The organism is Streptococcus sp. bf_0095, from assembly GCF_004166885.1.
GTDB lineage: Bacteria > Bacillota > Bacilli > Lactobacillales > Streptococcaceae > Streptococcus.
The window spans coordinates 57,672-113,886 of the sequence record NZ_RCYU01000001.1; the positions used below are offsets into that span (position 1 = coordinate 57,672).

The 56,215-nt window shown below is 41.5% G+C and carries 66 protein-coding genes and 1 pseudogene (2 of these 67 only partly in view); 57 read left to right on the forward strand and 10 right to left on the reverse strand.

Features of this window, described 5'->3' with window-relative positions; genetic code table 11:
* From EAI95_RS00320 to ftsY, 41 genes and pseudogenes are all read left to right on the forward strand, one after another.
* Positions 1-43: the final stretch of a MazG-like family protein gene (locus EAI95_RS00320; protein ID WP_129821858.1), read on the forward strand. Its footprint begins 473 nt before the window's first position; the window shows 43 of its 516 coding nt (coding positions 474-516); its start codon lies off the left edge, out of view; the stop codon is at positions 41-43.
* Between the two features lie 315 nt (positions 44-358).
* Positions 359-787 (forward strand): DUF1642 domain-containing protein, encoded by a 429-nt coding sequence (locus tag EAI95_RS00325; RefSeq protein WP_129821859.1) that lies wholly within the window; start codon positions 359-361, stop codon positions 785-787.
* The gene (locus EAI95_RS00330; RefSeq protein WP_202976102.1) at positions 784-1,161 is read left to right on the forward strand and encodes a YopX family protein; all 378 of its coding nucleotides are present in this window, start codon (positions 784-786) and stop codon (positions 1,159-1,161) included. The genes EAI95_RS00325 and EAI95_RS00330 overlap by 4 nt, the downstream gene beginning before the upstream one ends.
* A complete protein-coding gene (locus EAI95_RS00335; protein ID WP_129821860.1) occupies positions 1,158-2,234 on the forward strand; it encodes a DNA cytosine methyltransferase in 1,077 nt (358 codons plus the stop codon). The genes EAI95_RS00330 and EAI95_RS00335 overlap by 4 nt, the downstream gene beginning before the upstream one ends.
* Before the next feature lie 97 nt (positions 2,235-2,331).
* The gene (locus EAI95_RS00340; protein WP_129821861.1) at positions 2,332-2,640 is read left to right on the forward strand and encodes a DUF1372 family protein; all 309 of its coding nucleotides are present in this window, start codon (positions 2,332-2,334) and stop codon (positions 2,638-2,640) included.
* 236 nt (positions 2,641-2,876) lie between these two features.
* Positions 2,877-3,302: a DUF1492 domain-containing protein gene (locus EAI95_RS00345; RefSeq protein WP_238662874.1), complete on the forward strand. Its 426-nt coding sequence runs from the start codon at positions 2,877-2,879 to the stop codon at positions 3,300-3,302.
* Between the two features lie 152 nt (positions 3,303-3,454).
* Positions 3,455-3,892 (forward strand): terminase small subunit, encoded by a 438-nt coding sequence (locus tag EAI95_RS00350; protein WP_129821862.1) that lies wholly within the window; start codon positions 3,455-3,457, stop codon positions 3,890-3,892.
* Positions 3,870-5,153 (forward strand): PBSX family phage terminase large subunit, encoded by a 1,284-nt coding sequence (locus EAI95_RS00355; protein WP_129821863.1) that lies wholly within the window; start codon positions 3,870-3,872, stop codon positions 5,151-5,153. The genes EAI95_RS00350 and EAI95_RS00355 overlap by 23 nt, the downstream gene beginning before the upstream one ends.
* 7 nt (positions 5,154-5,160) lie before the next feature.
* The gene (locus EAI95_RS00360; protein ID WP_202976103.1) at positions 5,161-6,648 is read left to right on the forward strand and encodes a phage portal protein; all 1,488 of its coding nucleotides are present in this window, start codon (positions 5,161-5,163) and stop codon (positions 6,646-6,648) included.
* Positions 6,614-7,579: a minor capsid protein gene (locus EAI95_RS00365; RefSeq protein WP_129821864.1), complete on the forward strand. Its 966-nt coding sequence runs from the start codon at positions 6,614-6,616 to the stop codon at positions 7,577-7,579. The genes EAI95_RS00360 and EAI95_RS00365 overlap by 35 nt, the downstream gene beginning before the upstream one ends.
* Positions 7,576-7,836, forward strand: a complete 261-nt coding sequence (locus tag EAI95_RS00370; protein ID WP_129821865.1) for a hypothetical protein — start codon at positions 7,576-7,578, stop codon at positions 7,834-7,836. The genes EAI95_RS00365 and EAI95_RS00370 overlap by 4 nt, the downstream gene beginning before the upstream one ends.
* A 119-nt stretch (positions 7,837-7,955) precedes the next feature.
* Complete coding sequence (locus EAI95_RS00375; protein ID WP_129821866.1) at positions 7,956-8,516, forward strand: DUF4355 domain-containing protein; 561 nt, start codon at positions 7,956-7,958, stop codon at positions 8,514-8,516.
* Between the two features lie 25 nt (positions 8,517-8,541).
* Positions 8,542-9,438 carry a phage major capsid protein gene (locus EAI95_RS00380; protein ID WP_129821867.1) on the forward strand — a complete coding sequence of 299 codons (897 nt, stop codon included), beginning with the start codon at positions 8,542-8,544 and terminating at the stop codon, positions 9,436-9,438.
* 22 nt (positions 9,439-9,460) lie between these two features.
* The gene (locus EAI95_RS00385) at positions 9,461-9,793 is read left to right on the forward strand and encodes a HeH/LEM domain-containing protein (protein WP_129821868.1); all 333 of its coding nucleotides are present in this window, start codon (positions 9,461-9,463) and stop codon (positions 9,791-9,793) included.
* A gap of 4 nt (positions 9,794-9,797) precedes the next feature.
* Positions 9,798-10,145, forward strand: coding sequence for a phage head-tail connector protein (locus tag EAI95_RS00390; protein ID WP_129821869.1), 348 nt, complete (start codon positions 9,798-9,800; stop codon positions 10,143-10,145).
* Positions 10,142-10,453, forward strand: a complete 312-nt coding sequence (locus tag EAI95_RS00395) for a hypothetical protein (protein ID WP_129821870.1) — start codon at positions 10,142-10,144, stop codon at positions 10,451-10,453. The genes EAI95_RS00390 and EAI95_RS00395 overlap by 4 nt, the downstream gene beginning before the upstream one ends.
* Positions 10,443-10,793 (forward strand): HK97-gp10 family putative phage morphogenesis protein, encoded by a 351-nt coding sequence (locus EAI95_RS00400; protein ID WP_238662875.1) that lies wholly within the window; start codon positions 10,443-10,445, stop codon positions 10,791-10,793. Before EAI95_RS00395 ends, EAI95_RS00400 begins: the two co-directional genes overlap by 11 nt.
* Positions 10,790-11,176 carry a hypothetical protein gene (locus EAI95_RS00405; protein ID WP_129821871.1) on the forward strand — a complete coding sequence of 129 codons (387 nt, stop codon included), beginning with the start codon at positions 10,790-10,792 and terminating at the stop codon, positions 11,174-11,176. Before EAI95_RS00400 ends, EAI95_RS00405 begins: the two co-directional genes overlap by 4 nt.
* 3 nt (positions 11,177-11,179) lie before the next feature.
* On the forward strand, positions 11,180-11,725 hold the full coding sequence (locus EAI95_RS00410; protein WP_129821872.1) for a phage major tail protein, TP901-1 family: 546 nt from the start codon (positions 11,180-11,182) through the stop codon (positions 11,723-11,725).
* 60 nt (positions 11,726-11,785) lie between these two features.
* Positions 11,786-12,127 carry a tail assembly chaperone gene (locus EAI95_RS00415; protein WP_129821873.1) on the forward strand — a complete coding sequence of 114 codons (342 nt, stop codon included), beginning with the start codon at positions 11,786-11,788 and terminating at the stop codon, positions 12,125-12,127.
* 125 nt (positions 12,128-12,252) lie between these two features.
* Positions 12,253-12,498 carry a hypothetical protein gene (locus tag EAI95_RS00420; RefSeq protein WP_238662876.1) on the forward strand — a complete coding sequence of 82 codons (246 nt, stop codon included), beginning with the start codon at positions 12,253-12,255 and terminating at the stop codon, positions 12,496-12,498.
* Positions 12,499-12,512: 14 nt separating this feature from the next.
* Positions 12,513-15,308 carry a hypothetical protein gene (locus EAI95_RS10000; RefSeq protein ID WP_194167074.1) on the forward strand — a complete coding sequence of 932 codons (2,796 nt, stop codon included), beginning with the start codon at positions 12,513-12,515 and terminating at the stop codon, positions 15,306-15,308.
* Between the two features lie 15 nt (positions 15,309-15,323).
* A complete protein-coding gene (locus EAI95_RS00430) occupies positions 15,324-16,115 on the forward strand; it encodes a distal tail protein Dit (protein ID WP_129821875.1) in 792 nt (263 codons plus the stop codon).
* Positions 16,112-19,345 carry a phage tail spike protein gene (locus tag EAI95_RS00435; RefSeq protein ID WP_129821876.1) on the forward strand — a complete coding sequence of 1,078 codons (3,234 nt, stop codon included), beginning with the start codon at positions 16,112-16,114 and terminating at the stop codon, positions 19,343-19,345. Before EAI95_RS00430 ends, EAI95_RS00435 begins: the two co-directional genes overlap by 4 nt.
* An 11-nt stretch (positions 19,346-19,356) precedes the next feature.
* Positions 19,357-19,611: a hypothetical protein gene (locus EAI95_RS00440; RefSeq protein ID WP_129821877.1), complete on the forward strand. Its 255-nt coding sequence runs from the start codon at positions 19,357-19,359 to the stop codon at positions 19,609-19,611.
* A gap of 6 nt (positions 19,612-19,617) precedes the next feature.
* Entirely contained in the window at positions 19,618-20,235 is a 618-nt protein-coding gene (locus EAI95_RS00445; RefSeq protein ID WP_129821878.1) for a hypothetical protein, read from the forward strand.
* 32 nt (positions 20,236-20,267) lie between these two features.
* Positions 20,268-20,669 carry a hypothetical protein gene (locus EAI95_RS09935; RefSeq protein WP_155223226.1) on the forward strand — a complete coding sequence of 134 codons (402 nt, stop codon included), beginning with the start codon at positions 20,268-20,270 and terminating at the stop codon, positions 20,667-20,669.
* Position 20,670: 1 nt separating this feature from the next.
* Positions 20,671-21,000, forward strand: a complete 330-nt coding sequence (locus EAI95_RS00455) for a phage holin (protein ID WP_129821879.1) — start codon at positions 20,671-20,673, stop codon at positions 20,998-21,000.
* 11 nt (positions 21,001-21,011) lie between these two features.
* Positions 21,012-21,431 (forward strand): annotated as a pseudogene (locus EAI95_RS10015) (N-acetylmuramoyl-L-alanine amidase); the annotation flags it as partial.
* A gap of 48 nt (positions 21,432-21,479) precedes the next feature.
* On the forward strand, positions 21,480-21,749 hold the full coding sequence (locus EAI95_RS00460) for an SH3 domain-containing protein (protein WP_129822339.1): 270 nt from the start codon (positions 21,480-21,482) through the stop codon (positions 21,747-21,749).
* Positions 21,746-22,165, forward strand: coding sequence for a hypothetical protein (locus tag EAI95_RS00465; RefSeq protein WP_129821880.1), 420 nt, complete (start codon positions 21,746-21,748; stop codon positions 22,163-22,165). The genes EAI95_RS00460 and EAI95_RS00465 overlap by 4 nt, the downstream gene beginning before the upstream one ends.
* A 12-nt stretch (positions 22,166-22,177) precedes the next feature.
* The gene (locus EAI95_RS00470) at positions 22,178-22,525 is read left to right on the forward strand and encodes a hypothetical protein (protein ID WP_129821881.1); all 348 of its coding nucleotides are present in this window, start codon (positions 22,178-22,180) and stop codon (positions 22,523-22,525) included.
* A 143-nt stretch (positions 22,526-22,668) separates the two neighbouring features.
* Positions 22,669-23,424 (forward strand): hypothetical protein, encoded by a 756-nt coding sequence (locus EAI95_RS00475; protein ID WP_129821882.1) that lies wholly within the window; start codon positions 22,669-22,671, stop codon positions 23,422-23,424.
* 142 nt (positions 23,425-23,566) lie between these two features.
* A complete protein-coding gene (locus EAI95_RS10075; protein ID WP_275112095.1) occupies positions 23,567-23,698 on the forward strand; it encodes a hypothetical protein in 132 nt (43 codons plus the stop codon).
* Positions 23,699-23,847: 149 nt separating this feature from the next.
* On the forward strand, positions 23,848-24,072 hold the full coding sequence (locus EAI95_RS00480) for a DNA-binding protein (protein WP_129821883.1): 225 nt from the start codon (positions 23,848-23,850) through the stop codon (positions 24,070-24,072).
* Positions 24,053-24,259, forward strand: coding sequence for a hypothetical protein (locus EAI95_RS00485; RefSeq protein ID WP_129821884.1), 207 nt, complete (start codon positions 24,053-24,055; stop codon positions 24,257-24,259). Before EAI95_RS00480 ends, EAI95_RS00485 begins: the two co-directional genes overlap by 20 nt.
* 351 nt (positions 24,260-24,610) lie before the next feature.
* Entirely contained in the window at positions 24,611-25,312 is a 702-nt protein-coding gene (rnc, locus tag EAI95_RS00490) for a ribonuclease III (protein ID WP_129269696.1), read from the forward strand.
* Positions 25,303-28,848, forward strand: a complete 3,546-nt coding sequence (smc, locus tag EAI95_RS00495; protein WP_129821885.1) for a chromosome segregation protein SMC — start codon at positions 25,303-25,305, stop codon at positions 28,846-28,848. The genes rnc and smc overlap by 10 nt, the downstream gene beginning before the upstream one ends.
* Positions 28,838-29,635, forward strand: coding sequence for an HAD family hydrolase (locus EAI95_RS00500; protein WP_129821886.1), 798 nt, complete (start codon positions 28,838-28,840; stop codon positions 29,633-29,635). The genes smc and EAI95_RS00500 overlap by 11 nt, the downstream gene beginning before the upstream one ends.
* Complete coding sequence (locus EAI95_RS00505; protein WP_023023906.1) at positions 29,632-30,453, forward strand: Cof-type HAD-IIB family hydrolase; 822 nt, start codon at positions 29,632-29,634, stop codon at positions 30,451-30,453. Before EAI95_RS00500 ends, EAI95_RS00505 begins: the two co-directional genes overlap by 4 nt.
* The gene (ftsY, locus tag EAI95_RS00510) at positions 30,453-32,120 is read left to right on the forward strand and encodes a signal recognition particle-docking protein FtsY (RefSeq protein ID WP_061564202.1); all 1,668 of its coding nucleotides are present in this window, start codon (positions 30,453-30,455) and stop codon (positions 32,118-32,120) included. The genes EAI95_RS00505 and ftsY overlap by 1 nt, the downstream gene beginning before the upstream one ends.
* Before the next feature lie 63 nt (positions 32,121-32,183).
* Here ftsY and zwf read toward each other — a convergent pair whose 3' ends face one another.
* From zwf to EAI95_RS09940, 4 genes are all read right to left on the reverse strand, one after another.
* Positions 32,184-33,650, reverse strand: a complete 1,467-nt coding sequence (zwf, locus tag EAI95_RS00515) for a glucose-6-phosphate dehydrogenase (protein WP_061564201.1) — start codon at positions 33,648-33,650, stop codon at positions 32,184-32,186.
* A gap of 164 nt (positions 33,651-33,814) precedes the next feature.
* Entirely contained in the window at positions 33,815-34,630 is an 816-nt protein-coding gene (locus tag EAI95_RS00520; protein ID WP_023023901.1) for a TIGR03943 family protein, read from the reverse strand.
* Positions 34,627-35,532, reverse strand: a complete 906-nt coding sequence (locus EAI95_RS00525) for a permease (RefSeq protein ID WP_023023898.1) — start codon at positions 35,530-35,532, stop codon at positions 34,627-34,629. Before EAI95_RS00525 ends, EAI95_RS00520 begins: the two co-directional genes overlap by 4 nt.
* Positions 35,529-35,675 carry an SPJ_0845 family protein gene (locus tag EAI95_RS09940; RefSeq protein ID WP_023023895.1) on the reverse strand — a complete coding sequence of 49 codons (147 nt, stop codon included), beginning with the start codon at positions 35,673-35,675 and terminating at the stop codon, positions 35,529-35,531. The genes EAI95_RS00525 and EAI95_RS09940 overlap by 4 nt, the downstream gene beginning before the upstream one ends.
* Positions 35,676-35,794: 119 nt before the next feature.
* Here EAI95_RS09940 and EAI95_RS00530 point away from each other — a divergent pair, with 119 nt between their 5' ends.
* The 7 genes from EAI95_RS00530 to EAI95_RS00565 all read left to right on the forward strand — a co-directional run bounded on the left by EAI95_RS00530 (position 35,795) and on the right by EAI95_RS00565 (position 41,678).
* Positions 35,795-37,921, forward strand: coding sequence for a Tex family protein (locus EAI95_RS00530; RefSeq protein WP_061564200.1), 2,127 nt, complete (start codon positions 35,795-35,797; stop codon positions 37,919-37,921).
* Positions 37,908-38,360 carry a SprT family protein gene (locus EAI95_RS00535; RefSeq protein ID WP_061564199.1) on the forward strand — a complete coding sequence of 151 codons (453 nt, stop codon included), beginning with the start codon at positions 37,908-37,910 and terminating at the stop codon, positions 38,358-38,360. The genes EAI95_RS00530 and EAI95_RS00535 overlap by 14 nt, the downstream gene beginning before the upstream one ends.
* A 60-nt stretch (positions 38,361-38,420) precedes the next feature.
* Positions 38,421-38,696, forward strand: a complete 276-nt coding sequence (locus tag EAI95_RS00540; RefSeq protein WP_048689503.1) for a PspC domain-containing protein — start codon at positions 38,421-38,423, stop codon at positions 38,694-38,696.
* A 389-nt stretch (positions 38,697-39,085) separates the two neighbouring features.
* The gene (gene hprK, locus EAI95_RS00550; protein ID WP_023027089.1) at positions 39,086-40,018 is read left to right on the forward strand and encodes an HPr(Ser) kinase/phosphatase; all 933 of its coding nucleotides are present in this window, start codon (positions 39,086-39,088) and stop codon (positions 40,016-40,018) included.
* Positions 40,015-40,797, forward strand: a complete 783-nt coding sequence (gene lgt, locus EAI95_RS00555) for a prolipoprotein diacylglyceryl transferase (protein ID WP_129821887.1) — start codon at positions 40,015-40,017, stop codon at positions 40,795-40,797. The genes hprK and lgt overlap by 4 nt, the downstream gene beginning before the upstream one ends.
* An 11-nt stretch (positions 40,798-40,808) precedes the next feature.
* A complete protein-coding gene (locus tag EAI95_RS00560; protein ID WP_129821888.1) occupies positions 40,809-41,192 on the forward strand; it encodes a DUF948 domain-containing protein in 384 nt (127 codons plus the stop codon).
* Between the two features lie 15 nt (positions 41,193-41,207).
* Entirely contained in the window at positions 41,208-41,678 is a 471-nt protein-coding gene (locus EAI95_RS00565; protein WP_129821889.1) for a YtxH domain-containing protein, read from the forward strand.
* A gap of 375 nt (positions 41,679-42,053) precedes the next feature.
* Here the strand turns inward: EAI95_RS00565 and EAI95_RS00570 are convergent, their stop codons facing one another.
* Positions 42,054-42,350, reverse strand: coding sequence for a DUF3270 family protein (locus EAI95_RS00570; protein ID WP_048689491.1), 297 nt, complete (start codon positions 42,348-42,350; stop codon positions 42,054-42,056).
* A 131-nt stretch (positions 42,351-42,481) separates the two neighbouring features.
* Here EAI95_RS00570 and EAI95_RS00575 point away from each other — a divergent pair, with 131 nt between their 5' ends.
* Positions 42,482-43,411: a peptidase U32 family protein gene (locus EAI95_RS00575; RefSeq protein WP_006597381.1), complete on the forward strand. Its 930-nt coding sequence runs from the start codon at positions 42,482-42,484 to the stop codon at positions 43,409-43,411.
* A gap of 162 nt (positions 43,412-43,573) precedes the next feature.
* Entirely contained in the window at positions 43,574-44,860 is a 1,287-nt protein-coding gene (locus tag EAI95_RS00580; protein WP_023023881.1) for a U32 family peptidase, read from the forward strand.
* Between the two features lie 40 nt (positions 44,861-44,900).
* Here the strand turns inward: EAI95_RS00580 and EAI95_RS00585 are convergent, their stop codons facing one another.
* Positions 44,901-45,230, reverse strand: coding sequence for a hypothetical protein (locus EAI95_RS00585; RefSeq protein WP_040803002.1), 330 nt, complete (start codon positions 45,228-45,230; stop codon positions 44,901-44,903).
* A gap of 91 nt (positions 45,231-45,321) precedes the next feature.
* Here EAI95_RS00585 and EAI95_RS00590 point away from each other — a divergent pair, with 91 nt between their 5' ends.
* Together EAI95_RS00590 and EAI95_RS00600 are read left to right on the forward strand one after the other, a co-directional pair.
* Complete coding sequence (locus EAI95_RS00590; RefSeq protein ID WP_006597402.1) at positions 45,322-45,534, forward strand: YdbC family protein; 213 nt, start codon at positions 45,322-45,324, stop codon at positions 45,532-45,534.
* Positions 45,535-45,872: 338 nt separating this feature from the next.
* Positions 45,873-46,604: a cyclase family protein gene (locus EAI95_RS00600; RefSeq protein WP_048717387.1), complete on the forward strand. Its 732-nt coding sequence runs from the start codon at positions 45,873-45,875 to the stop codon at positions 46,602-46,604.
* A gap of 211 nt (positions 46,605-46,815) precedes the next feature.
* Here EAI95_RS00600 and gorA read toward each other — a convergent pair whose 3' ends face one another.
* On the reverse strand, positions 46,816-48,165 hold the full coding sequence (gorA, locus tag EAI95_RS00605) for a glutathione-disulfide reductase (RefSeq protein WP_061564194.1): 1,350 nt from the start codon (positions 48,163-48,165) through the stop codon (positions 46,816-46,818).
* A gap of 200 nt (positions 48,166-48,365) precedes the next feature.
* Between gorA and EAI95_RS00610 the strand changes: the two genes are divergently transcribed.
* The 4 genes from EAI95_RS00610 (at position 48,366) to lysS (ending at position 53,228) form a co-directional block, all read left to right on the forward strand.
* Entirely contained in the window at positions 48,366-49,523 is a 1,158-nt protein-coding gene (locus EAI95_RS00610) for an efflux RND transporter periplasmic adaptor subunit (protein ID WP_129821890.1), read from the forward strand.
* Positions 49,507-50,202, forward strand: coding sequence for an ABC transporter ATP-binding protein (locus EAI95_RS00615; RefSeq protein ID WP_006595919.1), 696 nt, complete (start codon positions 49,507-49,509; stop codon positions 50,200-50,202). The genes EAI95_RS00610 and EAI95_RS00615 overlap by 17 nt, the downstream gene beginning before the upstream one ends.
* Positions 50,202-51,554: an ABC transporter permease gene (locus tag EAI95_RS00620; RefSeq protein ID WP_129821891.1), complete on the forward strand. Its 1,353-nt coding sequence runs from the start codon at positions 50,202-50,204 to the stop codon at positions 51,552-51,554. Before EAI95_RS00615 ends, EAI95_RS00620 begins: the two co-directional genes overlap by 1 nt.
* A 183-nt stretch (positions 51,555-51,737) precedes the next feature.
* The gene (lysS, locus tag EAI95_RS00625) at positions 51,738-53,228 is read left to right on the forward strand and encodes a lysine--tRNA ligase (protein ID WP_129821892.1); all 1,491 of its coding nucleotides are present in this window, start codon (positions 51,738-51,740) and stop codon (positions 53,226-53,228) included.
* A gap of 302 nt (positions 53,229-53,530) precedes the next feature.
* Here lysS and EAI95_RS00630 read toward each other — a convergent pair whose 3' ends face one another.
* The 3 genes from EAI95_RS00630 to EAI95_RS00640 form a co-directional block, all read right to left on the reverse strand.
* On the reverse strand, positions 53,531-54,163 hold the full coding sequence (locus EAI95_RS00630) for a histidine phosphatase family protein (protein ID WP_129821893.1): 633 nt from the start codon (positions 54,161-54,163) through the stop codon (positions 53,531-53,533).
* Between the two features lie 14 nt (positions 54,164-54,177).
* Complete coding sequence (locus EAI95_RS00635) at positions 54,178-54,651, reverse strand: aminoacyl-tRNA deacylase (RefSeq protein WP_129821894.1); 474 nt, start codon at positions 54,649-54,651, stop codon at positions 54,178-54,180.
* An 86-nt stretch (positions 54,652-54,737) separates the two neighbouring features.
* On the reverse strand, positions 54,738-55,601 hold the full coding sequence (locus EAI95_RS00640; RefSeq protein ID WP_129821895.1) for a GH25 family lysozyme: 864 nt from the start codon (positions 55,599-55,601) through the stop codon (positions 54,738-54,740).
* A gap of 257 nt (positions 55,602-55,858) precedes the next feature.
* Between EAI95_RS00640 and EAI95_RS00645 the strand changes: the two genes are divergently transcribed.
* A protein-coding gene (locus EAI95_RS00645) for an FtsW/RodA/SpoVE family cell cycle protein (RefSeq protein WP_048717375.1) crosses the window boundary here: on the forward strand, positions 55,859-56,215 show its 5' portion. It continues 882 nt past the right edge of the window; only the first 357 of its 1,239 coding nucleotides appear in the window; its start codon is at positions 55,859-55,861; its stop codon lies off the right edge, out of view.

Here is a 56,215-nt window from a genome sequence, read left to right on the forward strand (position 1 = left end):
GATTGTAGTTAATGGATCTTTTGTAAAAGAAGAAGATTTATAAAAAGAGTAAATGCGGATGAAATACAGGGAACAGCTTTTAAAAGAAATTGAACAAACAGAATCACAGTTAAAGAAGCTGGAGAAGTCGGAACGGTCCAAAATGAAGGAACGGAACAACTTGAACAAGGAAATTCTGAAAATCCTATTGAAGAAACAGGAAGCGGAAAAAATACTGAAGGAGAAAAAGGAACTTCTACGGGAGTTGTCAAGAATGGGAGTGATATTCAAGTAACCAACCCGGAAACTCGCCTTTGATCGCGTTTGGTGTTTCAATCGCTACGCTAGCTTTTACTATTAAGAAAAAAAGGTAAAAAAGATGAATAGACAAGAGTTGATAAAAAAGTATGAAGAAATTCTGATCAATGGGAAGTCGGATTTTAAAAGCGCCCATATCTATCAAACGTTTTTGAGAGAGTTGCGACAGCTCAACGAACCGCAGAAAGTCACAATCCCGCAGTTTGTGGCTGATTATATAAAAGACGCAAAATACTATGAATGGGATTTAGATGATGCCTTCGATCATATTGTTGAAGAATCGGAAGGTTCAGAAATTTCCGAATGGTTCTACACACTTGGAAATGTTGATGTTTTCGCCCGTGCTTGGCTTGACGGCTACACGGTCGAGAAAGAGAAGCGGTATCGGGTGAAGGCGAAGGGTGTATATCATCATTCTTCAGTGCTAAAACTTGATAGCATTACAGGAAAATGGTTCTTTCTGTTTGAAGTTGAGGAGGTGGAGGAATGATTCCAAAGTATAGAATGTGGAATAGAATTACATCAGCACTGCATCATGTTGAAGGATTGTATTTTGATAATAAAGAGGTCCAATATATAGATGAGGTTGGTATATTGAGATTCATTAAGTTTGAAAATACTATCCTCATGCAATCCACGGGATTAAAAGATAAAAACGGCAAGGAAATTTTTGAAGGGGATGTAGTCAAAATGGCTAAGGATGTCTATTCTGATCCCACTTATTACGAGGTTATAAGACATCGTGGTGGAGCATATCGTCTTGAATCTAATCAACACGGATGTGAATTGTGGTTACGACATACTAATTGTGAGGTTATCGGCAACATTTACGAAAATCCAGAATTGTTGGAGGAAGAAGCGTGAAGTTTTTAGATTTATTTGCAGGGATCGGCGGTTTTCGTCTTGGGATGGAATCCGTTGGCCATGAATGTATAGGTTTTTGTGAGATTGATAAATTCGCAAGAGCCAGTTACAAAGCTATACATAATACAGAAGGGGAAATTGAATTACATGACATTACAGCAGTTACAGATGAAGAAGTCCGAGCAATCGGACACGTTGATATTATCTGCGGGGGATTTCCGTGCCAGGCTTTCTCTATTGCTGGAGCAAGAAGAGGATTCGAAGATACTAGAGGAACTCTCTTCTTTGAAATTGCACGGTTTGCAAGTATTCTCAAACCCAAGTATCTTTTTCTTGAAAACGTCAAAGGACTCCTTAACCATGACCGAGGAAACACCTTTAAAACAATCCTCGGAGCGCTTGATGAACTGGGGTATGATGTCGAATGGCAAGTGCTTAACAGCAAAAATTTTGGAGTCCCTCAAAATCGGGAGCGAGTGTTCATTATCGGACATCTTAGAGGAGAACGTACCAGAAACGTTTTTCCTATCGTCAAAGAAAATGCGAAATCTGATAATCAACAGCCTAAAATCGAAATAGTAGGGAATACAAAAAATCCGAACGGGACAAGAAAAGGAACTGGAAGTGTGGTTTATAATTCGACCGGTTTAGTCGGTACACTTTTAGCTCGAGATTACAAAGAACCGAAGCAAGTTGCTGTTCAAGACGGAAGCATTGAACCTAAAATCCGAGTGAAGGAAGCAACCAAGCAAGGATATGCTGAAGCTACAATCGGTGATAGTGTGAACCTATCGCACCCGAATTCTAAAACTCGCAGAGGGCGAGTAGGTAAGCAGATTGCGAATACTCTTTTGACTGGAGAAAGTCAAGGAGTGGTTGAACCAGATTTCAGAATTAGAAAACTGACACCTCGTGAGTGCTGGAGATTGCAAGGTTTCCCAGACTGGGCTTTTGATAAGGCACAAGAGGTCAATTCTAACAGTCAATTATACAAGCAAGCAGGAAATAGCGTGACTGTAAATGTGATTGAAGCGATAGCAAAAAGGTTAAAAATTATTGAAGGAGAAGGTTAATGGAGTTACTAGATATTATCTTGTTCATCTTTTGCGTCGTTTGGTCAGTAGGATTCATTCTAGCTTGCCTTGTGGCTTTTAGTTCGCGGGGGAATAAATGAGTAAAAAAGAAAGTTTTGCTTTTTCCTTTGTTGTTTTTCTTGTAATTGTGTTTGGTGCCAAAATTATAAGCCAAAGTCAGAAAATCGAAAGGCTTGAAAGCCAGCCTAAAATAGTTGTATATGAGGTTAAAGGTGCCGGGGATGTAATTGACCTTACCGGCACAATAACCGCTAAAAACGTCCTAGAAGGGCGTTATACGGTGACTATAAACGGGTACGGTAACTTCCTAGTTAGTAAGGAACAATATGACAACTTGAAGATTGGGGATCCAATGCCTGAATATTTGAAAGGGTTGGGAAGTTAGATTTTTACACTTGCAAGCCGTGAAAAGCTTGTAGGTGATAAGTGTATCAAAAATAAAAAATTAGAATGGAGGAACTCCTTTACACTGAATAAATCTAAAAAGGGGCGTTTGATACACGCGCCCCAAAATTAAAAAAAAGCCGGCCTACTGCAAACCGACTTTCTGGAGTTATGAAAAAATGAAATAGGAGATAACTATATTATAACATATTTTCTAATAAAAAAGGAGTTTTTGGTTTGGTTAGTAAGGCACAGGAATTACTTGATGAATTGCAGAAATTAGACATTGACATAAAAAGCCGGATGGATGAAATCAATGAGTTGGAAGCTGGGCTACTATCAAGCCCTAAATTTCAAGTTGATAAAATATCCGGTGGGAAAGGCCGTAAAATTGACGACGTGTACACACAATTGGTAGTTATGAAAGAAGCTATTGAACAAGATACCACTGAAATTATTAACAGAAAATTAGAATTAAGTAGGGTTATCAATAAGCTGAAAGATCCTAAACAAAGAACCGTATTAAGGCTTACTTACATTGTAAAAAAACACGTCCTAGATATTTGCAACGATTTGGATGGTATTTCAATACCGACCTATTACCGCTTAAAACGGTCCGCGATTGATGAACTAGACACAATTATTAATAGTGATAATGTTTGATAATCGCTTGTATAGTCGGTACTTTACCAATCTATCTTGTTAAGGCATGACCGCGTTAATGTGCTAAAATGTTAGTATCAAGTTTTAAGGATAAATCATTCTGATTTATCCTTTTTTTGTATCTTACCAGAAAGGAGCCAAAAGATTTGGGAATGACGGAAAGGCAAAAGATTTTTGCAGATCATTATATCATTTCATTGAACGCTACGGAAGCTTATTTGAAAGCTTATCCAAAAGTTAAGAATGGAACCGCTGAAGTAAATGGTAGTAAATTACTAAGAAATACTAAGGTAAAAGCCTATATAGATGAACAGCTTGAAAAACTTAAATCTGAACGTGTCGCAGATCAACAAGAAGTGTTAGAGTTTCTAACCGCTGTTATGCGTGGTGAAGTCACTGAACCGCTTTTGGTCCTAGATGGTGAAGGTACACAAAAAGTAGTACAAGCAAAACCATCAGTAGCAACTAGACGGGCTTCCGCTGTTGACCTTGGTAAACGGTACGGCTTATTTGTGGATAGGCAAGAAATCACTCAACGGGTGGTAGAAATTGAACTGGGAAACTGGGATGATGAAGAAACCACAGATTAAAATAAATATTAAAAATCCAAGCCGGGTTTTTAATAAGCACATTTACGATAAATTAACCGACTATAGCACCTTTACAGAGATCCATTACGGCGGGGCTTCATCCGGTAAAAGTCATGGAGTAATTCAAAAAGTAGTTTTTAAGAGCCTTCAGGCTTGGAAATATCCAAGGAAGGTTCTTTTTTTGCGGAAAGTTGGATCCAGCGTTTATGATTCTATCTTTGAAGATGTTAAACAATGCTTGGAAGCCTGGGGCCTACTTGGTGCTTGTAAGGTTAATAATTCTGCTTATCGGATTGAGCTACCAAACGGCGCCCAATTCATTTTCAAGGGGTTGGATAACCCGGAAAAAATAAAGTCTATTAAAGGTATTTCAGATGTGGTCATGGAAGAAGCTTCAGAGTTCACCCTAGACGATTATACACAGTTGACCTTGCGTTTACGGGATAAGAAACACCCTAACAAGCAGATCTATTTAATGTTTAACCCGGTGTCTAAGGTTAATTGGGTTTATAATGCCTTTTTTGTGAAGAAGCCCAAAAACACGGTTATCTATCAAACGACATATAAAGATAATAGATTTTTGGATGAAGTCACAAAGGAAAATATAGAAGAACTTGCTGACCGGAACGAGGCTTATTATAAAATTTATGCCTTGGGTGAGTTTGCGACCTTGGACAAGCTTGTATTTCCTAAGTACAAAAAACAGTTACTAAACAAGGATGAACTAAGTCACATTCCATCAGATTTTGGTCTTGACTATGGTTTCATAAACGACCCGTCAGCCTTTATGCACATTAAAATTGATGATGAAAATAGACGCTTGTATATCTTGGAAGAATATGTAAGGAAGGGCCTGACTAATGACAAGATAGCGGAAGCAATTAAAGCCCTTGGATATGCTAAAGAGATTATTAGGGCCGATAGTGCTGAAAAGAAATCTAATCAGGAATTAAGGAACCTAGACATTCCACGGGTGATTGATGTTATAAAAGGCCCTGGGTCAGTCATGCAAGGGATCCAGTATATTTTACAATATGAAATCATAGTTGATGAAAGATGTGTAAAAACCATTGAGGAATTAGAGAATTACACTTGGAAGAAAGACAAGACTACTAATGAATATATAAATGAGCCGGTGGATAGCTATAACCACTGTTTAGACGCTGTACGCTATGCGGTTCAAGATCGAATTTTCCAAAAGAAAAAGGAATTGGATGTTAATAAGACGATTTCCAAAGTAAATCGCTTGTTTAGAAGGTAGGTAAAAGATGGATCATGTGAATGAATTTGAACACGGTTTGGATATTGAGGTTTCAAGCCGTAACGATAGTTTGCAATTTAGTAGGCTAGCTAATGAACAATTTAGATATTCTTCTGCTGAAGAATTGCTAAACACAACAGAAGGAAAAAAAGCCTTCCGGGAAATGCTGACAGCGTTTTTTGAATATCAAAAGCAACGCTTACGGGTGCTAGATTCTTACGCTAAAGGTAACAATTACAGCATTTTAACCGGTAAACGCCGGATGGATAAAGAGAAAGCAGATTACCGAGTAAGACACCGCTGGGGTGGTTATATTTCCGGCTTTGCTACGTCTTATGTAATCGGGAACCCCGTAACAGTTGGAATCATGGAAGGCGGAAACAAAGACCAGTTACAATCAATCAAAGAAATTGAATGGAACAACGACGTAAACGCCTTAAATAGTGATTTAGCCTTTGACGCTTCCGTTTTTGGCCGTGCTTATGAGTATCATTTCCGGGATCGTGATAATATGGACCGGGTTGTTTTGATTAGTCCGCTTGAAATGTTTGTGGTCCGAGATTTGACCGTGGAACAGAATATTATATGCGCGGTCCATCTTCCAATTTATAATGACCGGGTTAATATGACGGTTTATACTAAAGATCAAGTGATTAAGTACAAGCCTTTTACTTATTATAGCCCGCGCCTTGTTTTGGATGAAGCAACCAAGCACAATTATAACGATATTCCAGTTGTTGAATGGTGGAACAATCGTTATAGAATGGGCGATTATGAAAGTGAAATCTCTCTAATTGACGCTTACGACGCTAGCGAATCAGACACCGCTAACTATATGAGTGATCTCAATGATGCTATGTTGTTAATTAAGGGTGATCTGGAAGCTATCGGGGCAACGGCTGACAACGTGGCCAAAATGAAGGACGCGAACACGCTATTACTTCAAACGGGAATCAGTGCAACAGGTCAACAAACGACAGCGGACACCGGATATATTTATAAGCAATACGACGTACAAGGTACGGAAGCTTATAAGAACCGTTTGGCGAATGATATTCACCGCTTCAGTCGTATTCCTAACCTTGATGATGATCGCTTTAATTCTACACAGTCAGGAATTGCCTTACTTTATAAGATGATTGGACTGGAACAAGTCCGAAAAGACAAGGAAACATACTTTACTAAGGCTTTGCGTCGTCGGTATGAGTTGATCAGTAACATTCACAAGGCCGTAAATGGTCCTAAAATCGAAGCTGACAAGCTGACCTTCACTTTCCACCCGAACTTACCACAAGATGTTTGGACGGAAATAAAAGCTTACATTGAAGCGGGCGGGGAAGTATCACAAGAAACCCTACTTAATAACGCAAGCTTTACCGACTATGAAACGGAAATAGACCGTATCAAGAAAGAGGAAGGCGCTAGCGATTTTGAAAGAGCGAAAAGCGTAGGTATCACGGATGAACTTGAAAATAGCGGACAACCGGAAGTATAACGCGGAACGTAAGGCCCAAAGCGCCCTAATGAAGCGAGATTTAGACCGTGAAAGGGCCTTAATTGAAATTTACCAGGAATCTTATGACCGTTTACAAGGGAAGATAGACCGGTTTTATATCAATTATGCGGGCCGTGAGGGCTTGACCAAACAGGAAGCCATGAAACGAGCTGACCAAATGGACGTTACCAAGTTCAATCGTAAGGCTTATAAAGCAGTCAAAGAAAAAGACTTTTCACCGGCTACTAATGAATGGCTAAGAACTTACAATTTGAAGATGAAAGTAAGCCGGCTGGAACTCTTAAAGGCTGAATTGGATCTGGAAATTCAAAACCTGACAGCGGAAACCTATGAAATGTTTGATAATGCCCGTAGAAGCGAAATAATACGCGAATTTGAGCGACAAGCGGGGATTTTGGGTAATTCATCCAAAGGGGTCAAAAAGCGTTTAGAGGCGATTTTAGACGCTGATTTCTACGGTGAATCTTTTTCAAGCCGTGTCTGGGGTAAGACAGGCTTACAGCAAGCCCTACAAAAAGATGTGTTTGCTTCCCTTAATCGTATTTACACGGATATGATGGGTTACAAGGAAGAACGGAAAAGACTTGCTAAGAAATATGGTACTAGTCAGGCAAATGCTGAAAGGTTGATTAAAACAGAAATAGCCCGGATCAATGCGGACACTCAAAAAGAAATGTTAGTGGCTAATGAGTTCACACATTTTATTTTTGTAGCAGAACCAGGAGCGTGCGAGATATGCGCGCCTTTGGACGGCAAGGCCTTTCCGGTTGATGAATTGGAAAAAGGCGTGAATATGTACCCTATGCACCCAAATTGCAGGTGTTCGGGTTATGGACACATTGAACTGAAATATAAAAAGGGTGGTAGCACCTTAAACGATTTTAAACTAAATGATGAGGACGAAAGATGAAATACAGAAAGAAGCCCGTAGTGATTGAGGCTGTTCAGTTTGTAGACACTGAAGAATCAATTTTAAAATTGTCAGAATTAGGATTAGATCCAGTCCGAATTGATTATGCTGATTTAGATAATCCAATTTTAAAAATAGAAACACTTGAAGGGGTGATAATTGCGACTGAAGGTGATTACATTATCAAGGGTGTACAAGGCGAATTTTATCCATGTAAGCCTGATATTTTTGCAGAAACTTACGAAAAAGTTGAATAAATCACTATAAACCGTACGGGATTCCATACGGTTTTTTGCTTGTCCAAACCGTGCTGAAGACGTTAAAAGTTGCATGAGTTCGGGGAGGTTGCCCGTCAAGCGTAGAAAGGAGCCTACTAATGGCAGAAGAACAAACACCACAGGCGATTGAACCACAATCACCGGAAACAGTTGAGGAACAAGCTAGCAATCCGACGCAAGAACCGGAAAAGATGGTATCAGTGGCCGAAATGCAACGCCGTTTGAAATCCTTGGAAGAAAAACATTCCAAAGATACAGCGGACGCAATTTCTAAAGCCTTGGAAAAATACAAGGCAGAAAGCGAACTTACTGGGAAAGAATTAGAAGAGTACCGACGTAAGGAAGCTGAAGCAGAAAAACAAGCTTTACTAGATAAGATCGCTGGGCTTGAAAAAGAACAAACCAAGCGAGAATTGACAGATGAAGCCATTAAAACACTTTCTAGCCGGAAACTTCCGGTCAATGATAAAGTAATTTCTTTTGTTGTTAAAGATACCGCTGAAGGTACTTTGCAAGCTATTTCAGACCTTGAAAGTATTATTAGTGAAATCAAGGCTGAATACTCACAATCGGAACCCCCAAAAGTCTCATCAGATTTTAGCGGGTCCGAAAAATCAAATAAAGGGGATATCTTCCGAAATTCCCGGATCATTAAATAATTACCTTAAAGGAGAAATTTAAAATATGACAGTACAAACTTTTAACCCTGAAAAAGTATTGGTTTCAGAAAAGAAAGACGGAACTTTTACTAAAAAAATGACAGATATCATTATGAAAGATGTCGCTGAAAATTCGGTAGTAATGCAACTTGGACAGTACCATGAAATGGACGGCTTGCAAGAAAAAACTGTTTACGTCCAAACAGATGGCGTATCTGCTTACTGGGTGAATGAAACAGAAAAAATCAAGACCGACAAACCTGAAGTGGTTCCAGTTTCTCTTAAAGCTCACAAATTGGGTATTATCCTAGTTGCTTCCCGTGAGGCATTGAACTATACATGGGAAAAATTCTTTGAAGATATGAAACCGCAGATCGTGGAAGCCTTCTATACTAAGATTGATGAAGCTGGACTTTTAGGACATGAAACACCATTCGCTAATTCAGTAGCTAAGTCTGCTAAAGATTCTAGTCAGGTTGTTGTTGGTCCTATCAACTATGAAAACCTTCTTAAATTGGAAGATAAGCTTTATGAAGCGGACATTAACCCTAACGCCTTTGTTTCTAAAATTCAAAACCGTTCTGCATTGCGTGAATCACGCGACGGCGACAAGAAAACAATTTACGACAAGGCGAACAATACCATTGACGGTATCACTACCGTGGATCTTAAATCTAAACAATTCAAGAAAGGCGACCTTTTGGCCGGTGACTTTAACAGCTTGATCTATGGCGTGCCTTACAATATCAATTTCAAGATTTCCGAAGAAGGCCAAATTTCAACCATGAAGAACCAAGACGGAACACCTATCAACTTGTTTGAACAAGAAATGGTAGCGGTCCGCGTTACTATGGATATCGCTGTAATGGTTACTAAGGCAAACGCGTTTGCTAAGTTGACCGCTTCTGCTGAAAACGTCTAAACAGATTAGAAAGGGGTAGTCAATGGCTTATATTGTAACTAAGAATATTATTGACACCAAAGATAACAATCGCTTTTACGAAACAGGGGACACTTTCCCCCGTGAAGGTTTTGAAGTTTCCAAGGATCGAATTGCTGAATTAATCGGTAAGGGTGTATTGAGTGTTAAAGGTGAAGAAACACCAGAAACACCATCACAAACACCAAATGAGGAAGCTGGGGAAACAGAAAAACCAGTTGAAAAATTGAAAGTGGCAGAATTGAAGGAGTTACTTGATGGCGCTGGCGTAGAGTATGAAGCAGACGCCAAAAAAGCGGATCTAGTAGCTTTGGCCCAAACTATCGAAGGGGAATAAACAGATGGAAGAAACCCAACTATCGAAAATTAAACGTCGGTTGGGTATTGACCCTTCCGACAATTACGAAAATGATCTATTGAGTGATTTAGTGGAAGACGCTGAAAGCTATTTTAAGGGCCTAACAGGCACGGCAGAAATCGCTAGTAAGTATAATTTCATGATTGAAAATGTGGTGTATAAGCTATACGGCCGGAAAGGTTCGGAAGGCGTAACGTCTGAAACGGTTGACGGTTATTCTGTTACTTATCAGGAGTGGGATAACCTATTTAAACCGTATATGGCTATTCTTAATAAAGATTTTGGCCTAGACGGATCACAGCGGGAACGCGGAAAGGTGTTTTTCCTATGAAGACACCGCACCGAATTACCTTAATTTGTGGGGGGCGCAAGAAATACGATCCGGAAACAGATAGTTATGAAATGGAAGCAAGAAAGACTATAACAGTCCCTTGCTTGGTGAATAAAGTCAGCCAATCAAAGGTGTTTGAACTGTACGGGAACCGGACAGATGTAATTATTTCTTGCCGATTCCAGCAGGAACAAGCACCATTCACACAGGCCGTTTATAAACGTGACACCTATGAGCCTATCGAAGCAATCGACGCGCCAATTAAAGGGGCTGTACGATTGAAGAAAGTAGGACCTTTTGGGCGTTAAAGTTAAATGGCACGGGATCGAAAAGCTGACAATGACAATTTCAAACGCACACCCGAACGCTGTTAAACAATCTTTGGAAGTCTTAAAAAACAATGGCGAACGTGGCAAAGCAGTAGCAAAGAGAAGAGCGCCGGTAGATACAAGCTTTCTAAAGAATCACATAACAACGAAATATCCAGGAATGGAAGCACATATACACGCTGAAGCCGGTTATGCCGGTTACCAGGAATACGGTACCCGTTTTCAACCAGGGACGCCGTTCATGCGTCCAATGATCCAGGAAGTTCAACCACAATTTCAGGAAGATATGACAAACGTAATGAAGGGGGTTTTTAAATGACGCCAAACCATGAATTATTCAGATTGATTTATCAGATGGCGGAATCAAGGGAAAAAACCTTTGACTTTTTGCCCGAAGCCGGGACACAATACCCCTTTATCTATATAGGCGAAAACAACGCCCTAGAAAGCCCAAATAACGACCTTTGGGGTGAGGTAGGCCAAACGGTCCACATTTACGCTGAAAGGACACAGCGGGCTATTTTGGACGATATAACAGCCTATTTAGAAACGAATATCAAAAAGATTTCTGGAAAGTGGGAATATCACTTACAGTACACTAGCACGAATAAACAGATCATACCAGATAATACAGATGTCCAGCCATTGCTTCATGTGGTCCTGGATGTCAAGTTCACTTACACTAAGAAGGAGAAAAAATAACAAATGGCAGAATTGATCCAAGGAAAAGACTTTATCGCGTTTTTCCGACGTGTTAAAGATCAAAAGAAACAAGACGCCGGAAAAGTAAGATTCCAAACGGAACTCACTTTGAACGCTGAAAAAGAAGTTGAAACCACGAAAACAAAAGATGGAGTTGTGAACTCTGTTTCAGATGGTGAAACTTCAGGAGAATTTACCTCCCTAGCTTACCGTGAAGATAAAGATACGGTGAATATGTGGAAAGAAATGCGCAAATGGTTCCGCAACACTGACAAGATTGAAGTTTGGATTGTGGACCTAGCTAGCAAATTTGAAGAAGGCGGAAAAGAAAAGTATGACGTGGAATACTACCAAGGATTCTTCAAGAACTTTGAAATTTCCGCGCCGGCTGATGATAAGGTTGAATTGACCTATGAAGTAGCGATTGATGGAAACGGTGTAATTAGTACGGATGTACTAACAGAAAGCCAAAAATCCGCTATTAATAAGGCACAGTACGACTACCACACTTTGGCCAAAGAGGGTGAAGGTACCGGGTTACCAGCTTAATTTTTAGGGGCTTATTAAAGCCCCTTATTTTTTTAATTTTTTTAAAGGAGAAAAACACACATGATTTTAAATATTGGTGGAAAAGACTATACTTTACGCTTTGGAATTGGTTTCTTGCGTGAAATGAACAAGCTTCATTCGGTTGAAATGGAAGGAATGAAAACAGGCTATGGCGCTATGACTATGTTTAATGCCGGGCGCGCAATGAATGACCCTTTGGCCTTGATTGACTTGATTAAGTCCGCGACTGTTACGGAAGCACAAAAACCATCAAATGACGCTATTGAAGAATTTCTTGAGGATCTAATTGTTAATGAAAAGTATGATCAGACCATTGAAGAAATCATGCAAGAGTTAAAAGCGTCACCCCTACTCAAAAAGGCCATGAACCTAGCGGAGTAGGGCAAGCGCAAGAATCAAGTTCTAATTTTGGTTATGATGAAGCCCTGGCGCTTTTAATTGCCCGGCACGGTATGACTTTCAAGGAAGCTATGCGGACCACACTAGAAGAGTTTGAAATCTATAATATGGCTTACGCGATCCAGCAAGAGGACAAGCGGTTAAACTCTGCTATCCAGGCATGGTTTAACCAGTCGGTTAAAGCACAAAAAGGACGCGGTAAGTCCGCCCGTCCGGCATTTAAAAACTTTAATGATTTTTATGACCATCAAAAAGAATTTGACAAGATTTTCAATAGAAATCAACCTAACCAGTCCGGACCAAACAGAAAAAAGGATATGGCTGAAAGAAATAGGTTGATGAATAAGGCATAGAAAGGAGGTAATTAATGGGAGCAAATTTTGACGTAACAGCCATACTAAAAGCGAACGTTTCCGACTTTCAACATGGTTTGAAAGAGGCCCAAGCCTCCCTTGCTAGTTTAAAAAATCAGACTGGTTCAAGCCTTCAAAAGTTGAGCGGTTCGATTAATAGCGTAGGTGATTCCATGATGAAAGTAGGCGCTGGAATGACAGCCGGTTTTACTTTACCGGTAGCCGGTGCCGTCGGTGGTGTTATTAAATCCTTTGCCGGGTTAGAACAAGCCCTGGGCGGGGTTGAAACACTCTTTAAAGATTCCGCTGGAACTGTTATCAAAAATTCAGAAACAGCATACAAGCGGGCCGGCATTTCCGGCGTGAAATACATGGAGCAAGTTACTTCCTTTTCTGCTAGTTTGTTACAAGGTTTGGGCGGTGATACCGTCCAAGCTTCAAAATATGCTGATATGGCTATCGTGGACATGGCGGATAATGCGAATAAGTTCGGAACGAATATTCAGGACATTCAAAACGCTTATCAGGGCTTTGCCAAAGACAACTATACCATGTTAGACAACTTGAAACTTGGTTATGGTGGTACACAGGAAGAAATGGCCCGTCTGGTTAATGAATCCGGCGTAATGGGTGACAGCTTCAAAGCTACGGCCAAAAACGTGAAGGATATTCCGTTCGATAAGCTTATCCAAGCTATCCACGTTACACAGGAACGAATGGGAATCACTGGAACGACAGCCAAAGAAGCGAGCGAAACAGTGGCAGGGTCCTTTGAATCTATGAAAGCTTCCGCCCAAAACTTGGTAGCGGGGCTTGGTCAGAAAAATGCGGATATTAAAACCTTGATGGAAAACCTAAAAGATTCCATAATCACATTCAAGGATAATATTGTACGCGTTTTAGGTACTATCTGGGACAACTTACCACTTGAACCATGGCAAAAATGGATTGGCGCGATTGTGGTTTCTGCTGGTCCAATTCTTACGGTAGTAGGTACCATTACTAAGGTAGTAGGTGGAATTGTCGGAATTGTAAGCAAGGTTTCAAGCGGTGTTTCCGCCCTAATTACCGGTTTCCAAAGTGCAACTGCTAGCGGTACAGCCGTTTCTGGCGTGTTTGGTTCGATTGGTAGCGCCCTTGGTGCTATTAGTGGCCCTGTTTGGGTAGTAATTGGCCTTATTGCGCTATTCGTGGCCGGTTTGGTGGGCTTGTATAATTCAAGTGAAGAGTTCCGAGATAAGGTTAATTCTGCATTTCAAGCGGTTTCTAAAGCTGTATCAAGCGCAATTACCGAAGTGGTAAACTTTGTTAAAAAAATCTTTGGTACTTTGGTTACCTGGTGGAACGAGAATCATGAGTTAATTCTTAAAACCGCTGAAACGATTTGGAACGCTATAAAAGCAGTGGTGGAAACCGTCGTTAATGCAGTAGCGCCTATTATCGAAGCGGGTTGGAATGCGATAGTTCCGATAGTTCAAACTGTTTGGGACCTTGTTAAAAATGTAATTGAAACTGGTTTGAATGTCATTTTAGGCATTATCAAGCTAATCATGCAGATCATCAATGGAGACTGGTCCGGGGCTTGGGAAACCATCAAAGAAATTGTTAATACGATTTGGGAAGGTATTAAAACCGCTATTGGGATAGCTATCCAAGGTTTAATTACCATCATCCAAACCGGATTGGAGTTTCTAAAAGAGATTTGGACAGCTATTTGGAATGTGATAATGGCGGTTGTTGGCCCTATTTGGGACTTTATTTGTAACCTTGTCCAAACGTCCATCCAGTTAGTAAGTGATGTTATTAATAATACCCTTACTTTCATTTCAGACCTTTGGAACACAATTTGGAATACAATTTCCGAGGTAGTAAGCACGGTTTGGAACGCAATTTATGAAACTGTTTCTAATCTTATCAATAGTGTTTGGGAAACTATCCAGAATGTTTTAAATACTATTTCTGAAACCTGGAATAATATTTGGAACGGGGTAAAAGGTACGGCGGAAGAAATTTGGACCAATATCAGTAGTTTCATTTCTGATACCATGAACGGAATTTTTAGCACTATTTCCGAAATTTGGAATAATATCAGTTCATTTATTTCCGACACATTGAATAGTATTTTTTCAAGTATTTCAAATATTTGGAACGATATTACTTCTTCAATCGGAAACTTCATGAATGATATTTTTTCAAGTATTTCAGACGGATGGAATAAAACAGTAACCGCAGTTCAAGAAGCCGGTTCTAATATCGTTACGGCAGTAACAGACGCTTTTTCTAATGCTATTACAGGAGCTAAAGACTTTGTAGGTAACGCTATTTCCGCCGGTGCTGATCTGATCAATGGATTTGTTGACGGTGTTAAAAACTTTGCGGGTAATTTGATTGACGCGGTAGGCGACGCGGTAAGCGGTGCTATTGATTGGGCTAAAAATCTGCTTGGTATCCATTCGCCATCACGGGTATTTAAACAGTTTGGTATCTATACCGACCAAGGTTTCATCAACGGGGTTGATAGCAAGACTAAAAACGTGGCTAAGTCGGTAGGCGGAATGGCTCAAGGGGCTATTGACGCCTTTACTAATAAGGACTTGTCCGGGGTATTTCAAGATGAACTAAGCACGGTAGAAGGTGCTTTGGGAAGCTTGACCGCTTATGATCCAAACGTTAATTTTGACGGTGGAATTTTGACGGTGAACCAACAGCCGGCAGATATTACCTTGAAACTTGGAAGCACGACTTACCGAGCGTTTACAAATGACATCACAAGAGAACAAGAAATGGAATTAATTTTAGGAAGTTATTAGAAAGGGTGATGAAGTATGTATAACTATACTAGTTTAGGAAAATTAGATCAGGAAGTTGCTACTTTTGAGCCTAGCGATAACCTACTAATTAATGGACAACCTCTTAATAGTTTAGTTGAGGGTTACAGACATTTAACAGTAACAGGCCGGGGCTTATTGGGGCAGAACGTTTCCACTACAAAAGTCCCTGGCCGGCGTGGTGTTTGGGTGGATGGTTTTTCAGACGAAGAACGCACCCTAGAAATCAAGTACCAACTAAAAGCGGACACTAGCGCCCAAATGCGGGACCGGTTCGCTAAGCTGAATAAAATTTTAAGGACACACGCGCCTAGCGGGTTCCTTGAAATCTCTTTCAGGGATGAACCTGATTACATTTACTACGGCTATTTCAACGGGGCAGATAGCTTTGAAGAAACAAGCCTAAGTATTGTTAGTAAGTTCAGTTTGCTGATTCCGGACGGTTATAAGAAAAAACGGCCCCAAAATTCAACGGGGTCCATTTCTTTGGTGGACGCGGTGGAGGTATTACCAGAATCTATCACGGTTACACCAACCAAAACCACAAACCAACTTCAAATTTTGAACGGGTCCAAGGTGCTTTCATTCGCCGGGACATACACACCAGGGAAAGATATTATTATTTCTTTTGATCCGGATGAAATCAAAATTACGTTTGGTGGCCGGAATATTCTAAGCGAATTAGAGCGATTCAGTCCGCTGGAAAATTTTACAGTCCGGAACGGTGACACAATAACCGCGGTTAATGCAACGGTTAAGAATGTAGTTTGGAGGGATGAACGAGCATGATCTATCTTTTTGATGAAAAGGAAAAGCTTGTAAAAATCGTCAATAAAAAAGCGGTTAAGACAGCCCTTCAGACTTACGCGCTCACTACCGATAACTACGTTTCAGACCGGTTGACGGTTGAAACAAAGGCGCTAAATGATGATGAACTTGAACAAGTAGAGTATATGGCAATCCAGTCAATGGAAAATAACCATCAATACCATTATTTCTATATCGCTCAAAAGAAAACAGTAGGCGACATTACAACATTTACGGGTGTACAGTCTGGAATTGAAGAATTAAGGAAAACCCCGGTCTTTGACAAACGTCCTAACAATATGCGGGCTGAAGCCGTCATTAATGACCTTTTGAAAAATACAAACTGGCGCGCCCGGTTTGTTGCTGAAACCATCAACCGTAGCACGAATTTCTATTACATTTCTGTTTTTGACGCCCTGAAAAAAATCTGTAAAGTTTGGGGCTTGGAAATGCAGTTTTTTGTGGAAATGAACGGAAACGGTATTGGCGCCCGGTATATTGATTTTAAAAAGCGAATTGGTGAAGCTACTGGAAAACGCGTAGTCTATGGACACAATGCGCTAGAGATCCTAAAAGAGATTGAAAGGACCAACATTTACACCGCCTTGGTAGGCCGTGGAAAAGGTGAACAAGTTTCTAGCGCTGAAGAAAGCGGGAAAGAAGCGGACGGCTACGGAAGAAAAATCACCTTTGAATCCGTGGTATGGTCCAAGGCCAAAGGGAACCCGCTAGATAAACCGCTAGGCCAAAGATACCTAGAAGATCCGGAAATGACTAAACGTTACGGGATCAAGAATGCGGATGGAACCATGAGGGCTAAGATTGGTTTTGTCGATTTTAACGAGGAAGAAAACCCCAATGAATTGATAAAACTAACCTATCAAGCCTTGGTTAATGCGTCCCGTCCACAATTAGCCTTGAAAACGTCAAGCGTTTATCTGAAAGGTGTTAAAATCGGGGACACTATCCGAGTTGTCCGACATGATAAAAAGCTAGACTATGATACACGGATTTTTGAAATTACTTTCAACCGTTTAAACAATAAATCTAGTGACATCAAGTTGGGCGACCAAATAAGTGAAAGCGCGAACTCAAAAATTCAGAGTGTGGCAGATAAAGCCGTAGAAGATTTCATTAACAATGAATTTAACAGTTTTGTCAAAAACTTACCTGATTTTGTTAGATCCGCGGACGGTTACAACACTAACTGGTACAGCGTGGAAGATCCCGTTAAAAAATACCCTAAAAAGGTATTGATTAATGATATATGGTACAAGCCGGATCCGGAGCATGAAGGCCATACCATCATGCAACGCTGGACGGGTGAAGCCTGGGAAGAAATCCTAAGAACTTACAATGAAGTAAGCTTGCGGGAAAAGATTGATCAGAAATTTAATGAACTGAAACAAACTACTGACCAAGCAATTCAAACGGCTGACCGGAAAGCGGAAGAAGCTTTGAAGAAGGCTGGAACAATTCCAGATACCGCTAGACTTTCCGAGCAGATCAAAAGGCAGGTTTTAGAAAGTCAAGATTTGACTAAAAAATTGTCGGAAACCTTGAAAGAAACAGATTCCGGGGTTATTTATAATAAAATCTTGCAAAATATCAAGACCGAATTTGTACAAAAAACAAAATTCGACGAATTAGAAAGAAGCGCTAATAATGGCATTTCATACTTGATGAATAAATCGGATAAAGCTGAAATTGAAATCCGAAAACAGACCATTGAGTTTAACAAATTAACCGAGTCTAACAAGATTTATGAAAGAATTATGGGAACGTCTGAAACAGACGCACCGGATAAGCTATCGCGTTTGGTCATGTCTAGCGAGATATTCCAGACAGAAGTTGGTAAGTATTCAACGGCTGGCGGGCCTAATATGCTTCGAAATTCGCGAGCAGATGATGGTTTGAAATACTGGAACGGTGACCCTAAAAAATTCAAGTTTTTGGAACACCACTTTTACTTAAATGGTCAAAAGCGAATGTTTTTACTTGAAAATGGGGCAGTCGTAAACAGTCCACGCTTTATCTTCAAACGCAATACGGATTATATTCTTAATTTAACAGCGTTTGACGCAAACACGGCAAGGGTAATAATCGAGTTGCGGAAACGCAAAAAAGACTCCGCTAATCAAGATTATGATGAGAGACAGATAATCTTTGACAAGACTGGATCGCCCGCTTTTAATTCAGACAAGGCCGTCAAGCGTACCTTTAAGTTTAATACGGGTGATTTTGATAATGGTTACTTGTTATTCAGCTATGACGGGATACCTAACGTATGGTCTGGTATGTTTATGACCGAGCTTGACTTTTATGAGGGAACGGCAGACCGCAAGTGGCAACCAGCTCCAGAAGATAGCGCCGAGCCTATTGAAGCAGTCAGAACGCAAGTCACACAACTCGCGGGATCTTGGTCGGTACGCAATCTCAATAGTGCGGGCGACGTGATGGGACAGTTAAACCTCAACCCTGACGGATCTGTCAGAATTAACGAGGGCTTGCTATCAGTCGGTGAGAAGACCATCATCAAAGACGGGGTTATCAAGAAATCCATGATCGGGAAGGCTCAAATCGGCACGGCACACATTGACGAAATTGACGCAAGCAAGGCCAACCTTATCAATGTTACGGCTAAGAATATCGCAACCGATGGCTTGACGGCGAACGTTATCAAGGGCGGAACACTATCATCTCTGAATGGCGTTACTGATTTTGACTTACAAACTGGATGGTTAGAAATGAATAAGGAAGCCGTAGGAATTAGAAACAGATTCGAAGGCAAACCAATGCAATTTCTAATTTTTGGACAAGGTGCGATTAACGGGGTGCCTTGTGCATATACGCAACTTATGAGTAACCGGAACGGTCAAACCGGGATTGAACACACTTCTGCCGGTATTCAGATCTGGAATGGGCGACAGGGTAACAACGTACAAACCGCTATAACATTTTATGGTAGAAACATAGACTTTATTCATAATTCTCTAAGCGGAGGCGTTTCTTTAAACACCGAAACACGGGATTTAGATAAGTTGCATAATGTATTTTTAGATAATGCACTAGTAGCCGGCAAAGAAATCTTTTTAAAAGGGAACTCTTTAGTTACTTTATTTAATTTAATAGATAAAAACTTCAAGGGGATCGAAGATCACCTAAAACGCGCTAATTTAGGTGCGCCGGGATATTATCGGACAAATATTTAGAAGAGGATATTATGAACACAACAGATAAAATCATCAATGAGCTAGCTGTACAACTAGCAAATAAGGCGATTGAGCAAGCAAATTACAAGATTTTTTATGATGAAGCACAGGAAAAACTTGTAGAGGTACAAAAACAACTTGTAGAAGTTCAAGCACAGCTTGAACAAGCACAAACACAACTTGAAAAGGTCAATAAAGTCTTGGAAAAAGGTGAAGCTTTGAAAGAACTTTTTGACGAAGTGGCAAACAAATTAGAAGAGGAATAAAAATTTATGGAATTTAAAGTAATTAACAAATACTTGCAAGAAAAAGGGCGTACTTTTGTCGCAATTCGACAAGAAAACCCTTATACAGTTTTTGAACGTGTTTTAATCGGGGACCGTCTGGGTGAAACAGATGAAGTACTTATTAAGGCAGTATTAGGACAGGTTTCAACCGAATTGAACCCGGCTGAAGGCGTTAAAAAGCTTCAGGAAGACTTGCACAAACAAGCAGAAAGCTATGAAGAAAAACTAGCTGAAAAAGATACCAAGATCGCGGAAGTAAAAGCCGTGGCAGATTGGGCAGTTTTGGCACGGGTAACTGACACAGATAACCCGCTAGATCCTACTATCTTTAAACGTGGTCTGGAATTGGTGGAGCTTGGACAAAACGGCAAGACCTACCAACCACAAGAAATCTTTGTAGTGGAAGATCCTGACCATGTTGAAAAATTCCAAGAAGGGAAACGCGTCATGGTTCAAGTCAACGAGCCTTTCACTTACAAGGGCGAAACCTTGAAACAGCTTGAAACATTGCACCAAAATGGAAAACTTGGGCTTTGGAAGTGGACCGAGCCAAAAGAAACCCCGAAAGCTTCAAATGAATTGGAAACGCAACCGGCACAATAAACAATTAGAACCAGTATAGGGAGGTGGTTAAAATGGCCCTAGTGGACCTAATTGACAAGCTAACCCCGGTTTTAGTTGTGATTATACCTAGTTATTTTTCCTTTAAAAGTACCAAAACAAGTAAAGAAGCGGACCAAAAATTAAGAGATCTGGCTGACAAGATCGACGATTTAGAAAAATCCGTCTTAAACGTGGAAGGGATCGGAGAAAAAAACAATAAGAATCTGACTATTATCGGAAAAGGCTTGCAACGCTTGCAACGTTTTCGATTGCAAGAAAACTTAAAAAACGCCCTTAAAAGAGGGCATACTAACCAGCACGAAATAGAAGAACTTTCCCGCTTATATGAGAGTTATATCGAATTAGGCGGGAATGGTGCTATTAAGGTGCTATTTGAACGGTTTTTAGACCTAGAAATTAAAGAGGAAAATTGAAATGAACCAAATTACTGAAATTGTAACCAGTGGGGCTATGAGCATTTTTGTAGTGTTAGTAGGTATTGTTGTTAATGCAGTAAAAAACTATCTTACAACGCGAGGCGGAAAGAAAGCCCTTGAAGTGGTTGAAATCCTAGCTAGAAACGCCGTAAACGCTACCGAGCAAGTAGCGGATAAATTGGATATTCACGGTTCCGCTAAGCGAGAATACGCAAAAACAAGCCTTATTGAAGGACTTGAAGCACACAATATTTATTTAACAAATGACCAGTTAAATACATTTATTGAATCCGCGGTTAAAACAGCAAACGACGCTTGGAAAAATTGAGGTGAAAAAGCATGGATAAAGTAAAACTATTTCAAGATGAAGTATTGGGACAAGGGTTTGATATTGACGGCTGGTTTGGTTGGCAATGCTGGGACGGCTACGCTAAATATTGTTTATGGCTTGGTGTCCCTTTTGCAAACTGTACAGATTCCGGCTATGTTAAAGACCTTTGGGAACAGCGTCATTATAACGGTATCTTGGATTTTTTTGACGAAGTTGAAATCATACAAGGCGGGGAAGTAGCTGTTTTTATGGAAACAGCAGTCACGCCGGTTTCACACGTCGCTATTTTCGTAGGAGATATTGACGGCTCACAAGGTTGGTTCCTTGGACAAAACCAAGCCGGTGAACCTGGGCCGAACGGGGGCGCTAGTTTTGATTTAGCTATCTATCCATATAGTGCGCTCTATCCTACCGCTTTCCGTCCGAAGGGCGAACCGCTAGAAAAAGAAGAATTGAAAGAAATCGTTACGGAAGTTATGGCGAACCATGAAGTTCCATTCTTCCCTGAAGACGCTACTTTCACCGTGGGAGATAGTCCTATCAATGTCCGCCGTTATCCGGATTTAACCGGTGAAATCGTGGCAACTTACCAACCGGGGGAAAAAGTCCATTACGATTCTAAGGGGACCAATGCCGGTTTCCGCTGGATCTCCTACGTCGGAGAATCCGGAAACCGCAACTATATGGCTATTGGTCCCGTGGATGAAGCCGGAAACCGTACTGATTTATGGGGTATGCTTGAATGATTGGATTCAATTCAACGAATTTAAACCAAACAAAGGGCGGGGAAGTCATTAAACAAGGTGACTTTTCTTCCCTTTTTGAGTTTGAACTTTTAGACTACGATAACAAAAAGATCACAAGCTTGGACGGCCAAACCGCCAAGGTTAGACTTGGAAACAGCAAGGGTAAAATCGAAATTGAAAGCCTTGTAGAAAATTCCAAGGTTAGTTTTAAAATTGGGAAAGTTTTGCCGGTTGGAATTTATCAAATTGAAATTGAAGCTGGTAACTACGTTTTTCCAAGTGATAAAAGCGCAAAGGTTGACGTTATCCAATCTATCGAAGAATACACTAGCAAGCAAGTTGAAGAACTTGAAAAAGAAAGTGAAAAGGATAACTTCCCGGAATTAGTCGATCTTTACAATCTAGCCAAAATTTAAGAAGGAGAAATAATGAGTTTAAACACAGAAAGAATTACACGCTTTGCCCAAGCCGTTGGAACCGACATTAAGGAAATTAAACGAGATTTGGCAAACAAGGCGGAAAAATCTGAAGTCGGTCAAGGCGGAATCACGCAGCAACAACTAGACACGGCTATTCAGGGCGTAAAAACGGCAATACTTGGAGAAGGTACACCGGAAGAGTTAGACACGCTGAAAGAGATTGCTGACAAGATCAAAGCTGGCGAAAATCCAGACAGCGCTATCGTGTCTAAAATGACCGAGCTCGGGCAGAAATTGACTGATCTTGAAACTACTGACTTTGTTCAAATTTATACCACGGCCAAGAATACCCTCTAAGGAGGTGACGCATGGAGAAATTAAAAGAAGCTATCAAGCTGATAGGCCATGACGTCGGTGTGCTTCAAGGTCAACAGAGCGGGGCGTTACAGACTACCAAGGCTTACGAGTTATTCCCTACATATGCTCAACTACAAAGTCAAATGGCGACTAACATCAAAGAGAAGCACGTAGAATTAGGTCTGGATGCTCTCATTGACGAAAAACTAAAAAATGGTGGCGATCCCTTTGTCACTAAGTCTAAAGTACCAGTAGTGGACATTAGCCAGCTTGCAAGCAAGAACGACTTGGAAGAACTCAAACGTAAGGTCGGAGCGGGCGGAAGCAGTGCAAGTACAGAATTAAAAGGTCAAGGCTTCCCATACAATCTTAATGCTGATATCGGTACAATTTATACCGATACCACAGCTAAGAATGGAGCGGTGAAGTGGATCAAAAAAAATGCTGGAACTGGCTCTAACGCTTGGTCTGTCTTGTTTGGTGATGTCAAACACAAGCCAAGAATTTCATCAAGCCAAAACAATGCGTATGTCGAGTTTAGACGTATAAACTCCACGGTAGAGGTCGGCTTCGGTGGTCTATCGTGGGGTTGGTTTGGAATCGTGAGACGAGGTGCGCCCAGCTACGTTCCTCAAGGGTCAGACCGTGAGCGAAACGTGGTGATCTTAAACGTCGGCGGTATACCCGTCGGTTTTCGTGCCACTAGCTCAAAACTTGGTATTATGACAAATGACAAGGGGAAACGCCTTGGCACTTTCTATCTAGGTGGGCCGGGTGACGGCAACCAGCTACGCTTACAATTCGATGATCCCGTGCCTACTGACCGAGACATCGGAGATTTACGATTTACTGATATGTCATATATCACAGATGACCCGTGGCCGGAGAATCTACAATAAGACACACACACCCTCCCAATTCGGGAGGGTTTTTTGTTTGCTCTGAAACTAGTTCCAGAATGAAAAATCTTTAATTATTTTTATAAAAAGCGTTGACAATCACGGCATACCGTGATATAATATAATCAGAAAGGAGGAAGATATGAAAATATCAGAGATTGCTGAACTAATGGTAGCAACTGGAACCTTATTAACAGGGATCGCAAGTGTTATCATGGCAATAAAAAAAGAGCCAAAAGAACGCAAGCCGAGCAAAGCAAAGCGGTTCAAGTAAGGCTCTGGTAGGTCGGGGCGAAAGCCCCTTACACCTACCATGATTATATCATATCGGTCAATAAAATGAAATATTTACCAATCTTTACAATCGTATTTTTTATATTTCTGCTGATTTTAAAAGATAGACGGAAATAAGAGGGTTATTAAATGAGAGAACAAATAGAAAAGTTATTAAACAGCGAGATAAGCACAAGCGCAATTGCCAAAGGCGCAGGCGTCCCTTGGTCTACAGTAGCAGACCTTAGAAAGGGAAAAACCAGTATGGATAAAATGGCCTTACTTACAGCCGAAAAATTAAATGATTTTGCGGAAACTAAAATATTTATCTTTACAAATAAAAAAGGAGAAAAAAATGATGGAAAGAAGAATTGAAGAATTACTTAATGGAATTTATGAATTAGAGTTTCAGGGCACAATGACTTTTGAAGAGTTCGCTGATGGTTATGACTTTTGGGTTGATGAAGATGATATACTCTTATTAGAAGGCCGGGGAATGAAACCAATCGACGGCGTGAGAAAAGTCGGATACGTGGATAATGGGGTTATCTATGCTTATTGATACTGAAATAGATGGAAAATAAAAGGTTGTTTATACAGCCTTTTTTTATTTCCGTTATAATGGAAATTTTGGAAAATGTCTATTATAACGAAAAAAGCCCTTTTAGGCTCACTTTCTCAACAATACGGGCAATAAATGAATACGGTTTGACTACGGTTTATTTTAATTATCCGGAATTATTCAGTATGTATTTTTTTTGAAAATATTGATTTTTCTAACTGATAGCAAGTTATCGGCATTTGATGGCAACCACAGATTGTTTTTGGTATAATAGAGGGGTGTATCTTTTGGACGGAATAGGTCACAGGATTCAATCCAGATGCATAAATGAAGAAAGAAAGTAGTAACGTGATGCAAGCCTTATATAACCTTCTTGTTGAGAAATTTCGGCTGACTTTTGACGATACAGAATTGTTGGAAACAGCTTTTACACATACCTCATATGCGAATGAGCATCGCCTCTTAAAAATTTCACATAATGAACGTTTGGAATTTTTAGGAGACGCTGTTCTCCAGTTAGTGATTTCCGAATATTTATTTGCCCTCTATCCTAGTAAGCCAGAGGGTGATTTGTCAAAAATGCGTTCCATGATTGTTCGTGAGGAAAGCCTAGCAGGTTTCTCTCGTGATTGTGGTTTCGATCAATTTATCAAACTTGGCAAGGGAGAGGAAAAATCTGGTGGACGTAACCGAGATACCATCTTAGGAGATTTGTTTGAAGCTTTTTTAGGCGCCTTACTCTTGGATAAGGGAGTAGAGATGGTGCGGAACTTCATTCAGCAAGTCATGATTCCTAAAGTCGAGGCAGGCCAATTTGAGCAAGTGATTGACTATAAGACGCGCTTGCAAGAAATCCTTCAAATCCATGGGGATGTGCTGATTACCTATGAAGTGACGAGTGAGTCAGGACCGGCTCATGCCAAGGAGTTTGAAGTGCAAGTGTCTGTCAATGGGAAAATCATCGGTCAAGGACGTGGCCGGTCTAAAAAGGCTGCAGAACAAGAAGCAGCAAAAAAAGCAGTGGAGAATAAGGTGGATCCCTCATGTATTTAAAGGAAATTGAGATTCAAGGCTTTAAGTCTTTCGCAGATAAGACCCGAGTCATCTTTGACCAAGGGGTAACCGCAGTGGTGGGCCCTAATGGATCTGGAAAATCGAACATTACGGAAAGTCTGCGCTGGGCCTTAGGTGAATCGAGTGTCAAGAGCCTACGTGGTGGCAAGATGCCGGACGTGATTTTTGCTGGGACTGAAACTCGGAAACCCTTAAACTACGCTTGCGTAACGGTAGTACTGGATAACCGGGATGGCTTTATCAAACAGGCTGCTAAAGAAATCCGAGTGGAGCGTCATATTTATCGCTCGGGTGATAGTGAATACAAGATTGATGGTAAGAAAGTCCGTTTGAGAGATGTCCATGATCTCTTTATGGATACTGGACTTGGGAGAGATTCTTTCTCTATTATTTCCCAAGGGAAGGTTGAAGAAATCTTCAACTCCAAACCAGAAGAGAGACGGGCTATTTTTGAGGAAGCCGCTGGGGTTCTTAAATTTAAGACACGTCGCAAGGAAACGGAATCTAAGTTGGTTCAGACCCAGGATAATTTGGACCGTCTGGAAGACATTATTTTTGAGTTAGAGGGGCAAATCAAACCTCTTGAAAAGCAAGCCCTTGTGGCCAAACGTTTCTTAGAATTGGATCAACAACGCCAAGTTCTTTATTTGGATGTTTTGATTGCACAAATTGAAGTCAATAAAAAAGACTATGATCAAGCCGTCCAAGAAGAAGCCTCCATCCAAGAGCAATTAAAGGCTTATTACCAGAAAAGAGAAGAGTATGAGGCGGAAAGTCTCCGATTGAAACAGAGTCGTCAGACCCTTCAACACCAATTGTCAGATGATCAAGCTAGCCTCTTGGAATTGACTCGTCTCTTAAGTGATTTGGAGAAACAAATCGAATTGGCACGCTTGGAGTCGCAACAGGTCGCTCGAAGTCGTCAGGAAAATCAAGAGCGGGTCAATAGTCTGGAAGAGCGCCTACAAGTTCTTCGGAACCAGTTGGAAGAAAAACAAGCCAATACAAAGAGTCTTCAAGAAGAACTGGAAAAGAGCCAAGTAGCTCTGGAAGGTCTGGAGAAAGAGTTGGCCAGCTTCTCAGAAGATCCAGATCAGGTAATCGATTATTTACGTGAAAAATACGTGGCCTTGATGCAGGATGAAGCGGAGAGATCAAACGAATTAACAACCATTGAAAATCAATTGGAGGCCTCAGCTCAATTGTCACAAAGTAAAAAGGAAGATTACCAAAATCAAATCCAAATGGTGACAGAATTGCAGGAAAAAGAGCAAGTTGCTAAAGAGTCTTATCAACTCGCTCAAGAGCATCTGAAACACTTGCTTGAGACCTATCAGTCAGAAGCGAAACGATTTGAGGAAGCTCGCCAGTCCTATCAAAAGGGGCAAGCCAAGATGTTTGATCTACTGGATCAAAGTAAGGAAAAACAGGCTCGCATTAAAAGTTTAGAGGCGATTCAAAAAAATCATAGTAATTTTTATGCTGGTGTGAAGAGTGTCTTGCAAGAAGCGGCTCGTCTGGGCGGGATTGTAGGAGCTGTCAGTGAAAAACTCTCCTTCTCACCAGAGTATCAGACTGCCTTGGAGATTGCTCTGGGTGCCAGCAGTCAGCATATCATCGTAGAAGACGAAGGTGCAGCAACACGGGCAATCGAACATCTGAAGAAGAATCGCTCGGGTCGGGCAACCTTCCTTCCTTTGACAACTATTAAACCACGCTACCTAACTGGAAAGAATCAAGAACTGATTGAAGCCTGTCCAGGATTCCTAGGGATGGCCAGCAGTTTGGTGGACTATGATACTTCCCTCGAGTCGATTTTCCAGAATCTTTTGGGGGTCACGGCTATTTTTGATACGATTGAGCACGCCAAGGCGGCTGCCCGCAAGGTTGCCTACCAGGTTCGTATCGTGACGCTCGATGGAACCGAACTTCGCACAGGTGGTTCCTATGCAGGGGGAGCGAATCGAAGCAATAATTCGATTTTTATCAAGCCAGAATTGGATCGCTTGCACCAAGAATTGGCCTCTCTTCAGAAGAACTTACGGGAAGTAGAAGGCCAGGTTCAAGAGCAACAGGATCAAGTGACCCGATCACAAGAAAAACTAGAATCTTTGAAAGGCCAAGGAGAAGAAGCTCGATTAGAAGAGCAACGTCTTCAACTGGCTTATGAGCAAGCTCACCAGCAACTCTTGGACGCTGAAGAGCTGTTAGAAGTCATTCGTACAGAGCTGGATGAAGGGAGCAACCAAGAGCTCCTCCAAAAACGAGATCGCTTGCAAGCGCGACTGAAAGAAATTGAGGCAGAAAAAGAGCAAGTCACTGCTGAGATTGAAGAAGTCAAGCTCAATAAAGATGTCGTTGTTGAGAAAATTGAAAATTTACGAGCAGCCATTGCCAAGCTCCAATTACAGAAAACAGAGTTGAAGAGTCGATTGACCTATGACCAGACAGATGCCGAACGCTTGCAGCAAGAGTTGGCTTCTACTGAACGGGAAATCCAAGCTCTCCAATATGCGATTGAGCAGGGAGAAGATCGACATGAGCAAATCGATGTTTCTGTCCTTGAAAAACAACTGCAAGCAACCCTTCAAGAGAAAACCGCTCTGGAGCAAGCTGTGATTCGTAAGCAATTTGAATTAGAGGATTTGGAAGGCCAGTCTGAAGATGTAGCGGGTCATATGGAACAAGCCCGTCGTCAAAATGAGGAGTGGATTCGCCTACAGGCCAAAGCAGAATCCAATCGCGATCGCTTGGCAGACAAATTGAATAAACTCATGTTGGCACTGACAGACGAATTCAAGATGAGTTTTGAAGAGGCATCTAATCAGGCCAACGAACTAGAAAATCTAGTCCAGTCTGAGCAAGTCTTAAAAGACTTGGAGAAAGCGATTAAAGCCTTAGGCCCTGTCAATATTGATGCTATCGAACAATACGATGAGGTCAAGACTCGGTTTGATTTCCTTTCCGGTCAACGAGAAGATGTCTTGGCAGCGAAGAATCTTCTTCTTGAAACCATTAATGACATGAATGATGAGGTGAAAGAACGCTTTAAGTCTACGTTTGAAGCGATTCGTGAATCCTTCCGAGTAACCTTTAAACAGATGTTTGGGGGAGGATCCGCTGATCTCATCTTGACGGATGGGGATCTCTTGTCAGCTGGGGTCGAGATTTCTGTTCAACCGCCTGGTAAGAAAATTCAATCCTTGAATTTGATGAGTGGTGGGGAGAAAGCTTTGTCAGCATTGGCGCTGCTCTTTTCAATCATTCGTGTCAAGACTATTCCATTTGTCATCTTGGATGAGGTAGAAGCGGCTCTAGACGAGGCCAATGTTAAACGTTTTGGGGATTACCTCAATCGTTTTGATAAGGAAAGTCAGTTTATTGTGGTTACCCACCGTAAGGGAACCATGGCTGCAGCAGATTCCATCTATGGAGTGACCATGCAAGAATCTGGAGTCTCTAAGATTGTATCTGTGAAGCTGAAAGATATAGAAGGAATGGATAATGGAAATTAAATTAGTCGCAACAGACATGGATGGGACCTTTTTGGATGAAAACCATCAATTTGATCAAGCTTTATTCCTAAAGGTATTAAAGAAGTTTCAAGAAAAAGGGATCTACTTTGCCGCAGCAAGTGGTCGGCCTCTCCTCTCTTTGAAGACAATCTTTAAAGAGGTTCAGGATCAGATTATTTTTATAGCTGAAAACGGCAGTGTTGTTGAGTTTCATGGTGAAGATGTCTATGAAGCGACCATGAGTCCTGAATTTTACCAAGCCATGTTTGCCAAGTTACAAGAAAGTCCTTATTTCGATAAAAATAAGTGCTTGTTAACGGGAAAACGCGGGAGCTATGTTTTAAAGACCGTTGATCCAGACTATCTAGCTGCTTCGCAAAACTACAATGAAAATATTCAAATGGTGTCTGATTTTTCAGAAATTGATGATCTTGTCTTTAAGATGACCACCAATTTTGACCAAGAAGTATTAGCGGAAGGGGAAGCCTGGGTTACCCAAAATGTTGAGGGTGTTAAGGCTATGACCACTGGTTATGAGTGCATTGATATTGTCTTGGATTATGTGGACAAGGGAGTCGCCATCCAAGCACTAATGGATCAGCTAGGCATTAGTCAAGATCAAGTCCTAGCTTTTGGGGATAACCTCAATGATCTTCATATGATGCAGGTTGTTGGCCATCCAATTGCGCCAGAAAATGCCCGTCCAGAGATTTTGGAATTGGCTGAAAAAGTATTAGCTCACCATTCGACAGGATCTATCCTTCGCTTCATGGAGGAAGAATTATGAGTCAGATTAAGGTTATCGCACTAGACTTGGACGGTACTCTCTTAAACTCAGAGAAGAAAATCTCCCCTCGGAACTTAGCTGCCATTCGTGCAGCTCAAGAAAAAGGGGTCAAGGTAGTTTTGACGACGGGTCGTCCCCTCAAGGCTATGGATTTTCTGCTTCAAGAGATTGGGACTGCCGGCTTGTCAGATGAATACACCATTACGTTTAATGGTGGCTTGGTACAAAAGAATACAGGGGAGATCATTGCGAAGACAGTTTTCTCTCGTGATGATGTCGTCCGTATTTATGAGGAGACAGAGGACCTTGGTTTGCCCCTAGATGCCATCAGCGAAGGGGTTGTTTATACACTTGTATCTGATCAAGAATCTCTTTACCCTCTCTATAATCCTTACTTGAACTTTATTCCCGTTTCTATTGAAGATTTGTCCAGTCAGATTTCCTACAATAAGTGTGTAACGGCCTTTCAACAGGACTATTTGGATGGCGCTATTCCAAAGATTTCTCCTGAATTAAGGGAGCGTTTTGAGATTTTTAAATCCAGAGACATGCTCTTGGAATGGTGCCCCAAAGGCGTTCAAAAGGATCGAGGCTTGGAAGCTTTGGTTGCGTATTTAGGAATCGATGCTAGCCAAGTCATGGCGTGTGGAGATGAAGCCAACGATGCCAGCATGTTAAGATGGGCAGGCCTAGGAATCGCCATGGCTAATGCGGTGGATAAGGTGAAAGAGATTGCCACACTAGTCTCAGACTACACCAATGATGAAGATGCAGTCGGAAGAGCGATTGAAGAATATGTATTGAAGGAGGGTCAATAATGGGATTATTTGACCGACTATTTGGAAGAAAAGAAGAAACAAAACCACAAGTTCAGGATCTTACAGAAGAGCTTGTGGAAAGCCCTGAGAAAGCAAGCTCGTCAGCTGAGCCAGTATCACAAAAGGCTTCACAAAGTGATGAAGCAAAGATTTCGGCAATGGAAGCCTACTATGCAGAATTAAAAGAGCGAATGGCTGCCGAATCAGCGCGATCATCGCAAGAGTCGACAGCATCCATTGAAGAAGTTCCTTCAGAAGAGCATGTAAATCAGGAAACAGCTATCGAGGAAGAGGGCTCTTCTCAACTAGAGCAAGCTACCTCTCCTGAGGAAGTAACCGAACCTGCTCCTGTTCCTGAAGAACAGACTATAGAAGTAGAAACGTTACAAGAAGAGAATCTTGAAGAAGAGCCTCTGAATTCTTCATCAGATCTTGCCCAAGAAGCCTTTGATGAGGATGTTTTTGCAAAGAATGAAACAGAGGATGAGACTTCAAGTCTTTCCAAAGAACCCGAGGAAGTAATTGAAGAAGCAACTACTGAAAGTTCAGAGGAAGAAACAGGAGAGTTTGAAGAAGACACTCCAGTAGAAGAAACAACTAGCGAACCTGAAGATACAGAAGAGCTTGAAGCAGAATTGTCAGTAGAGGAAGCTGCTAGCGAACCTGAAATTTCAGAAGAGGTTGAAGAAGAGCCTCTAGTAGAAGAAACGACAAGTGAGCCAGAAATTGCTCAACCAACAGAAACAGTTCAAGAAAAATACAATCGAAGCTTGAAGAAAACTCGGACTGGATTTGGTGCTGCGCTTAATGCATTTTTTGCTAACTTCCGTTCTGTCGATGAAGAATTCTTTGAAGAGTTAGAAGAACTCTTGATTATGAGTGACGTCGGAGTCCAAGTCGCTTCGAATCTGACCGAAGAGCTCCGCTATGAAGCACGCTTGGAAAATGCCAAAAAGCCGGATGCCTTGCGTCGCGTGATTATTGAAAAATTGGTGGATCTCTATGAAAAAGATGGCCAATACAATGAGCAAATCAACTTTAAGGACGGTTTGACCGTCATGCTCTTTGTCGGAGTGAATGGCGTTGGGAAAACCACTTCTATCGGAAAACTAGCTCATAAGTACAAGAAGGAAGGGAAAAAAGTGATGCTAGTCGCAGCAGATACCTTCCGGGCAGGAGCTGTTGCTCAGTTGGCTGAATGGGGACGTCGTGTGGATGTGCCCGTTGTCACAGGTCCTGAAAAATCAGATCCTGCAAGTGTGGTCTTTGATGGGATGGAACGAGCAGTGGCAGAACAAGTCGATGTTTTGATGATTGATACGGCTGGTCGCCTTCAGAATAAAGACAATCTGATGGCTGAATTAGAAAAAATCGGTCGCATTATCAAGCGCGTGGATCCTACAGCCCCTCATGAAACCTTCTTGGCCTTGGATGCGTCTACAGGACAAAATGCCCTGGTCCAAGCCAAGGAATTCTCTAAGATCACGCCGATTACTGGTATCGTCCTCACTAAGATTGATGGAACAGCTCGAGGAGGAGTGGTTCTTGCCATTCGAGAAGAATTGGATATTCCAGTGAAATTAATCGGTTTTGGTGAAAAAATTGATGACATCGGTGAATTCAATTCTGAAAACTTTATGCGTGGCTTGTTAGAAGGCTTGATATAAACAAAAAACTCATCTCAAGAAAGAGATGAGTTTTTTTGTTGCACTTTTAGTCAGTCGGACAATTTATTCTTCAATTGCTGGTTGCCAGACCCATTCCGCATTGTAATCCTTCAAGAGGTCAAAGGAAGCTTGAGGTCCCATGGTTCCAGATTTATATTCATGAAGAGGGACTTGATTTTCAGCCCACAGGTGTTCGATTCGGTCAATTAACTGCCAAGAGGCTCTAACTTCATTCCAGTGGCTGAAGTTGGTTGAGTCATTGTTCAAGACATCATAGATCAACTTTTCGTAAGGCTCTGGAGAAGCACCAGTTGCAGTAGCTTCTGTTACATAGTCGAAGGAAATGGGAGCAATCTGGAACTGCTCGCCAACTTCTTTTCCGTTGACACTGAGAGAGAAACCTTCATTTGGTTGAATGTAGATGGTAAGCACGTTTGGTGCAATTTCCTGACCAAAAATAGAGTCCATTTGTTTGAAGACGACATTGACATGGGTACCCTTTTTGGTCAGACGTTTTCCTGTACGGAAGAAGAAAGGTACTCCACGGAAGCGATCGCTATCCACAAAGAAGGCTCCAGAGGCAAAGGTCTCGGTCATGGATTCAGGGTTGACATTTGGTTCACTACGGTAAGAGATGTCCTTTTTCCCTTGAATTTTTCCAGAACGGTATTGACCTCGGATAAATTGTTTCTTTAATTCTTCATCAGATGGGTTGACCAATTGTTCAAAGACTTTCACCTTCTCTTTACGGATGTCTTCCTTGGTGAAGGAAGCTGGTTTGTCCATAGCTAAAAGAGAAAGCAGTTGAAGGGTATGGTTTTGGACCATGTCGCGGAGGGCACCAGATTCATCATAGTAGCCACCACGTTCTTCGACTCCTAGTCGTTCTGCAAAAGTGATTTGAACATTGTCGATATAGTCACGATTCCAGATGTTTTCAAAAATTAGGTTGGCAAAGCGGAGGGCAAAGATGGACTGGATCATTTCTTTACCGAGGTAATGGTCAATCCGGAAAATTTGCTCTTCTTCAAAGGTTTCTTCCAGTTCTTTGTTGAGCTGACTAGCTGTTTCTAAATCCGTTCCAAATGGTTTTTCAACGATCAAACGCTCAAAGCCTTTTCCATCCACAATGCCTTCAGATTTCAAATGTTTGGCAATTGTACCAAAGAATTGAGGTGCCATGGATAGGAAGAAGAGTTTATTATGCTCAGCTTGGTAGGTGTCATTGAGCTGATTTTGAAGTTCACGAAGCTTGATGTAGTGCTCCGTGTCATTAACATCGTGACTTTGATAGTAAAAATGACTGGCAAATTCCTGCGCCTGTTCAGGACTGTCTGCTAAATCCGAAATGGATTCAACGACAACGGATTCAAAGTATTCTTTGCTCCAAGGACGACGAGCAGTTCCAATCACTGCGAAATGCTCTGAAAGATTTCCAGTTTTATAGAGTCTAAAAAGGGAAGGATAGAGCTTGCGGTGGGCTAGATCTCCACTGGCCCCGAAAATGGTTACAATTACTTTTGAGGACATGTTCATACCTATTTTCTAACTTGATAAACCATATTCTACCATAAAATTCAGAAAATTTCTCTTTGAAAGTAAAAGGATTCTGAGTTTCATAGAGAAGGATGAGGGAAGAAACCACGAAAAAAGGTTGGACCGAAAGGTCACAACCGAGTAATGTTTAGTAGCCTTTAGAAGACTCGATAGACATAGGGATTAGTAGGTTTTTCTACTGAGTGAGCTTCCTCTATGTCTAAGACAGGAAGGCTTTGGCCAAGTTGTTTATGGTATTGGATCTTGAGAGTTCCAGTCGCCTGGACCCAGGTGTTATCGTCATAGGTTTGGGAGGCTCCTTTGGTTAACAAACCATAGACTCCTGAATCAGCGATACAGTGGATAATTCCAAAACGGAAGAGGAACTGACTGCCCGGATCCTGGGGATCCTTATAAATGAAGCCGGTTAGGGTAAAGGTTTTTCCAGCAAATTCATCTGGATAGTCGTAGATCACTTCCATGACTTCCATATAGTTTTCTGTCGTGATCTGGATATGATCTTGCTTGAGGTACTTCTTGGCTGCAGCCCTCATCTCAGATTCATAAGCAGACTTGGTAAAATAACTGCTAGTATCTGGCTTGAGGTATTGGTTGGTTGTGCCCTCATCATTTTGAATATCTTTGGAAGAGCCAGCCGCGATGGGAAAATGATAGCCCTTGGCTGAAACCGTTTGGGAATCCAAGGTCACTGTCGGGAATCCAATCCCTACAATCAAGGGAATCAGGAGCAGAAGAATACTCATGACTTTGGCTTTTTTACTGGTGAGGTGACTATGAACGGGCAGATTCTTCATCCAAATATAGAGCTGGACGACAGCCAAGAGGAAGGAAAGAATCATAGAGATATAGGCTAAATAGGAATAATGCATATTAATGTATTGGTTGAGCTTACCAGAAAGCTGCAAATACATAGTAATTTCGAAATAGCCTGCTAAAATGAGAAATCGAATCATAGGACCACCCCCACAAACCAAGCATAAACCAAGACAACGAGACTGACGATGCTAATGAATTGGACAATAAAGCGATTGGTCAGATAATTCTTCATCATCAAGAGGTTCTTGACGTCTAACATAGGTCCGATAACCAGAAAGGCTAAAACGGGAGCTAAGCCAAAACTCGAGAGAAGGGAAGAGCCGATAAAAGCGTCCGCCTCACTACACAAGGAGAGGAGGAAGGAGAGAAGCATAAGGAGGAGTATGGCTAGGAGTGGCGTCGCTGAAATAGAAGTTAGCACGCGAGTTGGCACATAAACCTGAACCACACTGGCAAATAAACAACCGAAGACCAGATAGCGTCCAGTGTCGAAAAACTCGTCAATGGCCTGCACAAACACTTGGAAGAAGCGTTGACCGGCAGATAGTTTTGAAAAGTCATGAAGATGGACTTCCTTGCGGTTGGCCCGTTGAATAGAAGCTGTTTGGAAAAAACCTAGGAAAATTCCCAGAACAGTCGCCACCAGGATAGAGCCGATCGCTCGTAAGAGAGCCATTTGAATAGAATTGCCAAAGGCAGAATAAGTGGCAAAGAGGACAATGGGATTAATAACCGGGGCTGTCACTAGGAAGGGCACAGCTGTATAGCTAGGTACCTTCTTCTCTAAAAAGCGATTGATGATGGGGACGATACCACACTCACAGGAAGGGAAAATAAAGCCAATCAAGGTCCCAAATAGAATTCTCCCCCATTTATTTTTGGGAAGGGCTCGGTAGACTTTTTCAGGGGTAATGTAGACATCAATCGCCCCTGAAATGATACTTCCAATTAAAACAAAGGGAAGGGCTTCAATCATAATCGAAAGAAAAATCGCTCCAGCCTGAAGGACACTGGTTGGCAGTTGTTGGAAGAAACTCATTTGTTAGAATCCTTCTGCTCTTTTTCCCCTGCTTTCTCATTCTTCTTGTCATCTGGTAAAGTGACTTGAGGGGGATCTGGGAAGACAGCAAATTCCTCAAAGAGTTTGTCTAAATCGTCTGTTTTTGAAAATTTAATCGCCATGATAGGTCTCCTTTTCTTTTTTTCTCATTATATCAAATTCTCAAAAAAGAGGGGAAAATCAAGTCCAAAAGTAAGATGAAAAAGCAGTATAGAAGGCCTTCTATGGTATAATAGAAGCTATGGAAAAATATGAAAAAATAGCCCAAGAATTGGGCGTCAGTCTCAAACAGATTGATACTGTTTTGACCTTAACAGCAGAGGGATCCACCATCCCCTTTATCGCTCGGTATCGGAAAGATGCTACGGGTAATTTAGATGAAGTAGCCATCAAAGCTATTATCGACATGGACAAGTCTTTAACAGCCTTAGCTGATCGGAAAGAAACTGTTCTCGCTAAGATTGAAGAGCTTGGGAAACTGACCCCAGCCTTAAAAGAAGCGATTGAGCAAGCTGAAAAATTGGCGGATGTGGAAGAATTGTATCTTCCCTACAAGGAAAAACGCCGGACCAAGGCAACCATTGCGCGTGAGGCAGGACTTTTTCCACTTGCTCGGATGATTCTGCAAGATCAAAAGGACTTGGAAACAGCAGCAGAAGAATTCCTATCTGAAGGATTTCCAACTGTAAAGGATGCAATCTCTGGAGCAATCGATATTTTGGTCGAAGCCATTGCAGAAGACCCACAATTGCGCAACCTTACCTACCAGGAGATTCGCAAACACTCTTTGATCACCTCTAGCTTGAAGGATGAAAGCAAAGACGAGAAGCAAGTCTTCCAAATCTATTATGATTTTTCTGAGAAGATTGCAAACATGCAGGGCTACCGAACCCTGGCCTTAAACCGTGGAGAGAAATTAGGGGTATTAAAGGTTGGATTTGAGCATCCTGTAGACCGTTTGATTCGTCACTTTGAAGCCCGATTTAAATCGAAGAATAGCTACATTGAAGAAGTCATTAACCAGGCTCTGAAAAAGAAAATGCTACCAGCTATGGAGCGTCGAATTCGGACAGAACTGACAGAAGTGGCAGAAGATGGAGCCATTCAGCTTTTCTCTGAAAATCTTCGACACCTTTTGCTGATTGCTCCCCTCAAGGGGCGCGTGGTCTTGGGATTTGACCCAGCTTTTCGGACAGGAGCTAAATTAGCTGTTGTCGATCAGACAGGAAAGATGTTGACCACCCAGGTGATTTACCCTGTTGCGCCGGCTAAACCAGCACAAATTGAAGCGGCCAAAGAAGAACTGAAACGGCTGATTCGTCAATACGGCGTGGAAATCATTGCGATTGGGAACGGGACGGCTAGTCGAGAGAGCGAAGCCTTTGTTGCGGAAGTTCTCAAGGAAGTTCCAAATGTCAGCTATGTCATTGTGAACGAGAGCGGGGCATCTGTCTATTCAGCTAGTGAATTGGCTCGCCATGAGTTTCCAGAACTGACAGTTGAAAAGCGCTCAGCCATCTCCATTGCCCGTCGTTTGCAGGATCCACTGGCTGAGTTGGTTAAGATTGATCCAAAATCTATCGGAGTCGGCCAGTACCAGCATGATGTCAGCCAGAAGAAATTATCTGAAAGCCTTGATTTCGTAGTCGATACCGTGGTAAACCAAGTCGGAGTTAATATTAACACTGCTAGTCCAGCCCTCTTGTCTCACGTGGCTGGTCTCAATAAAACCATTTCTGAGAACATCGTGAAGTACCGGGAAGAAGAAGGGTTGATCACTTCTCGGGCACAGATTAAAAAGGTTCCTCGTCTGGGAGCCAAGGCTTTTGAACAAGCAGCTGGTTTCTTACGGATCCCAGAAAGTGAGAATTTCCTCGATCGGACAGGGGTCCATCCAGAAAGTTACCCTGCAGTGAAGAAGCTCTTTACCTTACTAGGCATCAAGGAGATGGATGAAGAGGCCCAAGCCAAGTTGAAACAAATTGACACGGTTTCTATGGCCCAGGAACTTGAAATTGGCCCTGAAACCTTGAAAGATATTGTCGCAGATCTTCTCAAACCAGGTCGCGATTTACGTGATTCTTTTGATGCTCCTGTCCTTCGCCAGGATGTTCTTGATTTGAAAGACTTGAAGATTGGTCAAAAACTAGAAGGAGTTGTCCGCAATGTTGTTGACTTTGGAGCCTTTGTCGATATTGGGATTCATGAAGATGGTTTGATCCACATTTCACAGATGAGTCAGCAATTTATCAAGCATCCAAGTCAAGTTGTTTCAGTTGGCGACCTAGTGACCGTTTGGGTCTACAAGATTGATTTAGAACGGGAAAAAGTGAATCTTTCCCTCTTGGCACCACATGAATCTGACTAAATACGTTCAAGAAGTATCGCTGGAAGATTTTGGTCACCCTTTTCTTCACCAAGCGATCTGGAACCCTCGCTTGCGTTCGACCGGCGGTCGCTTCTTTCCTAAAGATGGTCATCTGGATTTCAATCCTAGAATCCTAGAAAGATTTGGCTGGGAGATTTTTCGAAAGATTGTCCGTCATGAGTTGTGTCACTACCATCTCTACTATATGAAAAAGGGCTATCGCCACCAGGATCAAGATTTCAAGGCCTTACTCAAAAAGGTAGACGGCTTGCGGTATGCCCCTTCAGTTGATAAGGGAAACTATAAGATTTATGTTTGTACGAGCTGTGGGCAAGAATTCAGGAGAAAGCGGCAGATTGATCTGCAAAAGTACCGCTGTGGTCGGTGTCGAGGACTACTTAAGTATCAAGGGACAATTGATCCAGGAAATCGGCCTTGAGTCGGATGACAGTGACTTGATTTCGGGATATACTGTTCTAAAATAATAGGAGGTATGCCCTTGAATCCAACTTTTTATAAATTACGTCGAGGCAGAATCGTTTTCGGAGTATTTGCTGGACTAGCGGATCGATTTGGGCTCGATGCAAACCTATTGCGTTTTCTCTTTGTGCTCTTTAGTATCTTTCATGCTTATGGGCTTGTAGGCTTGGCTATTTATTGCCTATGTGCCTTCTCCTTGCCGTATAAAGAAGATCTTGAAAGAGAAAAGTATGGCCTCGGACCTCGCAAACGGAAGGATGCACAAGTAATCAAAGACGATGATCCATTCTTTTAAAGAATTTTCATGAATCGAATAAGAATGTGAGGCTGGGACAAAAGTCCTAGCCTCTCAATTGTCTTTGGATTATCGAGCAAGACGCAGTGGTTGAGTGAGCTCTACTACGCTGATTTCATCAGCTTTTACAGCCCTACTCAACTGTGCGGAGGTGGGACGACGAAATCGAATTCTAACGAATTACCGATTTCTGTCCCACTCTCATCTTTTTTTTCAAATGAAGAAACGATAGAAATATGGGATAACAAGGATAAAGAGAAACATCAAAGAGTACTGGAATGAGTGTGAGAATAATAGCATCAGTTTTGATACTAAAAAAAGATGCTTGAGCAAGTCTTACCTGGGATAATTTGCTATAATAGTAAGAGAAAACAAAAAGGGAGAAGCCTATGGCAATAACAGTCCGAGATTTAATTGATAAGCTTCGTTTGAAGGTTGTGTACGGCAATGAAAGCCTATTTGAAAAAGAAATCACAACGGCAGATATTTCACGTCCTGGACTTGAAATGACAGGATATTTTGATTACTATACTCCAGAACGAATTCAATTGGTTGGGATGAAAGAGTGGTCTTACCTCATCAAGATGACCTCCCACAATCGTCACCAAGTTTTGAGAAAGATGTTCCAGCCGGAAACACCGGTACTCATCATCGCGCGGGATCTAGAGGTTCCTGAAGAAATGCTCCGTGCTGCAGAGGAAAAGCAAATCGCGATTTTAAGCAGTCGCGTTCCAACTAGTCGCCTATCTGGTGAACTATCAAGCTACCTAGATTCTCTCCTTGCGGAAAGAACTAGTGTCCATGGTGTCTTGATGGATATCTATGGCATGGGGGTTCTGATCCAAGGAGATAGTGGAATCGGGAAGAGTGAGACTGGTTTAGAGCTCGTCAAACGAGGGCATCGTTTGGTAGCAGATGACCGGGTAGATGTCTTCGCCCGTGATGAGATGACCTTGTGGGGTGAGCCTGCTGAAATTCTACGTCATATGCTAGAGATTCGGGGAGTAGGGATCATTGATGTTATGAGTCTCTATGGTGCCAGTGCTGTGAAAGATTCTTCACAGGTTCAAATCGCGGTCTATTTAGAAAACTACACCAAGGAACAAACCTACGATCGTCTTGGCAATAATGCAGAAGAAATTGAGTTCTGTGGAGTGACTATTCCAAGAATTCGCATCCCTGTTAAGACAGGTCGTAATATTTCCGTTGTCATTGAAGCAGCAGCGATGAACTACCGCGCCAAAGAAATGGGATATGATGCTACTAAAACCTTTGAAGATCGATTGACCCAGTTGATTGATCAAAATGAGGTGAAAGTATGAATCCAGTAGCTATTCAACTCGGTCCCTTTAGTATCCGTTGGTATGCGATTTGTATTATCCTCGGTCTCCTTTTGGCAGTCATCCTGTCTATGAAAGAAGCACCTCGTAAAGGGATAGAGTCAGACGATATCATTGATTTCATTCTGATTGCTTTTCCAGTAGCGATCATAGGGGCCCGTCTCTACTATGTTATTTTTCGATGGTCATATTTCAGGGAAAATCCAGGAGAGATTTTTGCCGTATGGAACGGTGGGATCGCTATCTATGGTGGACTCCTGGCAGGGGCTCTAGTCCTCTACCTATTTTCACGAAGTCGTTTGATTGACCCGGTTGATTTTTTAGATATCGCTGCACCGAGTGTCATGATTGCTCAAAGTATTGGCCGTTGGGGCAATTTTGTTAACCAAGAAGCCTACGGAGCCATTGTTAAGAATTTAGATTATTTACCTTCTTTCATTCGGAATCAGATGTTTATTGATGGACATTACCGTCAACCGACCTTCTTATATGAATCTTGTTGGAACTTGCTTGGTTTTGTGCTGATTCTTTACTTGCGTCGTCGTCCGAAACTTTTGAGAAAAGGCGAAATTACTGCTTTCTATCTGATCTGGTATGGCTTTGGTCGAATGATTATTGAAGGAATGCGGACAGATAGCTTGATGTTTTTGGGAATTCGAGTTTCACAATGGCTTTCCCTGATCCTCATCCTACTTGGAATCAGCATCATGATCTATCAACGAAAAAAGAATGCACCATTTTATAGAACGGAAATAGATTAAGGAGAAAAGAAATGTTTATTGAAATTGCCTATGGGCTTTTAGGGTTAGCTTTAGTAGTTTTGGTCATCTACTTGATTATCTTGTTTTCAAAGATTGGAAAAGTTGTAGATGAGACTCAGGTAACGATTAAGACCTTGACATCAGATGTGAATGTAACCTTATACCAAACCAATGAGTTGTTAGCAAAAGTGAATGTTTTGACAGAAGATTTGAATCAAAAAGTTGCAACCATTGATCCACTCTTCACTGCAGTGGCAGATTTGTCTGTATCTGTATCAGATCTGAATGATCAAGCGCGTCAGATTAGCAAAAAAGCTGTCGTAGTTGGTGGGAAAACCGTTAAAACATCTGTCGGATTAAAGGCAGCTCGCATGGCTATGAAATTATTTAAATAAGAAAAGAGGTACCTTATGGGACGTTTATCATCATTATTAATTGGAACGATCACTGGCGCATCTGTTGCCTACTTCCTAACAACAGAAAAAGGGAAAGAGTTGACTGGGAAAGTCAAAGGTTTTGTAAAAGAATACCAAGAAAATCCACAAGAAGTTCATGATTCTGTGAAACAATCTGCGATTGAACTATCCAAGCAAGCATCAGACGCTATTCAGCAAACCAAGGAAAAAGTTGAAAGTGGTGAGATCAACAAAGACACTGTTATCGAGACAGTGAAAGATAAGACGCAGGATGTGGTAGAATTTTCACAAGATGCTATCCAAACGATTAAGGAAAAAATCCAGCAAAAGACCGGCAATCAAGCAAGTCCTTTCCAGCCTAAACAGGAAAAAGAAAGTGAAGAGATTGTCCTTGAATTAGAAGAAGAAACAGCTCTTCCAGAAGTGGAAGAAGAGATCAAAGAAACAGCTGTTGAAGAAGAATAAAATAATCCCTCACCATTGGTGAGGGATTCAAATTGAAGATAAAGTCTTCTGAAAAACTTCCCTTAGGTGAGTACGGACGTCAGCGAACTTCGAAGAAGTTCCATGACTTAGTTTTGAGCCTAAGGTCTCAAAACTCCCGAGTGCCTGAAACAACTTTGTTTCAGGCACTTTTCTCACAGCGGAAAGTTTTTAATCTTCTCAAATGGCTAAAAAAGTAAAAGTCATTTTTTGAAAATCGTCAAGCTGTTTTATGTAACACAATGGTTAGTCAATATTCAAAAATCCCTCACCAATGGTGAGGGATTTCTTTTATGAAACGACAAACGAGGATGGGAAATGCCAAAAAGCCTCCCGAAGGAGGCTAAAAATGTAATCTTAGTCCTGTTTCCGTTTTAACTGGAAAATGCGGAAAGCTTGGATACTTCCCAAACTACAAGCAATTGCTGAGGCAAAAGCAAAGAAGGTATTCATCTTCATTGATAAAAAGACGAAACTAAATAAAACAGTTAAGACACAAAACACAGCAATATTAAGGAAAAATAGTAGCTCACTTAATTGCGGAGCTGGTTCAGTATCAAGGTTAAAATCATAATTAGTTGTTGTATTCTCTTGTTGAAGAGGGACTTCGACATAGTCGTATTCTTCAACAACTCTAAGTTTTCTTGCGGGCATATTTCTCTCTCCTAACAGTACTCTATTATTTTAACACGTTTTCAAGCATAGAAATGTTACAAAACTGTTACAATTTTTACAAAATTAAGAAATTTAGAGAGCAAAATGACTTTTTTGGTATAATAGTTTTCATGAAAAAGATAATTATTACAGCTACAGCTGAAAGTATTGAACAGGTTCAAGCCCTTCTAGAAGTAGGTGTGGACCGTATTTATGTCGGAGAAAAGGAATTTGGATTACGACTTCCTCACACTTTCTCGTATGACGAATTAAGTCGAATTTCTGATCTAGTCCATGCGGCAGGTAAGGAAATGACAGTGGCTGTCAATGCCTTGATGCACCAAGACATGATGGATCGTATCAAACCATTTTTAGATTTCCTTGCTTCGATTAACGTCGATTATATCACGGTAGGAGATGCAGGCGTCTTTTATGTATTGAAGCGGGATGGCTACAGCTTTAAAACCATTTATGATGCTTCTACCATGGTGACAAGTAGCCGTCAGATCAATTTCTGGGGACAAAAGGCTGGTGCTTCAGAAGCAGTTCTTGCTCGAGAAATCCCATCTGCAGAGCTTTTCAAGATGCCAGAAATCTTAGAGATTCCTGCTGAAGTATTGGTTTATGGGGCCAGTGTGATTCATCATTCCAAACGCCCTCTTTTGCAGAATTACTACAATTTTACGCACATCGATGACGAAAAGACGAGAGAGCGCGATCTCTTTTTGGCAGAACCAGGAGATCCAGAAAGCCACTATTCTATCTTTGAGGACAAGCATGGAACTCATATTTTTGCCAATAATGACCTGGATTTGATGACCAAACTCTCTGAGTTAGTGGAGCATGGTTTCACCCACTGGAAGTTAGAGGGGATTTATACACCTGGTCAAAACTTTGTGGAAATTGCCAAGTGTTTTGTGAAAGCACGTGAGCTTCTAGAAGCTGGGACTTTCACATCTGATCAAGCCTTCTTATTGGATGAGCAGATTCACCAATTGCATCCTAAGAATCGTTTCCTTGACACTGGATTTTATGATTACGATCCAGACATGGTTAAATAAAGGAGAAAAGCCTGCCAGGAGTGCGGGCCTTCCTTTTTAGTGATGGTAAAGAATGAGAATTGTCAAAACAATTCCCAAACCATTGCCTTTCGACTGGATTTGCTATAAAATAGACAAGATTGATAATCTAACTAATATACTTGTAATATACTAGGAGATATGATGACAAAACAATTGAAACGTCCTGAGGTTCTATCACCTGCGGGAACACTTGAAAAACTAAAGGTTGCTGTGCGCTATGGTGCGGATGCTGTCTTCATCGGTGGTCAGGCCTATGGTCTTCGTAGCCGTGCAGGGAACTTCACTTTCGAGCAAATGGAAGAAGGAGTCCAATTTGCGGCCAAGTATGGAGCCAAGGTCTATGTTGCAGCCAATATGGTCATGCATGAAGGAAATGAAGTTGGAGCTGGTGAATGGTTTCGTCGCTTACGGGATATCGGAATCGCAGCGGTCATTGTTTCAGACCCTGCCTTGATTACCATCGCAGCGACAGAAGCACCTGGCTTGGAAATTCACCTCTCTACTCAAGCTAGTGCGACTAACTATGAAACTCTCGAGTTTTGGAAAGACTTGGGCTTGACACGGGTCGTTTTGGCTCGGGAAGTTTCGATGGCAGAACTAGCTGAAATTCGTAAGCGGACAGATGTTGAAATTGAAGCCTTTGTTCACGGAGCAATGTGTATTTCCTACTCTGGCCGTTGTACTTTGTCCAATCATATGAGTATGCGGGATGCCAACCGTGGAGGATGTTCCCAATCTTGTCGTTGGAAGTACGATCTCTACGATATGCCATTTGGCCAAGAACGCAAGAGTCTCAAAGGGGAAATCCCTGAAGAATTCTCGATGTCAGCTGTGGACATGTCGATGATTGACCATATCCCTGATATGATTGAAAATGGAGTGGACAGCCTTAAGATTGAAGGTCGGATGAAGTCCATTCACTATGTCTCTACCGTAACGAATTGCTACAAGGCGGCTGTTGATGCTTATTTGGAAAGTCCTGAGAAGTTTGAAGCGATTAAGCAAGACTTGATTGATGAGATGTGGAAGGTAGCCCAACGTGAGTTAGCTACCGGATTCTATTACGGAACACCATCTGAAAACGAGCAACTGTTTGGGGCTCGTCGGAAGATTCCAGAGTACAAGTTTGTCGGAGAAGTGGTAGCCTATGATGCGGACAAGCAAATTGCGACCATTCGACAACGGAATGTCATCAATGAAGGAGACCAAGTGGAATTTTATGGACCTGGGTTCCGTCATTTTGAAACGGTGATTGAAGATTTGCATGATGCCAAGGGCAATAAAATTGATCGGGCTCCAAATCCGATGGAGTTATTGACCATTCATATGCCAACACCAGTTGAACCAGGTGATATGATCCGTGCTCTTAAAGAAGGCTTGATCAACCTCTATAAAGAAGATGGAACCAGCCAAACGGTTCGTGCCTAAAACGTAAAAAAAACACCGCATGCTTCCCAAGCTTGGAAGTTTACGGTGTTTTTTGTTGTGCGATTCGAATCGTATGTGGAACGAGACTAATCTTTTGAATGTCAGAAATTCGAATGATGGTTGACATACTCTTTTTAAAATTCTTGACAATGAGTTGTTTTCGTTCCTGATCATATTTCACGATATCGCCTGTAAAACTCTTATTTTGGAAGATGACATGGACTCCTTGTTTTTTTCGAAGGGCCAGTTCAATAATCTGAATCGTTTTACCATCCTCTAAAGGAGCTGGTTGAGAGGTTTTATCGTTGAAAAATTCATTGGCTCTGTCCTTGAGAAGCTCAAGAAATCTTTTCATAGCATAATTCTCCATAAGTTGATACAATATATTATAGAAAATTTCATTCATTTTGTAAAATTTTTTACGAATTATTAAGGTGAAAGACATTGAAAAGGAGTATGAAATGGCAGATTTTAGTTTTGAAATTGAAGAACAACTCTTGGTCTTATCTGAAAATGAAAAAGGATGGACCAAGGAGTTAAACCGGGTTAGCTTTAATGGAGCACCTGCCAAGTATGATATCCGAACTTGGAGCCCTGACCATACGAAGATGGGCAAGGGGATCACTTTGACCAACGAAGAATTCCAAGTTTTGCTAGATGCATTTAAACAGTAATAGGATGAGTAAGAAAGAGAGTGGGACAGAAATCGGTAATTCGTTAGAATTCGATTTCGTCGTTCCACCTCCGCACAGTTGAGTAGGGCTGTAAAAGCTGATGAAATCAGCGTGGTAGAGCCCACTCAACCACTGCGTCTTGCTCGATAATCCAAAGACAATTGAGAGGCTAGGACTTTTGTCCCAGCCTCTTTTTTGATGCTTTCTATAATTATAGTTTGAAACTATATCCCATTCAAGAAAACAAGATTAACGCAAATCATTGTGGATGATGGGATGGACTGTTATAATAACCTTATTCATTTATGCCATGTAGCACTTATAGGAAAGGAATCCATATGTCAGATTTACTAAGTATTTATAAAGAATTGCAAGCTAAAAAATGGGTGGACTTGAGTCACCAAATCAATGCAGAAAGCCCACACTTCCCAGCTCTTCCTGCCTTGCAACAAGAAGACCTTTTCACATTAAAAGACGGTTTCCATGTCCAAAAATTTACAGTAGTTGGTCAATACGGAACACATATTGATGCACCGATTCACTTTGTAGAAGGGGGGCGTTGGTTGGATGAGATTGACCTAAAAGATCTCCTCTTGCCACTCTATGTTATCGACAAGTCTAAAGAAGTAGCAGCCAATCCAAACTTTATCTTGAGCAAACAAGATATCTTAGATTTTGAAGCTGAACATGGACAAATTGTAGAAGGAGCTTTTGTTGCCTTCCGTAGTGATTGGTCAAAACGTTGGCCAGATCAAGATGCTATGCGTAACCTCGATGAAAATGGGGTTCAACAAAGTCCAGGATGGAGCCGTGAAGCTCTAGAATTCTTGATTCATGAACGTCATGTTAAGGCTGTGGGTCATGAAACCTTTGACACAGATGCTGGTATTCCAGCAGCAGAGCATGGCTTGGTCAATGAATACTACCTTTTGGAACAAAATATCTACCAAGTAGAAGTCTTGAACCACTTGGATCAAGTGCCAGCAGTAGGTGCCTTGATTTCAATTGCCTTCCCTCACTGGGACAAGGCAACTGGTTCACCTGTTCGTGCCATTGCTATCTTGCCTTAAAAAAACAGAGCCTGAAGCGTATCTTCAGGCTCTTTTATATGGATGTTGAAATCTATTAGTGAATCTGATGGTTATCTTATCAAACCTAGTTATCTTACAAAAATGTAAGGAAAGAAAGTTAAAATGAAAGATTAGACTATGGTAGCTCCAATGATGATCCATTAAAATAAAAACAGAAGAAAAAGGCTTGTCAGACAAACCTTTTCTGATATTAGCGCATGGTAACGAATTCTTCGGATCCAGTTGGATGAATAGCGACGGTTGCATCGAAATCAGCTTTTGTGGCTCCCATCTTGATAGCAACGGCAAATCCTTGGATCATTTCATCCACCCCATATCCAAGTCCATGGAGACCGACAACGGTTTCTTCCGGTCCTGCAGTGATGAGTTTAAATTTAGCCAACTGACGATGCTGGGTCACAGCTGAATACATAGAGGCGAAACTTGAAGTATAGACCTTGATGGCGTCTTTTCCATATTGTTTTTCGGCTTCTTCTTGAGTGAGACCGACTGTACCAATAGCGGGATGGGAAAAGATAACGGTCGGAATGGTTGCGTAGTCCATTTTAGCATCGGTTTTTCCATTAAAGAGACGTTCGGATAGGGTACGCCCTGCCTTGATAGCGACAGGAGTTAATTCTTTTTCGCCTGTGACATCTCCAAGAGCATAGATGTCAGGAACAACCGTATTCTGGTATTCATCCACTGCAATGAATCCTTTTTCATTTAAGGTGACACCTGCGGCTTCTAGATTAAGGTCTTGGACGTTTGGTTTTCGGCCGGTCGCCCAGATGACATGATCAGCGACAAAAGATGTTTGATCTTCGAAATAGACTCGGATTTGACCATTTTCTTCCTTTGTGAGTCGGACAGGAACCTTGTGAGGATGGAGAGGCAATCCTTGTTTATCCATCTCCTCCATTAAGCCATCGACAATGTAAGAATCAAACTTTCTTAAAGGACGATCACCTCGAACGAAGAGGTCTGTCTTAACACCAAGGGCATGAAGAACACCGGCTAGTTCTACCGCAATGTAGCCAGCGCCAATAATGGCAACTGATTTTGGTAGTTCTTCCCAAGCAAAGACATCGTCAGAGGTTTCTCCTAGGTCTGCTCCAGGTAGATCTGGGATGTAAGCATGAGCCCCTGTAGCGATCACAATGTGTTTAGCCTTGATGGTTTCCCCGTTGACTTCGACTGTATGGGCGTCGACAAAGCGAGCGCGACCTTGGATATACTCCACACCATTTCGTTTAAAACTGCCATCATAAGAAGAACGAGCCCGATCAATATAAGCTTCGCGATTTTTTCTTAAGGTCGCAAAATCAAAATTGGTCTGTTCAGAAGTAAACCCATAATCTGGACCGTAATCACGAATGGCTTCAGCAATTTGGGCGCCATACCACATAATTTTTTTAGGGACACATCCTTTGTTGACACAGGTCCCACCTAGTTGCTTTTCTTCAATAACAGCAGCTCGGGCTCCATGTTCTCCAGCTCGGTTCATGGTAGCAATCCCTCCGCTACCTCCACCAATGGAGATAATATCAAATTCTTTCATGGTTAGTACTCCTTTGTTGATTTACACTTTCATTGTAACAACAAAGGTTACAAAAATCAAGAAATTGCCATCGTTGAATAGGAGGAGAAAACAAGATAGCAAAAAAAACGTGCAAAACAGATGATTCTGAATTGAAAAATGAGGAAATATGATATACTAAACTTATAAATTGAAACGCTTTCGAATACTGGAGGAAAGAAATGAAGAAATTTAAAAAATGGCAAATTATTACAGCGACAGGTGCTGCAATAGCAGTTGTAGGAATGGGGAGCTGGCTTGCTTTTGGAAAATCAAGTAGTGGCCCTGAAGAAATGGTCAATATAACACCTATGGTACAAACCGTGAAAGAAGGTTCGATTGCTTCCTCTGTTCTATTGACAGGTAAGGTCACAGCCAATCAAGAACAATATATTTACTTTGACGGAACCAAAGGAGATTTGCAATCGATCTTAGTGAATGTCGGGGATCAAGTAACCGCTGGCCAAGCTATTGTTCAATATAGTAGTACAGAAGCGCAATCTGCCTATGACGCGGCGGTACGTGCGGTCAATAAGGCAGATCGTCAATTGAACGATCTCTTGACCAATGGAGTGACCATTGATACAACAGGGGATGAGGAAGCAGATAGCAGTTCGGCCTCTCAAGCCCAACGCTCCTTGGATACACAAGTGGGAGATTTGCGCGATGCTCGTGCGGATGCAGTAGCCAATATGGAAAAAGCCAAGGCCTTGTTGGATGCTACAACCGTAAAAAGTAGTACAGATGGAACGGTTGTAGAAGTCAATAAAGATGTTTCCAAATCAACAACCGGAACCAACCAAACCCTTGTTCATATCGTCAGCAACGGTAACCTTCAAGTAAAAGGTGAGTTGTCTGAATACAATCTAGCCAACATTTCAGTTGGTCAAGAAGTGACCTTAACCTCTAAGGTCTATCCTGGAAAAAAATGGACTGGAAAGATTAGCTACGTTGCCAACTATCCGACAGATGCTGGTCAGGCTGGTGCAAATGCCGCAGGTTCTGGACAAGGAACAGGGGGAGCTAAATATCCGTTTACGGTAGATATTACCAGTGAGATTGGTGATTTGAAACAAGGTTTCTCTGTCAATATTGAAGTAAAAAGTTCAACCATCCATCCTTTAGTTCCTGTGACAAGTGTCTTATCAGACGGCGATCAAAGCTATGTTTGGACGATTGAAGCTGGCAAGGCTAAAAAAGTCAATGTTACCTTAGGAAATGCAGATGCAGAAAATCAAGAAGTCTTATCTGGTTTGAAGAAAGATGCGCAAGTGATCATCAACCCTTCTGGCGATTTGGAAGATGGGAAAGAGGTCGGAAAATATGACAAAATTGATTGAGCTGAAAAACATCAATAAAAGTTATCAAAATGGCGATCAAACCCTACAGGTATTAAAGGATATCCATTTAGATGTGGAAGAAGGGGAATTTCTAGCTATTATGGGACCTTCCGGTTCTGGGAAATCTACCCTAATGAATATCATCGGTCTTCTGGATCGTCCGACCAGCGGTGAGTACAGGCTAGAGGGGGAAGAAGTAGGAAATCTTAGTGAGAAGAAATTAGCCCAGGTTCGCAATGAACAAATAGGCTTTGTCTTCCAACAATTCTTTCTCCTATCGAAACTCAATGCTTTTCAAAATGTCGAGCTTCCCTTGATTTATGCAGGAGTAAATCCTTCTAAAAGAAAAGAATTAGCTGAACAATTTTTAAAGAAAGTTGAGCTAGATACGCGGATGCACCACCTTCCTTCGGAATTGTCTGGAGGGCAAAAACAACGGGTGGCCATCGCGCGTGCTTTGGTCAATCATCCTTCTATTATCTTAGCGGATGAACCAACAGGAGCTCTTGACTCCAAGACCGGCGATCAGATTATGGAGCTTTTGACAGCCCTCAATCAAGAAGGCAAAACCATTATCATGGTGACCCATGAAACGGAGATTGCTGCCTATGCCAAACGTCAGATTGTCATTCGAGATGGAGTGATTTCTTCGGATAGCCGCAACGAAAGGAGGGCCTGATGCAGAACTGGAAATTCGCTATTAGTTCCATTATGGGACATAAAATGAGATCGTTCTTAACCATGGTAGGGATTATCATCGGGGTTGCCTCAGTCGTTGTCATCATGGCTCTCGGAGATGGGATGAAAGCGGGAGTGACTAAGACCTTTACCAAGGATCAACAATATGTTCAGATTTCCTATTCCGCCCGAAAGAGTGGCTACATGACTGGTTTTAATCTTGGACCAGAACCTGTCTCAGAAGAAGGAGGCGCAGAAGGTGGTGGCGAAGGCGGTGTTGCCAGTGAAGAAGACCAAGGAATGTCACCGCCAGCTGGCTATGGAGAGGAAAGTAGCGAGGACGTTGACAACCCAATCCTTGAAACACCACCCGTCGTTCAAGAAGAATGGGTCAAGGAATTAACCAAGATTCCTGGTATTGATGGCTACTATGTTGGTAATACGGCCAATGCCACTATCTCCTATCAGAAGAAAAAATCTGAAGGGGTCAATATCATGGGAGTCAATGATACTTATTTCTCAGTAAGAAAATTTGAATTGGTTTCAGGAAGAAAACTAAATCCTTCAGATTATCAGAGTTTCTCACGGGTCATCATGTTGGATGAAGGCTTAGCTTCGACCTTGTTTGGAACGGAAAGTGCCCTCAACCAAGTGGTTGCTGTCGGAGACAACAACTATCGGGTGGTAGGGATCTTCAAGGATCCAAATGCTGGATCAGCATTATACGGGGTTTCTTCTGGAGGAAGTGCCTTGATGGCCAATACCCAAGTAGCTTCAGAATTTGGAACAGAAGAAATTTCTACTATTGTGGTGCATATCCCGGATGTCAAACAGATTAAACCAACTGGGATCGAAGCGGCGAAAAAATTAACCGAGTTATCGGGAGTTCGCCAAGGAGAGTTCCAAATCTTTAACATGGATAGTATCTTGGAGCAGACCAATCAAATGCTCGGTATTATGACAACAGTCATCGGAGCGATTGCAGGAATCTCCCTTCTCGTTGGTGGGATTGGGGTCATGAATATCATGTTGGTATCTGTGACTGAGCGGACACGTGAAATCGGTCTGAGAAAAGCTCTTGGAGCTACTCGTGGAAAAATCTTGATTCAATTCCTCATCGAATCCATGGTCTTGACCATGATGGGAGGAATTCTCGGTCTGGGATTGGCCTATGGTGTCAATGCCCTCATCGCCACAGCTGCCGCAGGTGCTCTAGAAGGACCACCAGTCGTCTCCATGTCAGTGGCTATCGGAAGTATCATCTTTTCAGCTTGTGTCGGAATTGTCTTTGGTATCTTACCAGCAAGCAAGGCATCAAAACTCGATCCGATTGAAGCTCTTCGCTATGAATAAGGATGAATGACCTATATAGTTGACTCGGATGAAGTGAAATTTGATTATGAATGAATGGAATGTGATGGAAAAGGGAGAAGGAACCCTTTCCTTCCATTCCTTTTTTCATTTTTCCTGCTCAAGAATAGTGTATTTCCCCGTCAAATATGATAAAATAGGGGAGAATAACTTAGGAGGTTCCAAATGACTACTGAACATATGGAAGAATTAAATGACCAGCAGATTGTCCGTCGTGAAAAGATGGCGGCCCTTCGTGAACAAGGAATCGACCCATTTGGAAAGCGATTCGAACGAACTGCAGATTCTGGTCAATTGAAAGAAAAATATTCAGAATTAGATAAAGAACAACTTCATGATTTGAACGAAACGGCCATTATTGCGGGTCGTCTTGTAACCAAACGTGGGAAAGGGAAGGTTGGCTTTGCCCACCTTCAAGACCGTGAAGGTCAAATCCAAATTTACGTTCGGAAAGATGCCGTCGGTGAAGAAAATTATGAAATTTTCAAAAAGGCTGATCTTGGAGATTTCCTTGGGGTAGAAGGAGAAGTGATGCGGACTGACATGGGTGAGCTTTCCATCAAAGCTACTCACATCACACACTTGTCTAAAGCCCTTCGTCCCTTGCCTGAAAAATTCCACGGACTTTCAGATGTGGAAACCATCTACCGCAAACGTTACTTGGATTTGATTTCGAACCGTGAAAGCTTTAACCGCTTTGTAACCCGTTCTAAAATCATCTCAGAAATCCGTCGTTACTTGGATGGTCAAGGCTTCCTTGAAGTAGAAACGCCTGTTCTTCACAATGAAGCTGGTGGAGCATCTGCCCGTCCGTTTATCACTCACCACAATGCCCAAAACATTGACATGGTACTTCGGATTGCGACCGAGCTTCACTTGAAACGTTTGATCGTTGGTGGGATGGAACGCGTCTATGAAATCGGACGTATCTTCCGTAACGAAGGAATGGATGCTACTCATAACCCTGAATTCACCTCCATCGAAGTCTATCAAGCCTATGCTGACTACCAAGATATTATGGACTTGACGGAAGGGATTATCCAACACGCTGCGAAAGCCATTCATGGGGATGGTCCTGTTAACTACCAAGGAACTGAAATCAAGATCAACGAACCATTCAAGCGTGTCCACATGGTGGATGCAATCAAGGAAATTGCTGGTGTTGACTTCTGGCAGGAAATGAGCTTTGAAGCAGCAGCAGCCCTTGCCAAAGAAAAACATGTGCCAGTTGAAAAACACTACACTGAAGTGGGGCATATTATCAATGCCTTCTTCGAGGAATATGTGGAAGAAACCTTGACACAACCAACCTTTGTCTATGGACACCCTGTAGCCGTATCTCCATTGGCTAAGAAGAATGATGAGGATCCTCGTTTCACAGATCGTTTCGAGCTCTTCATCATGACCAAGGAATATGCTAATGCCTTTACAGAATTGAACGATCCAATCGACCAATTGGAACGGTTCGAAGCGCAGGCACGTGCCAAAGAATTGGGAGACGACGAAGCAACTGGAATTGACTACGATTATGTAGAAGCTCTTGAATATGGTATGCCACCAACAGGAGGATTGGGAATCGGTATCGACCGTCTCTGCATGCTCCTTACTGATACGACTACTATCCGTGACGTATTGCTCTTCCCAACTATGAAATAAGCTAAAAGAAAACACTGATCACAAGATCAGTGTTTTTGAATGTATACAGACTATTGCTTTACATAAGACAACTAGATGATTTTCAAAAAATATCTTTTATTTTTTTGTTATTTAAGAAGATTAAAAACTTTCCGCAGTGAGAAAAGTTCCTGAAACTAAATTGTTTCAGGAACTCGGGAGTTTTGGAACCTTAGGTCCAAAACTAAGTCATGGAACTTCTTCGAATTTCGCTGACGTCCGCATTCACCTAAGGAAAGTTTCTAAATGAACTTTGCCTCTATTCTAAAATAATTATCTTGCAATCAGTGTTTTTTAGTCTCCAAATAAGAGGTATCATTCCAAGTTTCTAAGAAAAAGTGCTCAAAATCATCTGTTGTCAAAATGGTCACACTAGCATTGTTGAGGCCACCGTTTTTACGGAGTTCCTCTGTTTTATAGCCAAGTAGGCTCCGAATAGAAGCGGTTAAATTAGCCCCATGGCCAACAATTAGAATGGCCTCGCCAGACTTGTCTTTTAAACTTTTGATAAAATTTACGGTCCGTTGGGTGGTTTCTTCAACGGATTCTGCTCCGAAAATATCGTGGTGAAACTCAGCTAAATTATGACGAAAGGCCTTCATTTCCTCCGGATAGAGAGCCTTCAACTCCACAATTTTTCTACCTTCTAACCTACCAAGCCGCCATTCCCGTAGAGCAGGAGTCTCTTGGAGGGAGATAGGATGTTGATTTTGCTCGAGAATGATTTGAGCGGTATGGACAGCTCTAGGCAGGTCACTTGAATAAGCTGCATCAAAGTATGTTTGAGATAAATGCTGGCCCAAGGCTTTTAACTGCTGGATGGAAGATTCTAAAAGCGGAGAGTCACCATTTGCCCCTTGGATACGTCCCTCTTCATTCCACTCAGTACGTCCGTGACGGACAAAATATAATTTCATATTGGTTTTATCCTTTACTCAACTAAGTCCTCGAAGCTAGCCTTGACAAAATCAGCTAAATCTTGCGCCTTGATTTGAATACTGTGACCAACTTCACCTGCAGAGACAATCATCTGATCTAGATCAAGGGCTGACTGGTCAATAAAAATAGGGTAGTTGTGTTTTTGTCGAATGCCAACAGGATTATTGGCCCCATGAATGTAGCCCGTCGTCTTTTCCAAGTCTTTTTGCGGAATCATACTAACTTTTTTATTGCCAGATAGTTTTGCCAATTTTTTTTCTGACAAGTGGGCAGAGATGGGAACAATCCCAATGACGGGACCAGTTTTATCACCTATTAGAGCCAGTGTCTTATAGATTTGATCAGTCGTAATCCCTTCTGGAATGATTCCCTCAAGGGCATTGATTTGTAATCCTGTATGGTCGATTTTTGCTTTTTGCAAGATTTGTTCAACCAATGTTTTTTTTACTTTTTGTTTTTTTGCCATCTCACTCTTCTCTTTCTCTTAATTTCCTAACATTATATCACACTCTTTGAGTTTCCGTTCAAGAGAAAAAGAGGCAGTTGCCTCTTTTAATTTTTTTCGACTGTAAATAGTTTTCGGTAGATCTTTTCTTGATCTTGTGTAGGCGCAATCTGGTTCAAGTCCAAGTAGTGGGTGAAGCCATTCAATTGCCCCTGAGAGGTGTACTGATGAAGATCATACTCGTCATCGGTAGATGGGGCAGCATTGTAGTAGCCGTCATCATAGCCATAAGTTGGAATCCAGAGGGCGGTAAATTTATCTGTGGAGATACTATGTTCTTCCATGAAATAGGTCCCAATATAGATTCCGATATTTTTGGCTCCCAATGATTCTAGCTTGGCACGGAAAGCTTCCACTCCAGCGTTCATATCATTCATCGTTTTTTCTTCTACATCCAACCAATAATAGGTTGGTTTGTATTTTTTGGACGCCTGATAGAACTCTTCTGCTTCCTTTTCCATTTCTTTTTTGTCCTTGGCAGCTACGTAAGCATATACCGCAACTGGAATATTTCGTTTTTGAAACTCTTTAATATGAGTTTCGTATGATTTGTCAATTCCATTTAAATAAGTTGCAGCATTTTCTTTTTTAGCTTGAGCGCCACTATGAACTCGAACAATGACTCCAGAAACATTCTGTGCTAAGAGATCATAATCAATCTCGCTTGGCAATTGCCAACCAGAGATATCAATAATTGGTCGATTCAAAAATTCTTGATCTAATTCTTCAACTGAGTCAGAAGAAGAGGAAGATGGGATTTTTGTTTGATTGGTTTTCTTTGCCTCTTGTAGAGTCTTGTTTCTAGCAAGTTGATTCCTTTGGATATCTGCTACTGTTTTAGAAATTATCAAAAAGGAAAAGATACTTGCGAAAAAGACAAAGAGGACAATTGGTTTAATCCTTTTTCTCATACAGAATCATTTTACCGTAAAAGATGGAAAAAGGCAAAACAAAGGGTCCGAAAACAGGAAAAAATAAGATGATATTATAGTGAATCAGAGAATTGATTTTCCTTGCTTCCTCACAATAGTTGAAGTAGAAATAAGAGTTAGACTGGTCTGTTTGATCATCTTTTGAAAGTGAAAACCGAATCTTATTTGGTCTTTTCTTTTTTTTACTATTGAAAGGTGATATAATGAAATTTGAAAATTAGAAGTATGGGTGTTACATGAAATTAGAAAAACGTCATTTTTTAAACTATTCAATCCTGATCCCTTACCTCCTTTTGTCAGTATTGGGATTGATTGTAGTCTACTCGACAACGAGTGCCTTAGCCATCCAAAAAGGGGTTAGTCCTTTCGGAATGATCAGAAGCCAGGGGATCTTTTTTGTTCTAAGTTTGATCACTATTCTGATTACCTATAAGGTGAAATTAAATGTCCTTAAGAAAAAGGGCTTCATTGGAATTTTCATTATAGCTGAGACGATCCTTCTTTTGCTATCGCGTTTCATCACAGATACGGTGAATGGTGCGCATGGATGGTTGAGTTTTGGAGGTTTCTCTATTCAGCCAGCTGAGTATTTG

Bases quoted from the DNA above. Each gene is read 5' to 3' on its own strand.
- EAI95_RS00570 (WP_048689491.1), bottom strand. From the start codon at position 42,350: ATGCCCGCAAGAAAACTTAGAGTTGTTGAAGAATACGACTATGTCGAA.
- EAI95_RS00580 (WP_023023881.1), top strand. From the start codon at position 43,574: ATGACAAAACAATTGAAACGTCCTGAGGTTCTATCACCTGCGGGAACA.
- EAI95_RS00585 (WP_040803002.1), bottom strand. From the start codon at position 45,230: ATGGAGAATTATGCTATGAAAAGATTTCTTGAGCTTCTCAAGGACAGA.
- EAI95_RS00380 (WP_129821867.1), top strand. From the start codon at position 8,542: ATGACAGTACAAACTTTTAACCCTGAAAAAGTATTGGTTTCAGAAAAG.
- EAI95_RS00560 (WP_129821888.1), top strand. From the start codon at position 40,809: ATGTTTATTGAAATTGCCTATGGGCTTTTAGGGTTAGCTTTAGTAGTT.
- EAI95_RS00465 (WP_129821880.1), top strand. From the start codon at position 21,746: ATGATTGGATTCAATTCAACGAATTTAAACCAAACAAAGGGCGGGGAA.
- EAI95_RS00640 (WP_129821895.1), bottom strand. From the start codon at position 55,601: ATGAGAAAAAGGATTAAACCAATTGTCCTCTTTGTCTTTTTCGCAAGT.
- EAI95_RS00420 (WP_238662876.1), top strand. From the start codon at position 12,253: ATGGCTTACGCGATCCAGCAAGAGGACAAGCGGTTAAACTCTGCTATC.
- EAI95_RS00370 (WP_129821865.1), top strand. From the start codon at position 7,576: ATGAAATACAGAAAGAAGCCCGTAGTGATTGAGGCTGTTCAGTTTGTA.
- EAI95_RS00530 (WP_061564200.1), top strand. From the start codon at position 35,795: ATGGAAAAATATGAAAAAATAGCCCAAGAATTGGGCGTCAGTCTCAAA.
- gorA (WP_061564194.1), bottom strand. From the start codon at position 48,165: ATGAAAGAATTTGATATTATCTCCATTGGTGGAGGTAGCGGAGGGATT.
- EAI95_RS00475 (WP_129821882.1), top strand. From the start codon at position 22,669: ATGGCGACTAACATCAAAGAGAAGCACGTAGAATTAGGTCTGGATGCT.
- lysS (WP_129821892.1), top strand. From the start codon at position 51,738: ATGACTACTGAACATATGGAAGAATTAAATGACCAGCAGATTGTCCGT.
- EAI95_RS00525 (WP_023023898.1), bottom strand. From the start codon at position 35,532: ATGAGTTTCTTCCAACAACTGCCAACCAGTGTCCTTCAGGCTGGAGCG.
- EAI95_RS00630 (WP_129821893.1), bottom strand. From the start codon at position 54,163: ATGAAATTATATTTTGTCCGTCACGGACGTACTGAGTGGAATGAAGAG.
- EAI95_RS00430 (WP_129821875.1), top strand. From the start codon at position 15,324: ATGTATAACTATACTAGTTTAGGAAAATTAGATCAGGAAGTTGCTACT.
- EAI95_RS00460 (WP_129822339.1), top strand. From the start codon at position 21,480: ATGGCGAACCATGAAGTTCCATTCTTCCCTGAAGACGCTACTTTCACC.
- hprK (WP_023027089.1), top strand. From the start codon at position 39,086: ATGGCAATAACAGTCCGAGATTTAATTGATAAGCTTCGTTTGAAGGTT.
- EAI95_RS00590 (WP_006597402.1), top strand. From the start codon at position 45,322: ATGGCAGATTTTAGTTTTGAAATTGAAGAACAACTCTTGGTCTTATCT.
- EAI95_RS00410 (WP_129821872.1), top strand. From the start codon at position 11,180: ATGGCAGAATTGATCCAAGGAAAAGACTTTATCGCGTTTTTCCGACGT.
- EAI95_RS00365 (WP_129821864.1), top strand. From the start codon at position 6,614: ATGAACTTGAAAATAGCGGACAACCGGAAGTATAACGCGGAACGTAAG.
- EAI95_RS09935 (WP_155223226.1), top strand. From the start codon at position 20,268: ATGGCCCTAGTGGACCTAATTGACAAGCTAACCCCGGTTTTAGTTGTG.
- zwf (WP_061564201.1), bottom strand. From the start codon at position 33,650: ATGTCCTCAAAAGTAATTGTAACCATTTTCGGGGCCAGTGGAGATCTA.
- EAI95_RS00500 (WP_129821886.1), top strand. From the start codon at position 28,838: ATGGAAATTAAATTAGTCGCAACAGACATGGATGGGACCTTTTTGGAT.
- EAI95_RS00440 (WP_129821877.1), top strand. From the start codon at position 19,357: ATGAACACAACAGATAAAATCATCAATGAGCTAGCTGTACAACTAGCA.
- EAI95_RS00600 (WP_048717387.1), top strand. From the start codon at position 45,873: ATGTCAGATTTACTAAGTATTTATAAAGAATTGCAAGCTAAAAAATGG.
- EAI95_RS00470 (WP_129821881.1), top strand. From the start codon at position 22,178: ATGAGTTTAAACACAGAAAGAATTACACGCTTTGCCCAAGCCGTTGGA.
- EAI95_RS00610 (WP_129821890.1), top strand. From the start codon at position 48,366: ATGAAGAAATTTAAAAAATGGCAAATTATTACAGCGACAGGTGCTGCA.
- EAI95_RS10075 (WP_275112095.1), top strand. From the start codon at position 23,567: ATGAAAATATCAGAGATTGCTGAACTAATGGTAGCAACTGGAACCTTA.
- rnc (WP_129269696.1), top strand. From the start codon at position 24,611: ATGCAAGCCTTATATAACCTTCTTGTTGAGAAATTTCGGCTGACTTTT.
- EAI95_RS00385 (WP_129821868.1), top strand. From the start codon at position 9,461: ATGGCTTATATTGTAACTAAGAATATTATTGACACCAAAGATAACAAT.
- EAI95_RS00435 (WP_129821876.1), top strand. From the start codon at position 16,112: ATGATCTATCTTTTTGATGAAAAGGAAAAGCTTGTAAAAATCGTCAAT.
- lgt (WP_129821887.1), top strand. From the start codon at position 40,015: ATGAATCCAGTAGCTATTCAACTCGGTCCCTTTAGTATCCGTTGGTAT.
- EAI95_RS00375 (WP_129821866.1), top strand. From the start codon at position 7,956: ATGGCAGAAGAACAAACACCACAGGCGATTGAACCACAATCACCGGAA.
- EAI95_RS00445 (WP_129821878.1), top strand. From the start codon at position 19,618: ATGGAATTTAAAGTAATTAACAAATACTTGCAAGAAAAAGGGCGTACT.
- EAI95_RS00565 (WP_129821889.1), top strand. From the start codon at position 41,208: ATGGGACGTTTATCATCATTATTAATTGGAACGATCACTGGCGCATCT.
- EAI95_RS00395 (WP_129821870.1), top strand. From the start codon at position 10,142: ATGAAGACACCGCACCGAATTACCTTAATTTGTGGGGGGCGCAAGAAA.
- EAI95_RS00520 (WP_023023901.1), bottom strand. From the start codon at position 34,630: ATGATTCGATTTCTCATTTTAGCAGGCTATTTCGAAATTACTATGTAT.
- EAI95_RS00330 (WP_202976102.1), top strand. From the start codon at position 784: ATGATTCCAAAGTATAGAATGTGGAATAGAATTACATCAGCACTGCAT.
- EAI95_RS00615 (WP_006595919.1), top strand. From the start codon at position 49,507: ATGACAAAATTGATTGAGCTGAAAAACATCAATAAAAGTTATCAAAAT.
- smc (WP_129821885.1), top strand. From the start codon at position 25,303: ATGTATTTAAAGGAAATTGAGATTCAAGGCTTTAAGTCTTTCGCAGAT.
- EAI95_RS00325 (WP_129821859.1), top strand. From the start codon at position 359: ATGAATAGACAAGAGTTGATAAAAAAGTATGAAGAAATTCTGATCAAT.
- EAI95_RS00360 (WP_202976103.1), top strand. From the start codon at position 5,161: ATGGATCATGTGAATGAATTTGAACACGGTTTGGATATTGAGGTTTCA.
- EAI95_RS00405 (WP_129821871.1), top strand. From the start codon at position 10,790: ATGACGCCAAACCATGAATTATTCAGATTGATTTATCAGATGGCGGAA.
- EAI95_RS00535 (WP_061564199.1), top strand. From the start codon at position 37,908: ATGAATCTGACTAAATACGTTCAAGAAGTATCGCTGGAAGATTTTGGT.
- EAI95_RS00635 (WP_129821894.1), bottom strand. From the start codon at position 54,651: ATGGCAAAAAAACAAAAAGTAAAAAAAACATTGGTTGAACAAATCTTG.
- EAI95_RS00455 (WP_129821879.1), top strand. From the start codon at position 20,671: ATGAACCAAATTACTGAAATTGTAACCAGTGGGGCTATGAGCATTTTT.
- EAI95_RS00485 (WP_129821884.1), top strand. From the start codon at position 24,053: ATGATGGAAAGAAGAATTGAAGAATTACTTAATGGAATTTATGAATTA.
- EAI95_RS00390 (WP_129821869.1), top strand. From the start codon at position 9,798: ATGGAAGAAACCCAACTATCGAAAATTAAACGTCGGTTGGGTATTGAC.
- EAI95_RS00415 (WP_129821873.1), top strand. From the start codon at position 11,786: ATGATTTTAAATATTGGTGGAAAAGACTATACTTTACGCTTTGGAATT.
- EAI95_RS00575 (WP_006597381.1), top strand. From the start codon at position 42,482: ATGAAAAAGATAATTATTACAGCTACAGCTGAAAGTATTGAACAGGTT.
- EAI95_RS00620 (WP_129821891.1), top strand. From the start codon at position 50,202: ATGCAGAACTGGAAATTCGCTATTAGTTCCATTATGGGACATAAAATG.
- ftsY (WP_061564202.1), top strand. From the start codon at position 30,453: ATGGGATTATTTGACCGACTATTTGGAAGAAAAGAAGAAACAAAACCA.
- EAI95_RS00355 (WP_129821863.1), top strand. From the start codon at position 3,870: ATGATGAAGAAACCACAGATTAAAATAAATATTAAAAATCCAAGCCGG.
- EAI95_RS09940 (WP_023023895.1), bottom strand. From the start codon at position 35,675: ATGGCGATTAAATTTTCAAAAACAGACGATTTAGACAAACTCTTTGAG.
- EAI95_RS10000 (WP_194167074.1), top strand. From the start codon at position 12,513: ATGGGAGCAAATTTTGACGTAACAGCCATACTAAAAGCGAACGTTTCC.
- EAI95_RS00340 (WP_129821861.1), top strand. From the start codon at position 2,332: ATGAGTAAAAAAGAAAGTTTTGCTTTTTCCTTTGTTGTTTTTCTTGTA.
- EAI95_RS00350 (WP_129821862.1), top strand. From the start codon at position 3,455: ATGACGGAAAGGCAAAAGATTTTTGCAGATCATTATATCATTTCATTG.
- EAI95_RS00480 (WP_129821883.1), top strand. From the start codon at position 23,848: ATGAGAGAACAAATAGAAAAGTTATTAAACAGCGAGATAAGCACAAGC.
- EAI95_RS00505 (WP_023023906.1), top strand. From the start codon at position 29,632: ATGAGTCAGATTAAGGTTATCGCACTAGACTTGGACGGTACTCTCTTA.